Origin of the sequence: Pseudobutyrivibrio sp. OR37, assembly GCF_900113655.1 — a bacterium.
Lineage (GTDB): Bacteria > Bacillota > Clostridia > Lachnospirales > Lachnospiraceae > Pseudobutyrivibrio.
In genome coordinates, this window is the sequence record NZ_FOQF01000001.1 from 1 (window position 1) to 57,671 (window position 57,671).

Genomic DNA, 57,671 nt, shown 5'->3' on the forward strand with positions numbered 1-57,671 from the left:
CTTGGAGGTGATTCTTATTAGTAACAACAATCCTGTAGATGAAATAAGAACTAAATATATCCAAAATCCACCTGAAGGAATGACGGCATCTGACATCAAAGCTATGAGCGATGATGATTTATTAGATATGCACTATTTCCTTGAAGATGATGATTTTGATCCAGAAGATGAAGTAGGTGCAGAAGGTTTTTATATCTTCTAAGTAATACTTCTTGTTTTCATGCCCGCCTCCGCGCGGGCCTTTTTAGTTCAAGATTTCTCCGAAGGAGAAATTTCCTATAAAGTAAAAAAGAGCCCTCAGGAAGCCTGAGAGCTCTTTAATAATTTAAGTATAATTAGAACTTACCAGCTGTAGCAGCTTCCTCAACTGATACGGCTACAGCAACTGTAGCACCTACCATTGGGTTGTTACCCATACCGATAAGACCCATCATCTCAACGTGTGCAGGAACTGAAGATGAACCAGCGAACTGAGCATCTGAGTGCATACGTCCAAGAGTATCTGTCATACCGTATGAAGCAGGACCTGCTGCCATGTTATCTGGGTGAAGTGTACGTCCTGTACCACCACCTGAAGCAACTGAGAAGTACTTCTTACCAAGGTCTACGCATTCCTTCTTGTATGTACCAGCTACTGGATGCTGGAAACGTGTAGGGTTTGTAGAGTTACCTGTGATAGAAACACCAACGTTCTCGTGATGCATGATAGCAACACCTTCCTGAACGTCATCAGCGCCGTAGCACTTAACTGTTGCACGAAGACCGTTTGAGTATGCCTTCTCTGAAACGATGTTAAGCTTAGCTTCCTTGTAATCGTACTTTGTCTCAACAAATGTGAAACCGTTGATACGTGAAATAATCTGAGCAGCGTCCTTACCAAGACCGTTAAGAATAACGCGAAGTGGCTTCTGACGAACTTTGTTTGCCTTTTCAGCGATACCGATAGCACCTTCAGCAGCAGCGAATGACTCGTGACCTGCTAAGAAACAGAAGCACTCTGTCTCCTCCTCAAGGAGCATCTTTCCAAGGTTACCATGTCCAAGACCTACCTTACGGTGATCAGCAACAGAACCTGGGATACAGAAAGACTGAAGTCCCTCTCCGATTGCTGCAGCTGCATCAGCAGCCTTGCGGCAGTTTTTCTTAATAGCGATTGCAGCACCTACAGTGTAAGCCCAGCAAGCGTTCTCGAAGCAGATAGGCTGAATCTTCTTTACCTGCTCGTATACATCAAGACCTGCGTCCTTTGTGATTTTCTCAGCTTCTTCAATTGAGCTGATACCATACTTATTAAGAACTGCATTGATCTGATCAATTCTTCTCTCATATGATTCAAATAAAGCCATTTTTGTTTCTCCTTTCCTATTTTATTCCTGACGTGGATCGATAATCTTAGCAGCATCGTCAACACGACCGTACTGGCCCTTTGCCTTTTCCCATGCTGTGTTAGGATCATCACCCTTCTTAATGAAGTCTGTCATCTTTCCAAGAGAAACAAACTGATATCCGATAACTTCGTTATCATCATCAAGTGCGATACCTGTTACATAGCCTTCAGCCATTTCAAGGTAACGAACACCCTTTTCCTTTGTTGCGTACATTGTACCAACCTGTGAACGAAGACCCTTTCCAAGATCCTCAAGACCAGCACCGATTGCAAGACCATCATCAGAGAATGCAGACTGTGTACGTCCGTAAACGATCTGAAGGAAAAGCTCTCTCATAGCTGTGTTGATTGCATCGCAAACAAGGTCTGTATTGAGAGCCTCAAGGATTGTCTTACCCTGAAGGATCTCAGCTGCCATAGCTGCTGAATGAGTCATACCTGAGCAACCAATTGTCTCAACAAGTGCTTCCTCGATAATACCATTCTTAACATTTAAAGATAATTTGCAGGCACCCTGCTGTGGAGCACACCAGCCAACACCGTGTGTGAAACCGCTAATGTCAGTAATCTGCTTAGCGTTTACCCATTTTCCCTCTTCTGGGATAGGAGCTGGTTCATGCTTTGCGCCCTTTGCTACAGGACACATGTTTTCTACTTCTTTTGTGTAAATCATTGTAGAACTCCTTTCTTCGTTCAAATACCATTAACATATTGCTACTACATTAATGACATGATAAATAAGCGCACTTGCGCGTTATTGATTACATTTTCTCACTTTCTGAGTATTTAGTAAAGTCTTAATTTAGGATTTTGTTAAAAAATTATCTAAATCTTTAGAAACTGTGACCGCCGCTTGAATGTCCACCAGATGAATGACTACTGAAAGAACCGCTTGAATGGCTGCTTGAATGGCTACTTGAATGGCCGCCACTATAACCTCCGCTATAAGATGAGCCGCCTCCGAAAGATGAGCCAGAAGATTCAACAGCCCTTACAATATGTCGTTTTGCAGTATCATAAACAGTAGCTGTAGCAATAACTCCCGCTCCTGTCATAATAATCTCACGTTCTTCTGTATCCAGGCTAAGCTTTGATCTCTTTCGCATTGCTATGAAAAATGGCAGCAAGAACCCAATAATTAGCGATATTAGTGCTGTAACAATGATTCGCATAGGTCGAAGCACAAAGCCATCATTCACGATAACATCAGCCTGTTCAAAGGCATTCAATATGCAGTCGTAATATTCTCCATTCATAGCATATCTATATACATTATCTGTAACATCCTGCTCGTCGGATTTTTTTAATAAAAATCTGGTGTCACCATAGCCTGAAAGAATGATTTCTCTGTGATACATGTCTATGATGAAAGCAATTCCAGCCTGAGTATCATCATATTTATTATTATAATAAGACTCCAAGATTTCATCAGTGCTTCTGCCAAAATCATTTTCCTCTGTAGTTACAGCAACATAATTTAAATTTCCATCTAGAGATTCTAAATACTTTTGCAAATCATCACGTTCATCCTCTGTAAGAAGCTTCGCGTCATCAGCAATATAAACATTGGAAGCTGCAGCTTTGGCACTATAGGATATAGCCAAAAGCATAATGAAGCAAATCAAAAAATAATATAATTTACGCACGATTAAGCCCTCCTCCTGTCTTTAAAAATTGTGGAGATGGGTGTGTTGCATATCTGTTGTATTCATCAACAATTGCTTTGACAGAAATAACAATCACAACAAATACAACAATAAGTGCACCGTAATAAACGAAATCATTAGGTAAATTAATTAGTCGTACAATCAAGGCCATTCCCCAGCTGATTATGCCAAGGCTCATAACCTTTTTATCCCCTTCTTTGACGCTTATTAATGCAAAAACAACCAGCACAATACTTGCCAAATAGCAGGTAAACTTAAAAAAGTGTAGCAAAACAATCAATGCCTCAACAAAATAATAAAAAGCTATTGGCGCAAAAAATAATAACGCTATTCCAACCACACCAAGGGTAGCCAGACCATTACTTATAACGCTTTTTATGCTCTTAGATTTCTTTTGCTCAACACTCTGCACGCGCATGGTTTTTGAAAGATTTTCCCTTGATGCAAAATACCCCTTATCATCCAAATGATTGTCAAATCGATATGTCTTGTAGGCTAATTTTGCACCTATATAGGCAATAAGCGAAGAAACTAGTGCAGCAAAGACGCAAAGATTCTTTATATCATAACTAAAACTTGCAATAAAACTACTTAAATATAAAATAATGAAAATAAAAATAGAGGTTATAAAGCCTGTTCTAAAAAGTTTTCTTTTATCAATTGGCATATCCACATAGGTCTTACCAGTTTGGCCATTGATTACAGAATAGGCTACTCTATCTCCATAGCTTGTAGTCAAAAAATACATTGGCAAATAAACACCTTCAGTACCATTGCTTTTTATTTTGTTAATAAGCTCTTTATTTATTTTCTTTTCCTCCTCAGAATTCAGAGGATAACTACAAGTCTCTTTTTTTGTCTTTTGCTTAAGATAGTCAATTGCTTTTTCTGTTGATTCTCCCAAATATAATTCCATATCCACTGTAGAATTTTCAACATAAAAGCCAGCTAAGTAATTTGGATTAAATTCACGTAAATCCTCCATTGAGAAGGGTTCCAATTGACTTGAAATAGTATCATCCAAAGATTGAGAAGCATCATAAGGAATTTGAATATGGTCTACATCATAGGACAAATTCACATTAGCCTTATCAGTATATTCATAATCCCCAAGGGCATAAATGTGCTCTCCCCTATACTCAAAGCTGTCGTGTAACTCAAAATCATATAGATAATATGGCATATATAATCCAACCATCTTATTTATATTCTCATCTTTGTTTAGTCCATCAGGGGTGAAGGGAATACCCTTTGTCGCTTTCTCATACTTTTCCTTAGCAAGTTCTTTATGGATAGTAAAAGGAATAATGTATTTTGGAACACCTGTCTTAGAGAATTTTTCCTCCATAGTAGCCTGAGTTCCGCAATATGGACAAAACTCCATACCATCGTTATCAATAAGCTGTATTTCTCCAGCACAATTTGGACAGATATAGATTCTCGTATCCATACCTGCCTCTTCAATCTTTACAGGACTTTTATAGTCTGCGGATTTATAGTAATGACCACAGGAAGTACATTTTAATTTTCCTGACTTAGGAGAAAATATCAGTTGCCCATTACAATTAGGGCAGGGAAACATTGTTGCCATTTAAATCTCCTAACTATGGTCTTTTAGTACCACAATTTACACAAAAATTACCAAAGTTTTCATTTCCGCAATTTGGGCAGAACCATCTATTTCCTGTAGCTGTGCCGCCATTTGCTGCACCTGGTATCTGATTAGCACCTGCAGTAGCTGCTCCAGCATTTAATAAATCCTGAGCGTTTGCTCCACCAGCCTGCATTGCCATATTCATTCCCATAAAGCCCATCATAGCCCCATTAGGATTGCTTGCTGCATTTCTCATAGCCTCTGCCTGTGCACCTATTAATGCTGCACCTGCCATAGACTGATTTCTAAAGGCACCAGTCTTTTGAAGTTCTTTAAGAGTAGCTGCATCCTCATCAGGAATTATAGTTGTAAGAATCTGAACAGATGTAATTGCAAGACCGTATTTATTTGTCCAATCTGAGTTAAGCTCCTCTCCCATAGCTTCAGACATTTCCTTAGTGTAACTAGGAATTGCCGAAGGTCTTACACCTAAATTAGTAAGCTTTCCAAGAGCTGGCTGTAAAGCTGCAACAAATGTAGCTCTAAGCTGGTCCTGAATATCTTCTATTGTATACTCATCCTTAACATTTCCAGCCAAAGAAACATATAGCTGAGTAGGATCAGAAACTCTCATGCTGTAATTTCCGTTACATTTAAGAGTTGTATCCATATCAAGACCAACATTATTATCAAGAATTCTAAAAGGAATTGGGCTAGGTGTACCAAACTTAAGTCCAACAATATCCTTTGTGTTTACAAAATAAACCCTCTGCTGAACTGGTTTTTCACCGCCAAAAGTAAATCTACGGCCAAACTCCTTGAAAATATCGCCGAAATCTCCAGCAAAAATTGATGCTGAGCCGTTCTCTTCCCACTCATAAGCACCTGGCTCTGCTGCCACATCTATAACCTTTCCGCTATCAACCAAAATAGCGCACTGACCTTCATTAACAATAATGGCAGAGCCCTTTGTAATTACGTCAGCATCCCCTTTTGTATTAGAGCTTCTTCCAGAAACCTTATGGTCTGCTCTTTTAACTAAAGTATCAGCAGACATGGAATCTGAGACAAACAGTTCTTTCCACTGATTAGCAAGTTCACCTGAAACTGAACCTTTAAATGCTTGTATTAATCCCATTTTTTTCCTCCCAAATAAAATAGTCTTTATACATTTTACCAAAAAGGACTCATTCTATAAAGAATGAGTCCCAAGATATTTAAAATAATTAATTTTTCTTAACGATGTTGTCCTGGCTCTTAAAAATGCTGTCAGCCTCTACAACTCCACGAACTGGGGAAAGAGGATATACATTTGAACGAGGGCAAACTACAGTACCAGGATTCAGTACAGAATTGCAACCAACCTCAACGTTGTCTCCAAGCATAGCTCCGAATTTCTTTAATCCTGTTTCAATTTTCTCTCCATCGCGAGATTTTACAACAACAAGTGTCTTATCCTGCTTTACATTGGATGTAATAGAACCAGCACCCATGTGTGACTTGTAGCCTAAAACAGAATCTCCAACGTAATTGTAATGTGGAACCTGAACATTATTAAAAAGAACTACGTTCTTAAGCTCTGTAGAGTTACCAACTACGCAGTTCTTACCTACGATAGCTGAACCTCTAATAAAGGCACACTGTCTAACCTCTGCATCTTCATCGATGATAAGTGGACCGTGAAGATATGCTGAATCGAAAACTGTAGCAGATTTTGCTACCCAAATATCCTCGCCTCTCTTCTCATACTTTTCTGGATCAAGAGTAGGACCAAGCTTCTTAATAAAATCAGAAATCTCTGGAAGAACCTCCCAAGGATATTCCTTACCCTCAAATAAATCCTTTGCGATAGTCTCGCTTAAATTATACATAGATTTAATTTTGCACTGTTTCATGTTTATACTCCTATCATGCATTATTGTTGACCATTGTAATTTTCAAATTCGAATTCTGTTCTGAATTCATCATTGAGCTTTATTCTCGCATCAAAGAATAAACCTTTTTTACTCAAAAATCCAGTGATAACATCAGTTTTCTTTTCATTAACTAATTTAATGAATTGATCTTCCGGAATATCAACACCTGCAATCTTGCCCACATAGAAGCTGCAGCTGTCTACATTATCCCTAACATTATTTTTACAATGATAACCAAAATGATTCTTAATTATAGGCTCACCACACTTTGGGCACTTAACATTAGGAAGAACCTTTTCATCATCCTCAAAAACAAACTTGATACCAGATACCTTTCCTGTTTCATCCTTATTAAGTGCCAGCTTAGCATCAAACTTTGTACCCTTCTTTGATTTAAAGCCAGTTATAGTAGATGTTATACCTTCTTTTAATAATTCCTTTACCTGTGCTTCTTTAAGCTTTACTCCAGCAACCTGGCCTATATTAAAGCCGCAGGAATTATCAGGATCATCCTTTTTATAATTGCTACAGCCATATCCAAATGGTGTTACAACAATCTTTCCTCCACAAAGAGGGCAAACTACATCCTTAATATCCTTTGCTTCAACATTGTCAAAATCAAAGGATACTTCGGTTTTACCTGTCTCTTCATTTTTCTTAAGCACAAGGCATGCATCAAACTTCTTGCCAGACTTTCCTTTGAAGCCGCGTATTGTTTTGGATCTGCCTTCTGTTAATAATTCTTTAGCATCAGCATCTGTAAGCTTTTTAGAAGCTATTTCACCAAGAACAAAGCCGCATTTATTTTCCTGATCAAAATACTTTTCGCAGGCGAATCCAAAATTTGTCTTTATAATTCTGCCACCACAATCTGGACACTTAACATCAGCAATATAATTTGGCTCTACATCATCAAAATCAAATACTACTTCTGTTCTTCCTGTCTCTTCGTTTTTCTTAAGTACTAGTCTTGCGTCAAATTTCTTACCAGACTTGCCTTTAAAGCCTCGAAGTGTTTCTGTCTTTCCTTTAAGCAAAAGTTCTGTAACAGCGCCACCACCAATATTCTTGCCAGCGATGGTCTTTCCTATATAAAATTTACAAGAGTTTTCATCCTTTGAGCTGAAATTGGCGCAGCCAAAACCGCTTGGGCGAATTAAAATATCCCCTCCACAATCTGGACATTTACAGCCTTCCAGCTTTTCGGCTTCAATTCCATCGAAATTAAAGCTTAATACCTTTCTGCCTTCTTCATTTTCTTTAAGCTGAAGCTTTGCACTAAACTTTTGATTAGTTTTAGATTTGAAACCGCTTAAAACATCTGTAATGCCATCAGCTAAAAGCTTTCTAAGCTCCTCCTCTGAAAGCCTACGTCCTGCTATTTCTCCAACAGAGAAATAGCATTGGTTTTCCTCCTGAAAGCGATGCTCACAGGCAAATCCATAACCAGTTTTTACGATTCTTCCGCCACAAACAGGACAGAATAAATCTTCAATATATTCAGTTGGAGTTTCTGAGAAATCGAAGCTTACATTAAACTCCCCATCCTCATTTTTACCAAGCTTAAGTACAGATTTGAAAGGTTTGTTTGATTTACTCTTGAAGCCTTCTATTAAATCTGTCTTACCTTCTAGAATAAGCTTTTTAAATTGTTCCTCATCAAGGTCCACTCCAGCTATAGTACCAATGCTAAATCTACATTTAATTTCATCATTCGTGTAATTACTACAGCCATATCCAAAGGATGTGGTAGTGAGTTCGCCACCGCAGGCAGGACACTTAATACCAAGTGGCTTTCTGGTGGCAAGGCCCTTTGATTCCTTTCCGGTAAATTGATTGATATTAAGTGCAATAGTTTGAGTAAGATCCTGCTCTATCATATTTTTAGTTTCTGAGCGGATATATTCCTCAAGCTCCTGGCGATAATCTGCAAACTCTACAGTTCCATTGATAATCCCCTCAAGGCCCTTTTCCCAGTTTGCAGTTTGTTCTGGCTTTAGAAGGCTAGGGGTGGTTAATAAAACAACCTCGTAAATCATCTCTCCTAACTTTTCAGGAGTGATAACCTGAGTTTTATTATTCTGATTCAAATATCCTATTCTTACCAGCTTTTCAAGAATTTCACCTCGAGTGGCAGAAGTACCAATACCAGTGGTTTTGATCTGCTCTCTCAGCTCTTCATCCTCAATTAATTTTCCTGCATTTTCCATAGCAAGAATAAGCGAACCAGAGGTGTATCTCTTTGGAGGGGAGGTTTTTCCCTCTTTTAATACGAAGGTATTTACATTGATGGAATCCCCAATATTACAATTTTCCACGAATTCAACGAACTTTTCCTTTGAAAAATCCTCTTCTTCATTATCAGAATCTTCGTTTTCCTCTGGATTGTCTGCATTTTTATTTTTTGGAAGTCCGGCTATTTCTAGGTAACCAGGTTTGACTAACAATTTAGCTCCGGCAAAAAAACTTTCTGATTCAATCTTAACTTCAAGCTTAACATTTTTATATTCAGCCGGTGGGTAGAATATAGACAGAAATCTGCGTACTATCAAATCATATACTCGTTGGCTAAGACTGGAAAGATTCTCGATACCATTACACTGACCTGTAGGAATAATGGCATAATGGTCGGTAACCTTGCTATCATCTGTATAGTTGGTCTTTTCAATGCCGATATATTTTCTATCTGCCAAAATTTCATGAACATATTTAGCGGTAGGTCCATAAGACTGAAGCTTATTTAAGTTTTTATTTATTTCCTTTGCTACTGCTGTAGTAAGGACTCTGGCATCTGTACGAGGATAGGTAGTATATTTCTTTTCGTAAAGCTCCTGAATAATATCAAGAGTCTGGGCAGGAGATATTTTAAATCTCTTAGAACATTCAGACTGAAGCTCCGCTAAGTTAAATAACAGGGGTGCCTTTTTCTTAGATATTCCAGCATCTTTACCAGATATTACAGCATCTTTATCAGTTAAATCGTCAATTAACTTTTCAGCGGAAGCTTTTTCTTTAAAGCCATTTCCCTTATCCCCATATAATAATGGTGACTCAAAATATTTAGAGCTTTCAACTGCCTTCCATTCAGCAGGAAAATTTACATCAGAAAACTTTCCTATAACCTTGAAGAAAGGATCTTCATTAAAGCCTCGTATTTCTCGCTCCCTTTCAACTACCATACCAAGCACACAAGTCATAACACGACCGATAGCTATAGCTGAGTAACTGGTGGTAGCTGCAGCATCGTTAATTAATCTTCCATATTTAACAGAAAGTGCGCGAGAAAAATTAATGCCCAAGCTGTAATCCTCTATAGTACGCATAATTCCAGAAGCGCCCAGTTTAGCATAATCACTCATAGGCTTGGCTTCCTTAATACCACGGATAATTTCTTCATCAGTCTGGGAATCAATCCATACACGAAGCTCGGTCATGCCCTCTCGAACACCACCAAAATTTCTAATATTTTCTTCGATTGTCTGTCCTTCCTTTCCCGAGTCACCTGCCCAATAAACAGTGTCAATATCCTCACGATGAAGAAGACCATTTACAACCTTATACTGCTCTTTAGCGGATTCAACTACTCCATACTTGTAATCCTTTGGAAGGAATGGTAAATCCTCTAAATTCCAGTTTTTATATTTAATATCATATTCTTCTGGATAAACCATTTGAACTAAGTGTCCATAGCACCAGCTAATCACATATTCATTATTTTCAATAAATCCATTCTGATTGCCCGATACCTTAAGCACTCTAGCAAAATCTCTCGCAACAGATGGTTTCTCTGTGATAATTAAACTCTTTCCCAAATCACTAAACTCCCTAAAAATTAATTTTAAAATTAACAAAAGTCGAAGCCTTTGCAAAAAGTGCAAAGGCTTCAAACATTATTAACTATTTAATTATATCAATTACAGCTCTGTCATGTCTACCAGAACAATAGATTTATTTTCCTTTGAAAGCTCTAGAAGCTTGCTATCAAATCTGGTAGCTGAGAAAAGGAAAATAGTATTTGCTGTTATTTTTGCCTGGCCCATTGATTCAAGAAGCTTTTCATAAGAATCATAGCCCATTGACTTTTCTGTCCAATTGCATATACCCACAACATTTTCTCTGTTATCACTTTGACCTATTACATCGATGGTGCCTTCTTTACCAAGCCATGTACCAATCTTCACAAGCTTAATAGGAAGCTGACCTACCATATTTAAAAGATGTAAATATTCGCGACACACATCTACAAAATATCCCTGTAAATATTCATCAAGCTTTGGCTCAATGAAAGTGTCGTAGAATTTTTCTGGTGTGTAAGATATAAGCTCTGACAAATGTGGATATATAAATGTAAACCAGAAGTTTATATATGGATCCACAATTCGGTAGATACCCTTTTTGGTATTATCCCATCCACCAGTTTCAAAGGAAACCACCTTGTCTATAACATCAAATGCAGCAAGATTCTTCATGTAAACAGAAATCTTAGCTCTTGAATAGCCAGTATCTTCAAATAAATCATTTAACTTTTCATGGCCTGCAGCAATTGAACCTAGGATTGTATCATAGCAAGAAAGCTCTCTAAGTTCTGAAGATATATATCCTTCAGCTGCTGAATATAGAAATCCCGTAGGGGAAAGAATATTTTCACACACATTAGCCTTAATAGATTTTCTACCGTTCCATCTATCAAGATATTCTGAAACACCACCAATGATTCCGTAAGTGCTCACGCACTGTGCCACAGTGTAATTAGGAAAAGCCCTAACCACATCAAGGAAGGTATGATTTTCAAGCTTAATCTTTTCATCTATATAATTCTTTGATTCAGGAGCAAGTTCTAAAAGCGTATTTTCCGACCAAACGATAGATGAGCTGACAAGAATAATCATAACCTTGCCAGGATAAAGCTTTTTGTTTTTTAAGGCCTTGAGACTTTCAAGGAGATTATTAGTCTTTTTAACCGCATACTGTGCTTCATCAATGATAACTACAAGCTTAGAGCCATCCTTTGATCTAAATTTTCTAAAGACCTCCTCAAAGCTTGCACTGCCCTCAGGCTTATCGTATGTTTCACTAATCTGCTTATCAAGATAGTGTAACTGTTTAGCATCAGAGCATTGACGACTTCGATAGTAAAAATAAGCCTTACCAGTGGTAAATTCGTCTAGTAGTCCTTCCTTATCACAGCCCTGCCTTCCATACAATAAGACAAAATTATTGTCTGCAGATTGATATAACCCATCCAGTTTCTTTACTTCATTAGTGTGTGTCATAATCCATTCTCCCTAATTAGATACGATAACCAATAATTCGAGTAATATAATAACATATTTTACTTTAGCAGACTACACTAAAAAAGAATTTTATTTGAATTTAATAAAAAATCCCGTACCTTGTAGATACGGGATTGAAGTATATATTTATTTAGCTGAAATATAGCCCTGAGCCTTTAAAAGCTCTGCACAAAGAACTGCACCACCAGCAGCGCCTCTAACTGTATTATGTGATAATCCAACGAACTTCCAATCGTAAATGCTATCCTCACGAATACGTCCTACAGAAACGCCCATGCCATTCTCATAATCAACATCAAGAGCAACCTGTGGACGATTGTCTTCTTCCATGTATCTTATAAACTGCTTTGGTGCGCTAGGAAGCTTAAGCTCCTGTGGTACTCCTGAGAAATTGTTAATAGCATCAATAAGCTGCTGTTTTGTAGGCTGCTTTTTGAATTTAACGAATACTGCAGCTGTGTGACCATTTAAAACCGGAACTCTGATACACTGGCTTGTAATCTTAACATCATCTGCTGGTACAATTACGCCATTTTCAATCTTACCCCAGATTCTAAGAGGCTCCTTTTCAGATTTCTCTTCCTCACCAGAAATAAATGGGATGATATTTCCTTCCATCTCTGGCCAATCCTTAAATGTCTTACCTGCACCTGAAATAGCCTGGTATGTAGTAACAACTACTTCGTATGGTTCAAATTCCTTCCAAGCTGTAAGCACTGGTGCATAAGACTGAATAGAGCAATTAGGCTTAACTGCAACAAAACCTCTTTTTGTACCAAGTCTCTTTTTCTGGAACTCGATAACCTCCATGTGCTGTGGATTGATTTCAGGAACAACCATTGGCACATCAGGTGTCCATCTATGAGCAGAGTTGTTTGAAACAACTGGAGTCTCTGTCTTGGCATAAGCTTCCTCAATTGCCTTAATCTCGTCCTTCGACATATCTACAGCAGAGAAAACAAAATCTACTTCCTTTGCAACCTCTTCCACCTCGTTAACGTTCTTTACAATAATATCCTTAACAGCTGCTGGCATAGGTGTGTCCATTTTCCAACGTCCACCTACCGCATCTTCATAGCGTTGCCCTGCAGAACGTGGGCTAGCTGCAATAGTTGTTACCTCGAACCAAGGATGATTTTCAAGTAGAGAAATAAATCTCTGACCAACCATACCAGTTCCACCAAGAATACCGACTTTTAATTTCTCGCTCATTTCAAACATCTCCTCATTATTGTTTTTGCCACGCGGACATTTGTCCGTCATTAAATGGCATTATAATCAAAGTCACTAAAAAAAGCAAGTTTATTTTGAATATTTATACTAATTACTATCTATTGTTTAACTTCGGCAAGATTCAAGAAATTCTTTACAAGAATTAATCTCCTCTACCATAGCATCATGTCCAGGAGCGCCTACTGTTAATCTTTTATTTACACAGGTTTCCATTGAAATAGCATCGTAAATATCCTCCTCAAAAACAGGTGATATTTCCTTAAGCTCAGATAAAGACATATCATCGATAGCTATTCCCCTGTCTATACAATAAAGTACTACCTGTCCGATTATTCCATGTGCATCTCTGAAAGGTACTCCACGATTAACCAAATAATCTGCAGCATCTGTAGCATTTGTAAATCCATTTTTAGCACTGTTTGCCATGATGCCACTGTTGAAGGTCATAGTAGCAAGCATTCCATCAAACAAAACTATACAGTCATGAACTGTTTCCATAGCATCAAATGCCAGCTCCTTATCCTCCTGCATATCCTTATTGTATGCAAGTGGAATACCTTTCATTGTGGTAAGAAGTGACATCAATGCTCCGTATACCCTGCCAGTCTTTCCCCTGACAAGCTCTGCAATATCAGGATTTTTCTTCTGAGGCATAATTGATGAGCCCGTTGAATAGGCATCATCTATTTCCACAAAACGATATTCGTTACTATTCCAAATAATCACCTCTTCAGAAAAACGAGATAAATGCATTTGAATAGTAGAAAGAGCTGATAAAAACTCAATCAAATAATCTCTATCTGACACACCATCCATAGAATTAAGAGTTGGGCCATCAAATTCCAAAAGATCAGCTGTCATATATCTATCCAAAGGATAAGTAGTACCAGCTAAAGCACCAGAGCCTAAAGGGCAATAATTCATTCTGGTTCTAATATCCTTTAAGCGCAGTACATCTCTTTTTAACATCTCAAAGTATGCACCCATGTGATGAGCCAAAGTGATTGGCTGGGCCTTTTGCAAATGTGTAAAGCCTGGCATTATTGTATCGATGTGCTCTTCCATTATTCCAAGAATGGTTTCAAGCAAATGCAAAAGTACATCAGAGGTTGCATCCACCTGATCTCTTGTATAAAGTCTCATATCAAGAGCCACTTGGTCGTTACGGCTTCGTCCAGTGTGAAGCTTCTTGCCAGCATCACCTATTCTATCTATAAGATTCGCTTCCACGAAACTATGTATATCCTCATATTCAGAAGTGATTTCTAAAGAGCCGCCTTTAACATCAGCCTCAATCCCATCAAGTCCTGCAAGAATCTGGTCCCGTTCAGCCTCGGAGATAACCCCTATAGCAGCAAGCATTTTTACATGCGCTCTGCTACCACGCAAATCCTGCTCAAAAAGCTTTTGATCAAAGCTGATAGATGCATTGAAATCATAAACCATCTGGTCTGTAGACTTGGTGAATCTTCCACCCCACAACTGTGCCATAACTAATCCTCCATATTTTGTGCCTTAAACAACTGTCTCTCATTATATGAATACACGCAGCCGCAATAATCCTGCCTGTACATATCATATTCCCTTGAAATCTCTGTACTTCTTTTATAGCCCTCCTTCTTTTTAAAATCGCTAGGTAGCCAATTAACTCCAAGCTCCTTTGCAATTGAAAGGCCTATCTCATTTAGTACCTGGGAATCTTTCATTGGTGATATTGTAAGTGTTGTTGTGAAAAAGTCAAACCCTTTTTCTTTTGCTACAAGCGCAGTACGTCTAAGTCTAAGGTCGTAACACTTGTGACATCGCATTCCCTTTTCTGGCTCATGCTCCAGTCCTTTAGCTATTTGATAGAAGCTATTCTTATCATAATCTCCTTCGATAAAGTCTACTGGATGCTTTGTAGGAAACTCCTTAATAAAACGCTGCTGCTCCTTCACTCTATGATAATATTCCTCATCAGGATAAATATTAGGATTGTAATAAAAAACCGTAACATTAAAGAACTGACTAAGATATTCAATACAATAACTACTACAAGGTGCGCAGCAGCTATGTAATAATAAAGAAGGCACTTGGCCTTCTTTTAAATTTGATATTAAATTATCTAATTCCTTTTGATAGTTTATCTTATTCATTATTTATTTGCCCAAATATATAAAAATACAGTTGAAAAAACATAAATAAATGCCATGAAAAGCATGAATGGAACCTGTGATGCCATGATTCCGCAAACAATCTGTGCAATAAAAACAAGGCCATGGATCCAAAGTGGAATTTTGTTAAGTGTAGCTGCAAGAGCGGCCTCTAAGATAACCATAACGCAGGCAATAACTGGATTAATAGAAAATGCAATTATTGATACTACGATAGCTACCACAGCAAAAATTCCTAAAAATATTAAACACAAAAGAGGATAATTCTCTTTTGAAAAGAAACCTTTTACATCAAAGGATGGTACATTTTTCTTTTTAGCTTCCATTATATTTCTCCTAATTTTTTAATCTTTTCGTTCATGTGACATTATAATAAAAACCCAGTTTTTTCTCAACAATTTCATTGATTTTTTTCCTTATATATATTAATATTTTTTTGGTAAAAAGGATACTTGCGCATTTGATAATATGATTGCGATTCCATTGGGAATTTTCTTAGGCAAAGGAATCGCCCTTGTTCGCTTTTTTGTATCGCAAGCTCACAAAAATAGCGAATCGTGCTCCGATAGCTCAGTTGGTAGAGCACCTCACTCGTAATGAGGGGGTCGTCAGTTCGAGTCTGATTCGGAGCTCTTTTTATATGTAAAAAGATGTTTTTTAGGAGGAAAATACGTTGGAATTTATTCAATACGACCACGTATCAAAAAGCTATGGTAAGCAGCTGGTTCTTGATGAGCTGGACCTTTCTGTTAAGGAAAATTCTTTTGTTACCTTACTCGGTCCGTCAGGCTGCGGTAAAACAACTACTCTTCGCTTATTAGGAGGATTTGAAAAGCCTGATTCAGGAAAGATTTACTTAAATGGCAACGATATTACAGCCTTGCCTGCAAATCTTCGACCTATCAATACGGTTTTCCAAAAATATGCTCTATTCCCTCACATGACTATCGAGGAAAATATTGCATTTGGCCTTAAGATTCAAAAGAAATCAAAGGATTATATTTCCGATAAGATTAAATATGCCCTAAAGCTTGTTAATCTTGATGGCTTTGAGAATCGCTCTATCGATTCACTTTCAGGTGGACAACAGCAACGTATCGCTATTGCACGTGCTATTGTAAACGAGCCAAAGGTACTGCTTTTAGACGAGCCTCTTGGTGCTCTTGATTTAAAGCTTCGCCAAAGCATGCAGTACGAGCTAATGAAAATTAAGCAGGAGCTTGGCATCACCTTTATTTATGTAACACATGATCAGGAGGAAGCCCTTACAATGTCTGACACTATCGTTGTTATGAACCAGGGCTACATTCAGCAGATTGGCTCTCCTGAAGATATTTATAACGAACCTGAAAACGCCTTCGTTGCGGATTTTATTGGTGAAAGTAACATTATCGAGGGTATCATGATTAAGGATGAGCTTGTATCCTTCCTCGGTGTTCAGGTTCCTTGTGTGGATAGAGGCTTCGGTACTATGAAGCCTGTAGACGTTGTTATTCGTCCAGAGGATGTTGAGCTTGGTGCACCTGGAAAAGGCTTTATGGATGGTGTAATCACTGATTGCCTCTTTAAGGGTGTTCACTATGAATTAGATGTTCAGTGTGGCGAATATGAATGGCTTGTTCACACCACTAAATATTTCGAAATTGGACAGCATGTATCCTTAAATGTTATTCCTTTCAATATTCAAATCATGAACAAACCAGAGTCAGAGGATGAGGAGGTTATGAAGGAGGATGATTAATAGGCTACGCACTAGCTTCCTTGCCATGCCTTATGCTATATGGGTTTTAATTTGCACCATCCTACCTTTGTTTTACATTCTAGGATACGCAATAAATACAGGCGATGGAAGCTTCACACTTTCTAATCTATTTGCTATTGCAGATCCAGTTCACTTAAAGTCACTTGGTCTGTCAATTCAGGTTGCATTTGTCACAACTGTCATTTGCCTTATTATGGCTTATCCAGTTGCCCTTATATTGCATAACCTTAAGATTACAAATAAGGGATTTATTGTATTTCTCTTCATCCTTCCAATGTGGATGAACTTTATGCTTAGAATCCTTGCCTGGCAAAATATTCTTTCAAATAACGGTATTTTAAATAGCATTTTATCTGCTATCGGCTTGCCTACAGTACATATTCTATATACTAAAAGTGCTGTTATTTTAGGTATGGTCTACGATTTCCTACCTTATATGATTTTGCCAATTTACAATTCACTTTCAAAGATTAATGATGAGGTTATCGAAGCCGCTTCAGACCTTGGTTCAAGCTGGCTAAACACCTTTATCAAAATTACAGTTCCTCTTTCCAAGGATGGTATTATTTCTGGTATCATCATGGTTTTTGTGCCAGCCTTATCATCCTTCGTAGTTTCAAACCTGCTTGGTGGTGGAAAGGTATTATTAATCGGAAATGTAATTGAGCAGGAATTCACTTTAGCCAGAAACTGGAACTTAGGCTCTGGTCTTTCAATCATTCTTATGCTCTTCGTGCTTGCATCCATGAGCATTATGAACAAGGTTGATGATTCCGAGAATGGAGGCATGCTACTATGACAAAAATCAAAAAAGCCACCTCTTACGCTTACCTTGGCCTGATATTTTTATTCCTATACGCACCTATTTTGGTACTCATTGTTTTATCCTTCAATAATTCAATGTCCCGTACCGTTTGGGGTGGATTCACTTTTCAGTGGTACTTAAATCTGCCTTCCAATGACACAATAATGGATGCCCTTTGGACTACCCTTAGAATCACTTTATCATCAAGTATTCTAGCTACTATCCTCGGCACATCTGCAGCCATTGGAATCAACAGAATGAAAAAGCGCCATGCTGCAATTATGCTTGGTGCTACAAATATTCCACTTTTAAATGCAGATATTGTAACTGGTATTTCTCTCATGCTTTTATTTACAAGATTTACATCTCTTGGAGAATTTTCAGTTGTGCTTGCTCATATCGCATTTTCGGTACCTTATGTAATATTTAATGTATTACCAAGACTTCAATCCATGTCTGACGCTTGTTTAGAAGCTGCAATGGATTTAGGAGCAACTCCTTGGTATGCCTTCTACAAGGTTACCTGGCCAGAAATATTCCCTGGAGTTTTATCAGGATTTTTGATGGCCTTTACTATGTCACTTGATGATTTTACAATCACCTATTTTACAAAGGGCGCTGGTGTTAATACACTTTCAACTATGCTTTACACAGAGCTTAGAAAGGGTATTCAGCCTGAATTATATGCTTTATCTACCCTCCTGTTTTTGCTTGCATTTTTGATGCTTATAGCAACAAACTTTAAGGGCATGAACAAAAAGGAGGTTGTGCGCTAATGAAAAAAATAATTACATTTATTAGTATGGCCTGCCTTACTCTAACAAGCTGTTTTTCATTTACAGCCTGCGGTAACGATGCAGAAAGCTCTGACACCCTTGTAGTTTTAAACTATGGTAAATATATCGAAGCAGATGTTTTAAAAAGATTCCAGCAGGAAACTGGTATTACCGTTAAATACGAAGAATACGAATCTGTTGAAGATATGTATGCAAAATATAAAGCTGGCTCCATCAATTATGATGTTATCTGTACCTCAGATTACATGGTTGAAACCCTTCGCCAGGAGGGCGAGTTAATTCCAATCGATTACAACTCATTAGAGCATTACAAAAATATTGACCCAACCATTATTGAGGCTTCAGAATCTTTTGATCCTAATCACAAATACACTGTTCCATATTTTTATGGTACAGTAGGTATTCTTTACAATACAGAAAAGGTTGATGAAGAAACTGTAAGCTCTTGGAATTGCCTTTGGGACCCTAAATACAACAATCAAATTGTTATGATTAACTCTCAGCGTGATGCCTTTATGGTTCCATTAAAGCTACTTGGACACGATATTAATACTACAAATACTAAAGAGCTTGATGAAGCTTTTGATATGCTTTGCAAGGAAAAGAAATATGTATATGCATACCTAATGGATGAAACCTACGAATGTATGGTATCTGAAGATGCTGCTATGGCGGTATGCTATTCCGGCGAAGCTGCAATGGGTATGGAATACAATGATAAGCTTGCTTACACCGTACCTAAGGAAGGTGGAAATCTTTGGATTGATTCATGGTTTGTACCTCGCACCTGCAAGCATTACGATGCAGCAATGAAATGGATTGATTTTATGTGTGAGGAAGAGGCAGCTACCGAAAACTTTGAATATGTTTGGTATGCTACCCCTAATCTAACTGTTGCCGGTAACGAGGATGCAGAAACTCTTGCCGATGAAACTGTTTTCCCTACAAAGGAAACCCTTTCTCGTTGCGATATTTATTCTGCATACGATGACGAAACACTAGATTACACCACCACACTTTGGAAAAAACTTAAGGCGTACTAATTTGCAAAGGTAAGCTCATTAGTACCTCTGGAATAATAATAAAGATTGTTGGATAGAATTTCATTTTCTGGGACATCGTTCATATTAACATATGCTATTAAATCTCTCAGATCTGAAGTATCTATCTGGCAATCTTTTATTGCTTTAACAACTATAATCTCATGAATGGAACATGGTATTACATAAATATCTGCTTTTAGCTTTAATGAAATATTCTTTAAAAAATCCTTATAAAGCATTACCGATGCCCCATGACATCCACTTTTGTTGGAGGCTATATAAAGAGGCATAGTATCTTCCTCCATCTCAGCCAATTCATAAAATTCATAATCTCCAATATATTGTGCAATTGTAGAATATAAACTTTGAACCTTTAGCCCAAGAAGCTTAGGCGTGTTCTCACTTGCTACATCCATCAATTCCTGTGTTGTAATGTTCCATGCCTTCATCATGTCATTTTGAATCATGACAAGCTTTTTATTTTCGGTATCAACTGTCTCTGGAAACATCAGGTAAAATACTATAGCCAAATCAAGATATCGAATATGAGGTACTACTTTTAAGATATCAATGTTCCTATCAAAATTGATAACCTTATATACCACGAGATTTTTTACATTATTAAATTGTTCATTTGCCATTATTAAATTTGCATAAAAATTGGGATAAAAAACAAAAAAAGAATTCGCATGCATTCATGCGAATTCAAATATACCAAGTGTTATATAATTTGTCAAGATTGATTTTTGTATTGTTTTGCTAACTCTAGCATTTCCTTTGCATTTGTCATAACAGCATCTGTAATAGCACTGCCGCCAAGCATTCTTGCAAGCTCTTCTACTGTTTCATTATCATATAACTTCTTGATGCCGGAAATGGTATGTCCATTCTCTACACTCTTTTCAATCAAGAAATGAGTATCAGCCATCGAAGCAATCTGTGGTAAATGTGTAATACAGATAACCTGATGGTTATTTGAAACAGTAGCAAGCTTTTCAGAAACAGCCTGAGCTGTTCTACCGGAAATACCTGCATCTATCTCATCAAATATAAGAGTATCAATTCCGCCGCCAGAAGCAAGAACAGTCTTGATAGCAAGCATAATACGGCTCATTTCACCGCCAGAAGCGATATCCTTTAATGGTCTAAGTGGCTCTCCAGGATTGGTACAAATAACAAACTCACCCTCGTCAAAGCCATCTGCAGTATAGTGATCCAGCTTTTTTAGCTCCACTTCAAATTCACTATTAAGGAAATTAAGATCACTCATAGCTACCTTCATTTTCTCAGCTAGCTCTTTTGCCTTTTTCTTTCTAATATCAGAAAGCTTTTGGCATAGTGAATCTAATTCCTTTGTACAGTGGTCTACCTTTGCTTTAAGCTCTGCTAAATACTCGTCAAAGGATTCATATCTAGCTTTCTTTTCAAGGCGTTTATTAAGCTCCTCTAAAACAAGCTCTATAGTAGAACCATATTTATCCTTTAGTCTATTGATTTCGTTAAGACGAATTTCTACTTCATTAAATCTGCCGGCATCAAAGGATGCATCTGACATATAGCTGGATAATTCTCTATTGAAATCAGAAATAATACTATCAGCATCATTAAGCATAGATAAGAATTCCGATGCTCTTTCATCGATGCCCTCAATATATCGTATATCCGATATAGCAGAGCTGATAGCATCTGAAACACCACCATCTCCTGCCATTGCCTCATGTGCACGACCAAAATATTCCATGGTACGGCTGAAATTAGAAAGACGTTTGTACTCATCCTCTAATTCTTCATCTTCACCAATTTTAAGATTGGCAGATTCTATTTCATTTATTTCATGTTCAAGTAAGATTATTTCACGTTCCTTGGAAATATCGCTTAGCTTAGCATCCTCAAGCTCTGCTGTAAGCTTTTTATATTCCTTATAGCAGCTTGCAATGTCTGATTTAAGATTACCGATTTCTGATTTAGCAAACTCATCCAAAAGCTCCATGTGTCTTTTGGTATTAAGCAGTGACTGATGCTCCTTCTGGCCGTAAATATCTAAAAGAAGTGCGCCAACCTCCTTCATTTTTGCAGCTGGCACCTGCTCCCCATTAATCTTTCCAACACTTCTGGCCTCAGTGATGCGCCTACTCATAATTACTTCATCATCATAAGGTTCCACATCAAGGGCTCTAAGCGCTTCCTTGGTTGCTTCATCATCCACAAGAAAAACAGCCTCCACAAAAGCCTCTGAATCTGCATCTCTAAGAAAATCCTTTGATGCCTTATCACCAAGACTTAAATGTAAAGCTCCTAAAATAATAGATTTACCTGCGCCTGTCTCACCTGATAGGATGTTGAGCCCCTTTGAAAATACTATCTCCTCTTCATCAATAAGGGCTAAGTTTTTAACGTGCAAACTTGCTAGCATTTTATTCTCCTTTTCCGCCCGACTTACCAATTAAAAGAATACTTGCACTTATCTTTTTTCTATTAGTTTCTTTAGCTTCCCCATTAAAGAAACAGTGTCATCCAAGCTTCGGATAGCACACATAATTGTGTCATCACCTGCAATAGAACCAACTATCTCTGGAAAATCCATATGATCTAAAGCTGCAGCAACAGCCATGGCCATTCCAGATACAGTTTTGACAACTAATATATTTCCAGCATTATCCATGGAAACAAAGCCATCTAAGAAAATGTGGATATATTTTTCATTCATATCATCTTCTGTAGACCTAAAGGCTACATAACGAAGCTTGCCTGCGCCATCGGCAACTTTAGTAAGCTTCATTTCTCTGATATCTCTAGAAACGGTAGCCTGAGTAGCGTTAAAGCCTGCTTCTTCAAGCTTGGCGGTAAGCTCCTCCTGTGTACCTATTTCGTTTTTAACAATCAATTCTAATATTTTTGCTTGTCTTTCAATCTTCATTTAAATCTCCTGCATTCGTGCTCTAATTCGCTCAAGGAAATTAACATTTTCCAGCATCACCATGTGAGAAGTGGAACTAGATCTATAAATCTTTAAAACCTGATCTTTCTTAAGCTTTTGGCGAAGTGTGCCATCGTAAATAATATTTGCAATTGGCTCGTCTTCTTCATGGCGAGCGCCGATTGTAACCTCCACCTCATCAGAAGATGCTAAGATGATACTTCTTGAATTAAGGGTATGAGGATTTATCGGTGTTAGAATAATACAATCTGCATGAGGACTAACAATTGGTCCATTTGCAGATAGATTATAAGCTGTAGAGCCAGTAGGTGTAGAAACAATAAGTCCATCACAATTATGTGAATACAACTGTATTCCATTAACCTTAACTGTGATATTTAGAACATATAAACCAGCTGCATCAGATGCAACTACAATATCATTTAATGCTTTAAAATGATTATCCGTACTTGTAGCCAAATCACCTTCAAGCATCATTCTCTCATCTATTTTATAATTGTCGTTTAATAACTGGTCTAAGCAATGCTCAACATTATCTACAGTCATATCACATAGATATCCTAAATGACCGCAGTTCAGACCAACGATAGGAACTTTTCTATTAGTAACATTTTGAGCAACTCGAACCACGGTACCATCACCACCAACAGTGATGATACATTCCACATCATCAGCCACAGTAACCTGTGCCTCAGAGCTATCTGGACAAGTATCCAAATCTAAAATGCACATTCCCCCTCTTGAGGTAATGTAATCTCTAATGATGTTTATATATTTCTCGTGTAACTCGCTAAAAGACCTGGCAACAATTAAAAAGTTTTTCATTATTTGTCTAAGCTGTCATGTGCAGCTGCTACTGTAGCTGACACATCAATTGCTTCCCCCTGTTTATCCTGTGTCGCAATGTGAATAAGATATTCAATATTTCCTTCTGGTCCCTTGATTGGTGAAAACTCAAGGTGTAAAACATAAAAACCAATTTCTGTAACGAAATCAATTATTTTATTTATAACTTCTTCATGTACAGCTGGATCTCTGACAACGCCCTTCTTGCCTACCTTTTCACGGCCGGCTTCAAACTGTGGCTTAATCAAACAAACCATTTCAGCGTCCTCAGCAAGTAATGCCTTTGCTGGTCCAAGAACCTTTGTAAGACTGATAAAGGATACATCTACAGAGGCAAAATCAAGTGCCTCTCCAATATCCTCTGGTGTGACATAACGGATGTTTGTCTTTTCCATGCATACTACTCTTGGATCCTGACGAAGCTTCCAAGCAAACTGTCCATATCCAACATCCACAGAAAATACCTTGCTAGCCCCATTTTGAAGCATGCAATCAGTAAAGCCACCTGTAGATGCGCCTATATCCATGCAAACCTTGTTATCCAGTGTAATACCAAAGTGTGTCATGGCTTTTTCCAGCTTTAAACCTCCACGGCTAACATATTTAAGCTGCTGGCCGTGAATTTCTATATCAGCATCAACATCGATTTTAGTACCAGCCTTGTCTTCTCTATTGCCCTTTACGAAAACATTGCCTTCCATAATCATTGTTTTTGCTTTTTCTCTAGAAGGAGCAAAGCCCCTATCAACTAATACTACATCAAGTCTTTCTTTCATATTAATTTCCTAATGCTTTAATAATTCTTTCTGTTATTGAATCAGAATCCATCTGCAATTCTTTGAACAAAAGTGTTACACTGCCGTGTCTGACAAATTTATCAGGTACAGCAATCTTTAGTACCTTACCTTCATAATGATTATCAGCTAAAAATGCTTGAACCTGCTCTCCAAAGCCTCCGGTCACTACATTTTCCTCTAGGGTAACAATCATATCGTACTGATTTTTAAGCTTAAGTATATATTCTTTATCAAGAGGCTTGGCAAATCTGGCATTGCAAATACCTGCCTCAATGCCATTCTCCTTAAGCATTACTGCTACCTCTTCAGCCTTTTTAACCATAGAACCAAGAGCAAATAGCATCACTCTTGAGCCTGCCTGGATTTCTTCAGCCTTTCCAAGAACGATTGGCTCTCTGTGTTCCTTAAGACCACAATATGCCTCGCCCCTAGGATATCTGATGGCGATTGGCCCCTTATGCTCGGCGACAGCATATTTCATCATATCTGACAGCTCCCATTTATTCTTTGGAGCCATCACTGTCATGTTAGGCATAGATGTAAGGAAGGAAACATCAAATATTCCCTGGTGTGTGCTTCCATCTGCTCCAACAAGACCTGCCCTATCTATAGCAAATATGACATGAAGGTTCTGAAGACATACATCCTCTAAAATCTGGTCATAAGCTCTTTGAAGGAAAGAGGAATATACAGCAAAAACTGGCACCCTTCCACCAAGTGCTAATCCAGCAGCAAAGGTAACTGCATGCTCCTCTGCAATACCTACATCGAAGAATCTGTCTGGGAACATGTTTCTGAAGCGTTTAAGGCCTGCTCCCTCTGCCATGGCTGCTGTTATAGCAACAACCTCTGGATTTCTATCTCCCATCTTGCGCATTACTGTAGAAAATACATCTGTATAGCCTGGATTAGGATTTCGCTTTGGAAGTCCTGTCTCTATTTCAAAAATATCCGTTCCGTGGAAGCGGGATGGATGTCTTTCTGCAGGCAAATAGCCATTACCCTTTTTGGTGATGACATGCACAAGAACTGGTCCTTTTATTTTAACTGCCATACGGAAGGTCTCTAACATAGCCTTTATATTATGACCATCAACAGGGCCTAAATACATAATGCCTAAATCCTCAAATACCATATTAGGAACCATCAAGGATTTAATACCATTTTTTGTGCTACGGATTTTGCGAATTAATCTCTCACCATTTGGCCAAGATTCAAGAGAGTTTAAAACGTCATTTTTAAATCCAACATATTTTGAGCTGGTACGAAGTCTTTCAAGGTTTGTTGACATACCGCCAACATTCTTTGAAATAGACATTTCGTTGTCATTTAAAACAATCAAGAAATTAGATTTCTTAAGTCTGGAAGCATTGTTTAAAGCCTCGTAGGCAAGACCACCTGTAAGGGCGCCATCTCCTATAACCGCTGCCACCTTATAATCTTCTTCTGCCAAATCTCTGGCCATACAATAACCCAAGGCAGCTGATAAAGAAGTGGAGCTATGGCCTGTGTCAAAGCTATCACAATCACTTTCTGCCCTTTTTGGAAAACCACTGATTCCACCATATTGACGTAATTGTTCGAACTCATCTGCTCTTCCTGTAAGAATTTTGTGGGTGTATGCCTGATGTCCCACATCCCAAATCAATTTATCCTTTGGAAAATCCATCAAAAGATGAAGAGCTATTGTAAGCTCAACTGTACCTAAGTTGGAAGCCAAATGTCCGCCAGTCTTAGAAAGATGCTCAATTAAAAACTCACGAATCTCCTCAGGAAGAGCTTTTATTTCTTCCTCTGAGAGCTTCTTTATATCATTAGGTTGCTTTATTTTATCAAGAACCATAATCCATTAATTGTCACGATAGACAAGGTACTGAAGCAAGTCTACAAGAAAATCATTTTCGTATGGTAGCTTTTCAAGAATAGCTATTGCCTCGTCTGTCAGACGTTTTACCTCTTCTTTAGATTTTTCTATACCTTTGAAAGTTACATATGTTGATTTTTCATTACGCTCATCGGAGCCAATTGGCTTTCCGAGAACTGCCTCATCCCCCTCGATATCAAGGATATCGTCCTGAATCTGAAATGCCATTCCAATTTTAGAAGCAACAGATTCTATTAGTTTTATTTGCTCTTCAGTAGCACCTGCAAGTATTGCACCGATTTCCATGGATGCTTCGATAAGTGCTCCTGTTTTTAGCTCATAGATAAAATCTATTTTTTCTTCAGTCATTGCGGATAGATTTTTTTCTGATTCAACATCAACAACCTGTCCGCCTATCATACCAAAAACTCCTGCCTTTTTAGCAAGAATCTGAAGTGCCTTTATATTTCTTTCACTTGTGGCACCATCTATATCAAATGATTTTAAAGCTGTTTCAAATGCGTAATTTAAAAGCGCATCCCCTGCAAGGACTCCCATTCCCTCACCATAAACTGCATGAGTAGTAGGCTTTCCACGTCGAAGCAGGTCATTATCCATTGAAGGCAAATCGTCATGCACAAGGGAATAGGTGTGAATCATTTCTATTGCCGCCATAAAGCAATTGATGGCCTCTCCCTTTCCATTAAAAAGCTTAAAGGTTTCATTCATAAGAACTGGTCTAAGTCTCTTGCCACCAGCCTTAATGGAATATTGCATTGCATCAAAAATGGTGTTCTGCATACCTTTGACTTCAGGTAAATATGTGCATACTATTTTTTCAGCTTCAGCCGCCCTTTCAGCAAGCCTAGCCTTAACATCATTAGCCATTATTCTTCCCCTTCAAAAACCTCAAGGCTGCCATCCTTGCTGATTGCCATAACTGCCTTTTTGGTTTGTTCTATTTTTTCATTTGCAAGCTTAAGCTCTTCCATTCCGTTTTTATATAATTCGAAGGATTCATCTAAGGAAATATCAGAAGCCTCAAGCTTACTTATTATTTCTTCAAGTGCATCAAAGCTTTCTTCAATTGTCTTTGTATTGTTTTCTTCCATTTGTACTCCTACTAGGTAATTTGTATATCGGTAACCTGACTAATGACACTACCGTCCTTAATTCGAACCATCATAGTATCACCGACAGAAAGCTGTTCTACAGTATCAACTCTTTTACCAAAAGCATCGGTTACATAACCAAAGCCTGTAGCAAGCTTTTTAGCTGGTGATAAACCATCCAGCCTTCCTGAAACAGCAATAAGCCTGTTTTCATATCTTGAAAGCTTATTTTGCATTAAGGTGTCAAGCCTGTTGTATAAAAGCTTGAGCTGTTCCTCATTAGCCTTAATTTTATTTTCTGGTCTAAGTGCATTAAGGCGTAGCTTGTAGTTTTCAATAAGCTGAGCCATATTAGAAAGCTTATAATCTAATGCTCTATTAAGCTTATCTGAATATCTTTCCAGGGACCTTGCAAAATCCTCGTAAACAAAATTAGCAAGCTCTGCAGCTTGTGATGGTGTAGCAGCTCTTTTATCTGCTACAAAATCTGCAATAGTAAAATCTGTCTCGTGACCTACTGCGGAAATGATAGGTGTGCTAGCATGGAAAATAGCTTTTGCAACTATCTCCTCATTAAAGGCCCATAAATCTTCGATGGAACCACCACCACGTCCCACAATAATCACATCAAGCCCCATTTCATCCAAGCAATTAATACCGGAAACAATTGTGGCTGCCGCTCCTTCGCCCTGAACCTGTGCAGGATACAACACCAATTGAACAAAAGGATTACGGGTTTTGGATACACGTATAATATCGTGCACTGCCGCTCCAGTGGAGGCTGTAACAATGCCAATTTTCATAGCGTGAGTAGGCAAAGGCTTTTTATACATAGCATCAAACATACCGCTTTCCTCAAGCTCCTGCTTCAGGGCCTCGAAACGCTGATACAAATCGCCAACACCTGCAAGCTCTATCTCGCTGGCGTACACCTGGTATCTGCCAGTGGCCGCATATATTCCAACGTAACCACTAACTACTACCTGGTCACCGTCCTTCATAGGAAACTTTAGACCACGAGCACGCTTACCTGAAAACATAACACAGCTGATAGCACTCTTTTCATCCTTAAGTGTAAAATAGATATGACCTGTATGATTGTACTTACAATTAGAAACCTCTCCACTAAGTGAAAGGTTTCCAAGCATAAAATCATCGGCAAACATACGCTCAATATATGTATTTACCTGTGATACACTATATATATTTTTATTCATTATACTAGCTTAGCCAATGCTCCATTAACAAATCCAGCAGAGGAATCTGAACCAAATTCATCAGCAAGTGAAACTGCCTCATTGATAGCAACACCTACTGGAAGATTCTCAAACTTGATTTCGTAAAGAGCAAGTCTGATAAGTGTTAAATCAACCTTAGCCATACGAGTAGTCTTCCAACCATCAACAGACTTGTTAATCATCTCATCGATTTCTGGAATCTTAGAGATAATATCTGCTGCCTTGTTCTTGATGTACTCCTCGTCTTCTTCGGTCTTATTGTTCTTTAAAAGATCCTCTTCCTCGGCATTATCTCTGCCATCAAGGAATGTATCTATTACCTGATTCATCTCTTCTGAATTGTAGAATTCATTCATAAATACAGCCTTGAATACTTCTTTTCTAATTTCGTGTCTATTCATAAATAATACTCCTGAATTTCTATAAGATTAGACTAATATAGGGTGCTATCCAAAATAGCACCCCATAATTATACATTAATATGCATAAAAAATAAACAACTGACTACTAGTTTGTACCAGCAACACTAACTGTAGCGATACGAATATCAACAGCTGCCACCTCAAGGCCTGTCATTGTTTCTACAGCTGATTTAACCTTTTCCTGAACCATACCAGAAACCTTTGGGATTTCGTATCCGTACTTCATATTGATAGCCATGTGTACTGAAATCTTACCAGGCTCGTTATCAACTACCTTGATAGCCTTTGCAAGCTTACCTGCTCCAGCCTTTGAAATAGTGTCAGATGTAAGATTACCAGCAAGTGACTCAACGCCCTCTACCTCAACAGCGCCAAGACCTGCGATGATACCTACAACCTCCTCAGAGATGTTTACGCCACCATCTCCATTTACATTTATAACAAAATTCTTATTCTCTGCCATAATTGCCTCCTAAAAATCATAGAAAAACTAATATGATTATAGCAAAGTATCACATTTTGGTAAACCCGTTTTGTGATTCTTTATCTATTATCCACCTTTTCAGGATACATGTCATGATTCATCAATCTATGGGCTGCTACATCCTCCCATTTTGTGCCTGGTTTTCCGTAATTACAGTAAGGATCGATTGATATTCCTCCTCTTGGAGTGAACTTGCCCCAAACCTCAATGTACTTAGGATCCATAAGCTTGATTAAATCCTTCATAATGATATTCACACAGTCCTCATGAAAATCACCGTGGTTTCTAAAGCTAAATAAATATAGCTTAAGTGATTTTGATTCCACCATCTTTTCACCTGGCACATAAGAGATGATGATGTTTGCAAAATCAGGCTGTCCTGTTATTGGGCAAAGTGATGTAAATTCAGGGCAATTGAATTTTACAAAATAATCATTCTCAGGATGCTTATTTAAAAATGTCTGAAGCATCTCAGGTGCATAATTGTCTGGGTATTTATTATTCTTGTTTCCAAGTAATGTAAGTGTTCCTTCGTCTTTTCGATTACTCATATCTATCCTCCAAATTAATCCTCGTATGCAATTGGGTCTGTTGTTCCATTTAGCTCAAAGGCCTTTTTTCTGTCGATACAGGTTCCACATCTTCCGCAGGCCTTATCATGACCTTCATAACAGCTCCATGTAAGCTCATAAGGTACATTCAGTTCCAATCCCATTTTTACAACACCCGCTTTATTAAGACCGATAAAAGGTGCCTCTATTTGTAGCTGCTTTCCACTACCCTCATAGATTGCTGTGTTCATTGCATTATTAAAATCGCTGGAGCAATCTGGATATGCATTTCCAGCTGCATCATCTGCATGAGCTCCATAGTATATTTTTGAGCAGCCCTTTGATAATGCAATGGCGGCTGCACTTGATAAGAATAATCCATTTCTAAATGGCACGTAGGTACTTACCGGCTTGCCATTTGTTTCTTTTAGCTGTAGCTCATAAGCTCCCTCTGGAATCTCCTCATCAGAATGCTTAAGCAAGCTGCAATCGCTGAACTGAAACATTGTAGACAAATCAAGTGTAATATACTCTACCTTATAGTAATCGCATACTGCATCTGCCGCCTTAATTTCCTTATCATGACGCTGACCATAAAAAATGGATAGGCCAACCACATTTTCATTTCCATATTCTTTTACCGCAAGAGCTAAACATGTGGTACTGTCCAACCCTCCACTAATAAGTACTAATGCTTTCATTTCTTCTCCTTATAATAATCTTTGTAGTAAGTTTGAATCTGTTTTAAATCTGCCTCTTAAGGTTTGAGTCTGTGTCTTGGCACCTGCATTTTTTATGCCTCTTGCTGTCATGCAGGAATGACTTGCTTCAATAAATACAGCCACATCCTCCGAACCTGTAACAAGTGTAATTATTTCTGCTATATCATTTCCTATTCTTTCCTGAAGCTGCAGTCTTTTGGCTGCCATATCAGCAATTCTTGCAATCTTTGAAAGACCAATTACCTTTCCATTTGGAATATAGGCAACGCTTACCTTCATATCATACATAAGTGCAAGATGATGCTCGCAATAGGAAAAGACCTCTATATCCTTTACGAAAACCAAATCCTGATTGTTATCATCATAGTAATCTTCATCAAAGGTTTTGTTGAACATATCTGCAATCTGCTGATTGCTGTAGTTCATTCCCTCAAAAACCTCTTCATACATTCTTGCAACTCTGTCCGGCGTCTCCTTGAGTCCTGGTCTGTCTGGATTGTCACCAAGTGCAATCAATATATTTCTGACACTTTCTTTTATAAGCTCTTTATCTATCGCCATTATTTTTCCTTTCTGCTACACACCTCGTTTATTTGGATCCCATATAAATTTGTGAAGCTGTAGCTGAAGTCTAATGCCATTTCTTTTGTGACTAATCATGTAGTCCACCATATCAGCTGGCTGGATTCTACCAAAAACAGGGCTGATTAATGCGGTAGCTTTATCGCATATACGATACTTATCTACTATTTCACAAACCCTATCTAATTCATTTATATCAGAACAAACAAATTTCACCGTATCCTTCGGTGAAAGATATTCAAAATTAGAAAGAAGCATTTTATCCTCCATTTTCGACCCCTTTAGCTTGTAATCTAAAGTAAAGGCAGGGGGATTCTCTATTTGTGCAAATTCTTTTATATCAATGCTTCCATTGGTTTCAATTTCAATTTTAAGTTCCTTGTGGCTTGCAAAAGCCTTTAACAAATTAATGATATTAGGAGCCATTAATGGCTCTCCACCTGTAAGGGTAACCCTATTTACACCTGTTGATTCTATATAATCTATTATTTCATCAGCAGTCATTTCCTGGGCCTTTGCATCTGTTGTACATGCCCATCTGGTATCACAATAGCTGCAATTAAGATTGCAGCCTCTAAGTCTGATGAAAACAGCAAGCTCTCCAGCATGCTGTCCTTCACCATTTATGCTTACAAATTTTTCAACTACATTAAATACCGTCATAGTTTCCTCTTACATACTATAGCTTGCGCAATTGTTAGGAGTCTCATAGACAGTAACCTCAGCGACCTCAAAACCGTATTTTTGGGTGAATCTATCGTAAAAATACTTTGAAAAATTTTCTGCAGTAGGTCTAAAATCTACCACGCGAAGCAAAAAGCCTTCATCATTTAAAGCTGCTACTGTTGTGCTTTTTAAAGTATCTTTTTCAAAGATAAAGGTATGATCAAAGAAATCACTTTCTTCCTTAAGAGCTGCTTTTACATCTTGGAAATCAACAACCATTCCCCTTTGCTGACCCTTTTCCTGAAGCTCATTAGACCTTATTTTTAAAATAACTCTCCACCTGTGGCCATGAAGATTAGAGCATTTGCCTTCATAACCAGACAGAAAATGCGCACCATCAAATGATGCTTCTGCAGTTAAGTAATACATTGAATTTCCTCCTGAATAGGACGTAAAGATTTCCAAAGAAAAAGGCTGTAGTGGATACCTACAGCCTAAAATAATCATAAAGAAAAAATTAGTCCTGGTTTTGTTTAGGGACAGGATGGTACAAACGAACTGTCCTATTTAATTTTCTAAGCCTTTGTATGATAAACCCTTTAAAATAATATTTCAAGCTAATAGCCAATATTATTTACTATCCCAACAGAGACATAGTTATCGGTAATTGCTCTGAAATCTGTTTCTGGTTCATTTTCCTCATTATAATGGCCGTTCACCATATAACGTACGCCGCCATCCTCAAGCTTTTCCACCTGATCATAGGTATCCCTATAAAACATTCCTCTAGAGATTTTTCTATCATATAAAATCCCCTTGCAATCAGCTAGTGTACAGCCTGGGAAGTTCACATTGTGAACCCATCCTGGCTCTAGCGGTGTGTCTATAAGCTTCTGCAAAACCTGTCTAAGATATTTATCAGTGACCTCATGAATATCACAGGCACCTTCTGATAAAGCTATGGCGTGATAACCCTGAAAGGCTGCTTCAAATGCTGCACCACAGGTAGCTGAATATTGAATATCTGATGCAACATTGTATCCATAATTAATTCCTGAAAGTACAATATCAGGCTTGGCTGGCATTACATTAAGACTACCTACACGAACACAATCTCCTGGAGTGCCACTACAATAATAAGCCTTTACCCCATTGATGGGAAAATCCTCACAAGGATAAATATCTATTGTATCGTGAAGAGTAATGCTGTGGCTTGCGGCACTTCTTTGACTTTCAGGGGCCACTACCCAAACCTCGCCAAATTCCTTTGCCACTCTGGCAAGTCTGATTATTCCATCGGAATTAATTCCGTCATCATTTGTAATTAGTATTCTCATTATATTCTCCCTAAAGCTAGCCTAATTTCTTTTTCTGCTGTCTGCCAGTAAGTTTGATTAGAATAGGATATGGCACTACATGTAAGAAAATCGCCGCAAGCTTCATTCTAAAGGAAGGAACGATTATAAGCCTGCCCTTTTCTATGCCTCTGATTGCTTCGTCCACACATTGATGTGGGCTGATTCCCTTCAATGCGAATACAACATCTGCTCTGGCATTAAATTCTGTATCTACAGGTCCTGGACAAAGAGCACTTACCCTTACAGGACTTCCCTGTTCCTTAAGCTCCATAGCAACTGCTCTTGTTAAGCTTGTGACATAAGCCTTAGTTGCATAATAAGTAGCCATATAAGGCCCTGCTGGAAGAAGTCCAGCTGATGAAGCTACATTTAAAATGTGTCCATGACCATTTGCATGCATCTTCTGAAGAATTCCCTTAAAAAGAATGTGCATTGCCATGTCGTTAACCTTTATCATATTAACTTCTTTTTCTATGTCTGTTTCAAGAAAAGAGCCTGCCAAGCCAAAGCCTGCATTATTAATGAAAATGTCTATGTCTTCATCCTTAAGAGCTTCTAGCAATTCAAAGCACTGCTTCTTTTTGCCTAAATCATAGGAGTAAATCTCTACAGGGACCTCAAGCTCCTCCTTAAGCTGCTCCATCCTATCTGTTCTTCTGCCTGTGATGATTAACCTGTAGCCTGCAGCCGCATATCTTCTGGCGAACTCCATTCCAATACCAGATGTAGCGCCTGTTATAAGTGCTGTTTTCATAACTGTCACCCCTTCTTCTTGCCTCTTAACTAGTTTCATAATCCTATTTTAAAGAAAACCCACTTATAAATCTATCTTTTTATGACCTTCCTTTTTAAATTTTAAGACTGCATATTAAAAACAGGCATGGCATCTATCACTTCCTGCAAAGGAGTCCAGGCCATTGCATCAAAATCATCCTCCTCTTTAGATTTCTCTTTTACTTTATTCGCTCCAGCCTTTCGTCCCTCTTCAATCTTTTCCTCGTTCTCCGGTAAGTTCTTATATCCATCTGACTTTTTGAATTCCTTTATTACTTCATCCATTGCTGCCACAATCGCAGCCTTATATGGATCCTTGTCAGAGATTCCATTCATGGCATGAAAGATAATATCGTTTACCTCCTCCTTAGAGTTTGCATTTTCAAGCTGATGCTCCAGTGCTTCAGCCATTCTTCTAATTCTTAAATATTGCATATACAGCTCTTGATTATGCTGTTTTAGATAAGATTCTTCTCTGGAAGTAAGCTTTTTTCCGCTTTTAATTTTTGCCTGGATTTTTTCCATCATTTTTGGATCATCTTCTTTGTTAGCCATGGTAGATTGTTCTTTAAGTCTTCTCACCACATCAGTAAGCTGATTTGATACATACTGACCTGATTTGCTCTCATTATTTAATTTCATTGTTCCTAAATCAAAAGATATCTGCATAGCCTTCTCCTAATAAAAAAGGTTCATGGCATATCATCCATAAACCTTAAACTTCCTTACATATTCAAATATTTTTTACAACATTACCCCTTTGGCATTGTAATTACCGGAGCCCATTGCAAGTGCTTTATTTATGATTGTATCGATTGAATTTACAGCACTTGCAATATTTTTATAATAGCTAGAAGAGCTTCCAAGCAACGCCTTAACATCCTCAGGCTTTGCAGCTGATAGCTTCTCCTGGTCTACGATAAGCTTGTTATCGCTTCCCATTGTGATTCCGATATTTTCAAAATCAGCCTTTTTAGCCTTGAATGCCTCCACAAACTCAGTCTGAAAGCTTTTATTTAACGCCCCTCCACATTTGTTTAGGTTTGTTATGGCACTGTTGTAGGCTGTAACAAAATTAGAAACACCCTTCAACAGTCCAGCGTTATCATATTCTTTTCCCTTTTCAGCCTCGTATAAGGATTTGTCATCCATTTTTGAAAGAGCATCTAATAGATTTGTAGCAGACTTGTCTACTGTTTTATATTTACTATTAGATCCTTTGGATGATAATCCCATTGATTCCATCTTTCGCTGGAATTTCAAATCATTATTTGAAATGATTTGGTCAATTAGAGCATTGCCACTCTTTTTACTATTTAGCATTGAAAGCAAGCCTTGATTACTTTGATAATATTCCATTGAATTATGTATCGTACTCATCAAAACCCTCCTTACATCATTTGCTAAATCTTATATCGGAGAAGTAATGCCACAAATTAACCCCTAATGGAAATAAATTTATTTTGACTCTACAAGCTCGTCAAATTCAACCATAGCCTTAAACAAATCTCCATCTATCTCAAGCTTCAATGTACCGCCCATGGATTCCACAAGACTTTTTGCAATAGAAAGACCAAGCCCATTGCCATCTGTGTATCTGGATCTATCTCCTCTTACAAAACGCTCCATAAGCTCATCAGCAGATATATTAAGCTCGTTTTTAGATGTGTTTCTAAAGGTAAATCTGATTTTACCGTCAACCTTTTTCAAATCGATGTAGGCTCTTGTGTCAGCCTGGGCATATTTTACTATGTTAGACATAAGATTATCGAAAACTCTCCAAAGGTAGCGATTGTCAGCATTTAGATATATATCCTGGGATGGGAAGTCTGTAACTACTGTAACCTTACCTGCCTCAAGTCTGTCAGTGAACTCACCTATAGATTGATTTAAAAGAACTACTGCGTTAATAGGTTCCATTGTAAATTTGATATTTCCAGTGGATGCCTTTGATGCCTCAATCAAATCCTCTATAAGTTTTTTCAGACGGGCTGATTGGCGACTGAGTACCTCCAAATATTCCTTTGCCTTCGCATTATCTATCTTCTCTTTTTCCAGTAAATCAACATAGTTGATAATAGAAGTAAGAGGGGTTTTGATATCGTGAGAGACATTTGTAATAAGCTCTGTCTTCATGCGCTCTGATTTGGTTCGCTCCTCTAATGCCACATTGATTCCTTCCTGAATCTGATTCATGGCCATGGCATGGTCTGCCATAAAAAGTGGCATTCCGTTTAAATCTACCTTTGCAGATAAATCTCCTTCAGCAAGACATGTGGCTGCCTCTTTAATTCTGGCATAGCTATATAAAATTTTGTAAAGAATAACTGCAAAAACAATTTTCTCCACAAACCAAAATGGAGCAATCTGTCTTGTTGCAATAGACATCATTATTACAAAGTATTCAATTATCGTAATTACGATAAAGATAAACCAGATTCGTCTGGTCCACTTAATATTCTTTCGAATATTGATTGAATGCTGCTTAAGGATTACAAGCTTGTCCCTCAACCACTCGATAAGTCTATATGCAAATGTATGCTTAAAGAAGCGATGTAGCTTTACATTTACTGCAAGGTTTGCTGACCACATAAGACCAACTGTCATCATGACTGTGGCAAATACTCCAAGTACTGCTATTGTCATTCCAAGAGACATGCTAGTCTCTCCCATATACTCTGCAAAGCAATATAATAATGCAAACAATAAATATTCAATTATTACGAAACACCAAAATGCTGCATCAGTCCAGATTTTACCAAGCCAATTAATATGAATTTCTTCATCATTTTTTCTATGTCCGATAGCACACATAAACAATACATAGCAAGCAATTGAAAACATGAAGGAAACGATAGCAACTATCGGAAATACGTATTTCAAATTCTCTGCAAAACCAATAAACCATTTTGACTGAGCGTAATAATCATTTGTGCCATTGAATACATCCTTAGGGAAGCATACAAATGTGTAGGAAGCAGAATCAGGATCATCCTCATAAACTCCTATGTAAGTAATAGTATCAAATGATGCATTGTCAGTCCCGATTTTTTCAAGCTTGTCATGTATCGGTGATAGGTCTGCCACGTAATCTGAAAAAATATCGAATGTATAGTCATCGCTATCATCCATAATTTGTAATGATGAATCTGGAAAACTTTTAGAAAGAGGCTCAAATCCAGTGTCCCCGATATACAATAAAGAATCCTCAAGCTCATCAGCATTAGTAACTACATGTTCTGCAGGTAAATAGTCCACCGCATTCTGTTTATTAGCCTCCCATATCTGTTTGTAAATTTGATTTTCATTTGAATTTAAGAGACTTTCTTTTGTTTCTTCGTCTTGAAAAGTATTTCGCATAAATTCATAGTAGTCTTCATTAATCCAATAAAATTTACCATTACTATAGACATATGCTTTAGCACCTATAGAATCATAACCAATCCCTTCAACATGATATCTATTGTAAATCTCGCTTGAATAATTAATTATCTGATTTCCACCCCAAAGCTGAAAAAATCTATCACTTAAAATAAAATCTGTATCAGGGCCAATTTTATAATATCCAACATAAGCATTATCGGGCACTGTTATATCAAAGTTCCTATAAAGATATGAGCTTGCATCATCTAAATCTACATCTTCACTGTTTTCACCCTTAATTATGCCGTAATAACAATTCATACCACTTAGCTTATCTTTATTAAAGTCATCCTTATAATCAGAAAGAGCAAGTGTAGCATAGCTTGTTCCGGCAAATCTATTTACATAATCTGAAAAAGCACCTCTATCGTCTGAATATAATCTCCATTCTTGTAGGAAAACACTTACTACTAAAGATATGACACAGATAAAAGCAAACACTGAGCATCCAATGGCAAGCATTATTTTACTGAAATTGTTATACAGTGGTTTCATAATCATCCTCCTGATGAACTAATCATCAATCTTGTAGCCGTGCCCCCAGACTGCCTTAAGGTATCTTGGATTGGCACTGTCGTATTCTAATTTTTCTCTGAGATGTCTGATGTGGACTGCTACAGTGCTTTCTGCGCCTATAACTGTCTCATTCCAAACCTTCTCGTAAATGTCGCGGGGCGAGAGAACTTCCCCCTTATGGGTCATAAGAAGTTTTAAAATGTCAAATTCTAATGGTGTAAGATTTACCAACTCACCATCCAAGGTAACTTCCTTAGATTTATCGTTAAGCTCTATGCCACCAATTTTAAGAACACTATCATTGTCCTTAACTGTACCTGTAGATGCGCCAAGCAAAGTGTATCTTCTAATCTGAGATTTCACTCTTGCCATCAGCTCCACCGGATTAAAAGGCTTGGTTACATAATCATCAGCGCCGATAGTAAGTCCCATTACCTTATCAGCATCCTCACTTTTTGCAGTAAGCATGATGATTGGCACGTTGGAAAAGGTTCTGATTTCTGCCATGGCAGCAATTCCATCCATCACTGGCATCATCACATCCATGAGAATCAGCTTTATATCTGCCTGCTCCTTTAATGTGTCTACCGCTTCTTTACCATTTGCAGCGCTAATTACGTCAAAGCCTTCGCTCTTAAGATAAATCTGCAAAGCGGATACGATATCTGGTTCGTCATCACAAATAAGAATTTTGTTCATAGTCTCTCCCTGTATATGTATATTGACTCCTTGTTTTTCTGATGAAAAACAAAAACCTATGATTAATCACAAATATATCTTATTGTATATTATTTTAAGTTCCAATAGGGTAAATTATTAAGATTTGTTTAAGGAAAAAGGGATTGCAGCTATGCAATCCCAAGCTAATCGTTATTTAGAATAAAGAGCCGTTAAGAATACGTCCAAGCTCTGAGTTTTGGTCAAGGATAATTACATTGTCATCCCCAACTAATGAATCCAAGGAATCAAGGCTTCTTACGAAATTATAGAAGCTTGCTTTCGCTGGATCATTGTAGGCCTCTGAAAGAATACGCATATATTCAGATTCCCCTTCACCTTCAAGGACATCAGCCTGCTTTTTAGCTTCTGCAACAGTTACAGTAACCTGTTTGTCTGTCTCATTTTTAATCTTTTGAGCCTCAGCATCACCCTTTGCTTTGTAGCCTGCGGCAATATTATTTCTCTCAGAAATCATTCTTTCATAAACAGCGTTCTTATTATCCTCTGGAAGGTCAAGCGCCTTTATCTCGGCCTTGCCAATTGTGATTCCATACTGAGAAATGTCGGAATTAGATTCCTCTGTAATCTTCTTTGTGAGAGCACTACCGCGGGATGCGATAATCTCATCCTGTGTCATAGAAGAAATAGTCTTTTTAGTTGCATTATAAACTGCAGCCTCAATACGTTCATCTGCTCTACCCTTAACAGCGTTAAGTGTCTGATAGTACTTTACAGGATCTGATACGTACCAGGTAACATAATTATCAGCAATCATAGATTTCTTGTCCGATGTAATAACATCAGAGGTAGGAATATCATATAAAATGTTTGCTGTATAAACTGAAATAGTATTTTGGATGAAAGGCACCTTGAAATGAAGGCCTGGCTTGTCCTCCACATATTGAACCTTTCCAAACTGAGCAATGAGCATGGCCTCATCCTCTCTAACACTGTAGGTAGATGAGCCAAGTATGATAAGTGCTGCAATGACAAGCACTATTGGTAAAATCTTTTTCATAATATTATTCTCCTTCCACCTCATCTGAAATTGCTGAATTTTTAGCAGTTGTTCCATCATTAAGGATAATCTTTGACTGACCATCTGTAATGATTACACGAGTGTTTGGGAGAATCTCTTCAACCTTTTCAAAGAACATTCTCTTTTTAGTGATTTCCGGATACATTGAATACTGCTCGTACATCTTGTTAAACTTTGAGGCCTCACCTGTTGCTTCTGCAATTCTGGCTTCCTTAGATGCAGTGGCGTTTTGAACGATTTTATCTGCCTTTGCCTCTGCCTTTGGAATTTGCTCGTTCTGGTACTGCAATGCATTGTTTTTTGCTGTGTCTGCTCCCTGCTTCGCAGTTTCAACAGCTTTAAAGGCAGCTATGATATCCTCTGTTGGAGGCTCTGAATCCTGGATTGTAATGTTTTGTACAGACAGACCTATATTTGTATCCTGTAAGGATTTAACCATATCCTCTTTGACTTCTTGCTCAATTAATCCCTTTGCAGTAGTCATGGCTTCATCAACAGTATAGTTAGAAACCACTGTTCTGATATTTGCCAAGGCAATGTTTTCTAAGATTTCTTCTGGAGCCTCTGAATTATAAAGATAAGCCACTGGATCAGATACCTTGTATTCCATATAAAAATCGATATTCAACAGGTTAAAATCAGAGGTAATCATGATTCCATCCTCATCAGAAGCAAAATCCTGACTGTCATCATCAATGTAATATCCTATTCCTGTACCATGAGTTGTGATATCTACAGTCTGAAGTGACTGCCATGGAGCCTTGAAGTGCATTCCAGCTGTATCAACCCTTACAACCTTTCCAAACTGTGTTACAACACCATTCTTTTGTTCAGAAATAAAATAAACCGAGCGAAATGCTACTATGACAACTACAAAAACAATTAAGATTATCTTCCAATACGAAGAAATGTCTTTTACGCCATCCGTAACATTTTCTTTAAATTTGTTTTTCATACATTTATCCTTTCCCTAAAAAAATTACATAAAACATTATAACAAAGGGGTTAATATACTTCCATAATAAAAACTCAAAAACTGCCTTAATGTCTATAAACACTAAGGCAGTCTATTATTTGTTTTAATTGGCACTTTGATTATTTGTTACTACAACGCTAAATCCACATGGGCTACTGTTCCAGCAGCACCGGTACTTTCCTTCAGATAAATTCCCGATTTTCTAAGAACCGCATCGGTATTTCCAATTCCATCCTTGTAGCTGAATTCTGTATTGATGTTACCAAGATAAATGGCTCCAACATCAGCCTCCTTTAAACTTAAAAGCTTATCGTTGCCCTCTTCATCCTTTGTCCATACCTTAAGCTTGTTAAAGATAGTATCATTTTCATCTATCCAACCATTATTGTCCTCATCATACTCTGAAAGATCCTTAAAGCCATCCCCAGATTTGGTTCCAAATAGTTCCGAGCCATCATTAATTTTGCCATCTTCATTTTTATCTAATGCCAAAAATCCACTTCCCTTTCCTGTAAACGAAATTTCTTCCTCATCACCATCTGAATCAATATCAAATTTGAATTTCTGGTCGGATATGGATGTTAAATTTGTATCCATATTAATAACAAGTGGATCTGTAAGAATCCTTGTATATGTTTCATCCTTCAGGGTATCAATCTTTTGTACCAAGCTTCTTCCAAAAGCAAGTTCCACGTTAAAGCTTAAGCTTCTTCCATCAGATGTCTGAACCTCTCCTGTGCTTGCAAAGGTTGTGTTTTCATATTCCAAGTGTGTGCCCGAGGTGGCTGTAATTCTCTGCCAAACCTGGGTGCGAGAAACCGACTCCGCAGAGGATAGATTTAAAGTTTTTTGTTCACTACCATTAAGGCTAAACTTTACCCCTTCAGTTTCACAGCCACCCATAATTCTTCCTTGCAAATCTCTTAAAGATTTCATTTGTTCCGACAGCTTTTTATGAGTAGGACTGTTTTTTCCATTCAGCAAATCCAAAATCTTTTTTACAAGACTAACTTGCAAATCCTCCATGTCCCACTGGCTCATAGCTGCATTAGCTTCTCGAATCTGCTTGTCATGCTCAGCCATCTGCCTAAACATATTTTGCAAATTCTCTTGCTGCCTTTTCTTGGCTGTGTCTTCTTCATTTTTCTGTAACTGTTCAAGTGATTCTTTGTAAGATTTTTCCCCTTCTTCAGACAGCTTAAGTATTGCACCAAGCGCATCCACATTCGCCCTGCGTTCAATTGTCAGCTGCTCTACATGGGTGATAGAATAAGAATTGTGACTAGATGCCATGTTTACATGGCTGTTTTCAATCTTCATAGCGGACTCCTTTCCACAAATAAAGAATATAAAAAAGTGCCAAACGCTTGAAGACCTTTGCACGTCCCTATGCCTGGTCTTCTATATTTGTATCGGCACTTTTGATATCATTATTTAGTTAATGAAGCTACTACTCTTTTAATCCAATCAAGCTCCCATTTGATTCTGACATTAAGAATCTCAAGTTGCTGATTAAATAAGTTATCAATTGTCTCTTCTTTTGAAGTCATAAGTTTCATAGCTTCACAGTTTTCATACATTTCATTGTACTGAGAAACCTTGTTATTAAATTCATTTTTCAGCATAGAAGATACACCCTCCTGCTGATAAGCGGACTGCGCTTTTTCATGAACCAATGACATCTTATTATATAATTCTTCTAATTTAGACTTATCCATAGTGTTTATCCTTCAATTATAGTATCTAGCAGATTATCCTCTTTGTCGTATATTAGCTTAAGGAAAAAATAATCCTCTCGTTCATTTAACAGCTTCAAGAAGGTTCTGTCCCCCTCCCAAAGATTTAGCTGCGGAACCTTATCAATATCAACCCACATTAATTCACCTTCGCTACATTCCTTTGTAAGTTCGCCTGAAAAATCATCACTTGTAAAAAGGATTGCATGCTCTGTTTCATTACCCATAACAAAGGTAATATAGCCTCTTGGACTTACAGTATTAAGGATTAATCCGGTTTCCTCAAACACTTCACGCTTTATACAATCTACAGGAGATTCACCCTCTTCCACATGCCCACCAACACCAATGTATTTTCCGGCATTAATGTCTTTTTCCTTCTTGGTGCGGTGAAGCATGAGATATTTATTATCTTTAATTAAATAACAAAGTGTTGTAAGCGTCATAATATTATCCTATTTTAAATAATTTAAAAGTTCCTTACAGCGGTCCATGGTCATTGTTGCATAGGTATCATTGTAGTCAACAGTTGCCATACTACCACCGTCATGCTCAGCGGTTGCCTTCTCAGCACTAGCATCTCTATCCTTAAGCCACTGCCTTTGCTCCTCAAGAGCTTTGTTAAATGTAGCTTCATCTGTATTGTACTTTATTATTCTCCAGATATAATTAAGACACTCATCCGAAACTCTAATCTGATTTGATGTAGCCTCTACCATATCTGCAATAGTAGCTGCTTCTGAAAGCTGATCTGCATAATAATCATAGCTTTCCTTATATGTTTTATAATTACTTTCAGCATCTTCCTTTGGAGCCATTCTCTCATAACTTGTAATACCCTGATTTTCATTAACATTTACAAGCGCAAGATTTTCTAATGTATCCTGCTGATCTTGTGCATCAATAAAAATCCAGTGCTGAACTTCCTCATCTATTTCTGAAACAGGCTTACCTGGCATATAAATATCAATCTCATCTGCATTTGAAAGCGCATTTGGGTTTGTAGGAATATATTTTACACCATCTTCAATATATTCACCCATATTATTTATTACTTTAATATCCTTTAAGTGCATTTTATATGTATATTCATCCACCTTTTGAATATTCTCGAAATGACCTTCATATTCACAGTAATAAAATGTACCATTTGGATATTCATCACCAATATCACCCATATCAGAATCATGGTAACCTCCATGGAAACTCCCGTCCTTATTGATGTTAAAATCATCTTCCCAGCCACCAGCTCCAATACTGAATGAATAGCTATATTTCGCCAAATCCTCAAATGTTAATGTGGAATCATTAGCTTTAGTTGTTTCAGTAGTGTCATTCTCTGCCTTATTTGTGTCTGTTGTATCACCTACATCCTTTGTATTATATGTACTTTCCTCATCCACTGTAGTATCTGCCCCGCTTCTGTTTACCAAGAAATAAACACCACAGCCAGCCACAAGCACTAATGCAACCGCAATCAAAACAATACTTATTCTTCTTTGCATTCTTTTCTTATGTCTTTTACTCATACACTAATCTCCTTCCAGATGCCCAAAAGCATCACCAAAATATTTTAATACAATGGTGATGCGTTTTCTACACTCATTCATTTTCCGGAGCATAAATAAAAAACTATATAGATATTTAATTCTTTATTCCAATTGATATTACTATCTAGGAATCAATAATCATCGCAGGTAGTAGTCATTTTAAGATAGTCTACTATCTAAAAGTAATTTTGCTCTTACAGGTAGTAGCCCTATCACCTACAACTACTATCTATGCCATTTTTTTCTTCACAGATAGTAGTCATCTAACTGGCCGTTACTATCTGTAAAAGGAACTTATTCTGTAGATAGTAAACCTCTAAAAAAGCGCTACTATCTATACAGCTATCTCTCCGTCTAGGTAGTAGTCGTTCTCAAAACCACTACTATCTATATTTCATTTTTAAGGCTCAGATAGTAGTCACATCTAAAACTGATACTATCTATTTATATTTTGCTTTAGAAAATAGTAATATTAGGCTTATACTTGTACAAAATCATAGAACATTACATTAGTAATCTCTTTATTTTCTCTTCTACAAGCTTAATATCAATTCCTATACCTTCAGCTTCCACCGAAACTATAAGATTATCCCCTAAAAGTATTCCTGATTTTTCATATTTTGCCAGTTTTGCCAGATTCTTATCAGAATATGATTCATCAGAAGCTAATCCAAAATGTTCCCAGAAATATGTCTTTCTTTCTCTAATATTCAATAATGCAAAATCTGGATAGACTTTACGTCCGTTGTACAACATTACTTCTGGTTCATACTTATAAATCACTCCATACTTAGCAAATAAATCCGCCAAAATCTTTTCTGATTTTGAGCGAACCTCTTCCCCTTTGTTTGTAGTGTATGACACTGAAAAATCATATGAATTTTGCTCTCCTAAATATTTATTTCTCCATTCAACTATAAATTCATCATCCGTTTTTTCGATTGGATGCACCAGTCGCTTTTTTCCGTCCGCTAAAGCTTCATAAGAATCTTTTAAATATGTTCCATTATACTTACATAAAAATCTTTCAATAGATTTTTCCTGTGCGTAAAGATTGGCAAGTAACTTTTCATAATATTCCTTTTGTGCCAAACGCTTTGCCAATTGTTTATCATCGGCCTTAATATATATTAAATCTTTAGTTTCATCCCTATAATAATATTGATAGCATTTATTACTTTTCTTCTGCACTAATGTGTAGTTTATAATGTCAGAATATTTTTTAAGTTCTAACATAACTTTTTCTCTATGCCTTTTTACAATTTCTAATTCTTCCTCTAATTCTTTAACATTCATAAATATATCCTTTCAATCATTATTACTATCTAAAATGAATATTTCATATGAGATAGTAGCCATTCTCTTCTGGACTACTATCTATAATTAATTTTCTCTTACAGGTAGTAGCCCTATCACCTACAACTACTATCTATGCCATTTTTTTCTTCTCAGATAGTAGTCATCCAACTGGCCATTACTATCTGTAAAAGGAACTTATTCTGTAGATAGTAAACCTCTAAAAAAGTGCTACTATCTATACAGCAATCTTTCCGTCTAGGTAGTAGTCGCTCTCAAAACCACTACTATCTATATTTCATTTTTAAGGCTCAGATAGTAACCACAGCTATACCTCCTACTATCTACATGTACTTTTTCTAGCACGGATAGTAATCATTGCATCAATAACAAGAAATAAGATATCCTAATACTGTTTTACGTATTCATCTACAACGTCTGTGGTTACTTTTATGCGGCCGGAGTTCATGGTGTAGTATATGGTTTTGGTGGTGGCCTCTAAGCGGTCTACGGCCTCGGCAGATGGATGTCCGTAGCGATTTTTCTTGGCGCAGCTGATTACAGCCACATCAGGGGATAGAACAGATAAAAACTCAGGGTCGGAGCTGTATTTACTGCCGTGGTGGCTTACCTTCAGTAAATCGACATGGCCAACCCCACCACTTGCTGCTATAGCCTGTTCCTGTTCGGCACCGATATCACCACCGAAGAAGCCGGAGTAGTCACAGTCTCCATCGCAATTGGCATCATATTCCATCAATAGCGACAATGACAAAGCGTTTATATCATCGGATGTCATTCCAGAAAATGGATATACACATTTAAATGACAAATGCTTGGTTCCACAGATGTCGCCCTGATTCATGTAAACAATATTTGTACCATTCGCCTTAGCCGCTTCAATCAGCTCGTTTAAAGTATCTCCACCAGGAATTTCAGCAGAAAGTACAATATTATCAATTCTGTAGCCTGTACTAAGCAGCTCCAACACACCTGACACATGATCTAAATCCATATGAGATAAAAACCAATAATCAATATGCCCTGCTCCCTTGTATTTCAAAAATGGCAACAGGGTATATTTTCCAACAGCATCCGAGCTGGTACTGCCTCCATCTATAAAAAACCGTGTTCCATCACCGGAGCTAATGTATATTCCATCACCCTGCCCAACGTCAAGAATGTCCACCTCGAAGCCTTGCCTTTCAGGAATAAGCCATAATCCAGCAGCCAAAGAAAGCAAGCAAAGAATTATTACTAGCTTATTTTGTATTCCTTTAAGTATCAGCCTTGGATTAGATTGCTGGATTGATTTTTCTCCAGTCTTCATACAAATATCGTAAATACGAAATACATTTACAATTAGTATCAAAACTAAATAATAAAAAATCGCCACGCCTATACTATGCCTTCCGACTATTGTCCTGGCCCTTGGAAGCTGACTAAAGGTAATTGCACTCATCTCATAAAAATAAATAATCAAATGAGCCGGAAGCAATATTGCCTTTGCTGCTGGTAGAATAAGCAATCCCACAAAGCCTCCTAAAAGCCCTAGGCCAAGTAGAAACGGCATAAGAGGCAATAATACGGTGTTCAAAACAACAGAATATAAAGGTGTTTCATAGTAAAAGTAGGTAACAATAGGAAGCATAGCTACCGTAATAACAAATGAAAAAATTAAACTTGAAACCAGTCCTTCCCTTATGCGCACTCTTAAGGGGATTTTTTCTTCAGGATTAAAACCATTATCGGAAATACGAAGTCGTTTTCTCCCCTGACATATATTTTTGTACAGCTGACATACTGGTAATGCAAAATATAAAATCGAGAGTATTGCTCCAAAGGAAAATATAAAGCTGGCATTCTTTATATAAAGTGGGTTTTCAAATAACAGAAAATCTGCCATAACAGCTAAAGCCGTTTTTGAATCGTAGGCCTCTCCTAAAATATCTGCCAGAAGAAAAATCAAAAACATACCTATTGCTCTAACAGAAGACACACTGCCGCCAGTAAGCAAGCCATACAATACTGCAATTGCTCCTGCAATGCTTCCACTGATAAGAAAACTAATACCTCTATTTCTCAGGAATCTGTAGGAAGCCATGCAGACAACGGATACATGTAGGGCTGAAACTGCCAGCACATGTGCTATTCCCACCAGCTGAAACAACGTCTTAAGCTCCCCCATCAATTCACTTTTATTACCAATACAAACACTAGCAATAAAGCCAGCCTCCTCCCCTGGTAATATGCTTTTGTAAACCTTTAGAAGACTTTGATTCAATCGAAAAAGACTATCTCCTGCAACTAAAAAACCAGCGTAAACCTCATTAACCTTTGGCTCACTGATTTCAAAAAAGTAGCCCATAGATTCATAATAAGCCTTCTCGTCAAAGCCGCCTTCATTTCTGGCTTGCCTAAAATGCTTTACAGTACCTACAATATTTACTTTACTTTTGTTTGGAATTTTATCGGAATCTAATTTAAATATAAAAGAATTGTTATTCAAAGTGCCGTTTTCACAGTTCACAGTGGCACCATCAACATAATAGAGAATTGAATCGTTTTTAATTTCCTTGCGGGTAATATTACCTGTTGCATTAACACTGGTGCCCTCCTGCAAGGCCTGCCGGACAGCATCAGCTTTGGCGTAGGCCCCAATTAAATCCTTGGGGCCATACACGCTAAATGCAACAATAATCATATAAAACAAGGAAATCAAACATAGCTTTCGCCTCATGGTTCATTTCCTCCGTATCTATTCTTCAGGAACCTCTTCTTCTGTATATTCCTCAGAATAATCATCATCTAAATAAAGAAGCCCATCATCAAAATCATATCTTTGCTCGTTGATAATGTCTTCATTTCTGGATATTGCCTTTGACAAATCCACATCAACATTTGATATTCTTGGTGTCTCGCCATTTACAAGAATCTGTACCTGCTTAATATTATCAAGTTCTGTAAGAGAATTGACTATGGAATAAACAGTGACATTCTCTGTAACACCAGTGACAACAGTTTCTATAGCACCATCAAAATTAACAATGCACACTCCATTGTCTGAAATAGTAATGGAATTAAGCTTTGTTCCACTAGGAAGAGCTGAAAGCAAGCCCTCTGTCTCTGGTCCCTTCAAAAGCTGGTCAATAACAAGCTTCTCCAAGGATACATTTCTACTGTAATATACCTCTCTGGTTTCTGGAACAGTAGATACGCCATCTGCACTTGCAAAATACAAAGTAAGATCTGTATTAAGAAGAGAATCGGTTTCCTGACCAAAATCCTCTATAAATGTATCCGCAGTCATAGTACCGATAGCCTCACCGTTTGAATCGGTGAGTGGCGAATTATTTACAAAAATAGAAACTGATTTAACACCCTTAATCTGAACTAAAGTCTTAACAATTGCTGCCCTTACAAGAATTTCCGTATATACATCAAGGGCCTCATAGTCACCTACAAAATACAAATTTAGGCTCTTATCATTTAACTCCCAGTTTTTAACATCAACCCCTGATGGGATTGTGTTAATAGCATCAATATCATCTACATCATGTGCAAGCTCTTGCAATGCCTCGGCTATTTGCCCATCAGTATCCTGACTCTTAAAGGCATAATCAAGGGCTATTATTCCTGCCTTATCTGCTCTTACATAGTAGATGCTGGCATCTGCCTTAGTAGCAGTTTTACCACATGACATTGATAAGAATCCCATTACAAATATCATCAAAAACGAAAGCACAAATCTTATTTTTCTCATTTAGTAAGCCTCCTTCTTGATGTAATTTAGTGGAACTCTAACATCAAAGGTAGAGCCCTCTCCTAGTGTAGAGCGAACCTTAATTTCACCATTATGCATAGCGATTGAGCTCTTTGTAATAGCAAGACCAAGTCCCGTTCCACCAATCTCTCTGGAATGAGATTTATCTGCACGATAAAATCTCTCGAAGATATGATCAACAGAATCCTCTGGTATACCAAGTCCATTATCCTCAACCTTGATATAGAAGAATTGATGATCTGAATTAAGTGAAATGTGTACCCAACCACCCTCGTTGTTGTATTTAATGGCGTTCTCCACTAGGTTTGTAATTACAAGAGTAAATTTAACCTCGTCAACCTCTGCAACTACTGGTCTGAAGGATTCGTACACAACCTCAACATTAGCCTTTTCTGCTATAGGCTTTAATCTCTTAAGAATATGATCAATCAGCTCGTTGATATTAACTGCAGTAACATTAAGCATTGCACCACTTTTATCCATACGAACAAGACTAAGCAAATCGTTGATAATCTTTGTCTCGCGATCGATTTCGTCTCCAATATCAACCATGAATTCCTTGTACATTTCGATTGGAACATCCTCTGAACCATTCAAGGAATCTGCAAGAACCTTCATTGAGGTAAGTGGAGTCTTTAGCTCGTGAGACACATTAGAAACAAATTCCTGTCTGCTTTCATCAATAGAGTGAAGCTTTCCAATAACCTCGTTAAACTTGTTTCCTATAGCCTCTACCTCTACAAAGGATTTTTCCTCTGGAAGAAGGGTGTCTGACTCTCTAATAATAGAATCAAGTGAATTAGCCATCTTTTTAAGTGGTCTTGAGAAATAAATCCGTGAAAATACAGCTATTAAGATAGAAAGCGCAACAATAATCACCGCTCCTATCAAAATATAAGAGACAAAGGTATCCTCATTCTGTGTCATGTAATCCATAGATTTATTCATGACCAATACGCCCACTATATCTCCATCGGAATTAACTAGAGGCACCGATACAATTAAGTAATTGGTAGCCTTATCATAATAATAAAGAGACTGACCCTGCATGGAATATATAATGTTTTCCCAGATAACTGTCTTTCCTATATCTGCTGAAAAGGAATCCTTAATGATTTTTAAGGCAGAATTAACGATTAGAATACGACCATTATAGGTGTCGGCTACAGATTTGAATTCTGTATCCAAAAGCTCATTATCTTCACCAGCCGCATAACCACTAGTAACTATTTGATTGTTATAGGAAATTGCCTGCGCCATAAGATTAGTGCCATCAGTGTGAACAGATACTGATTCGTAAACACGCAAAGAAATAGGCACACATACCATAAAAGGTAAGATGCCTACGCAAATTATGATTAATGCAATTTTAAATCCTATACTACGAAAAAAAACTAAGCTAAATCTATTTTTCATACTAACTCACTTTACATATAATAGTATCCAACGCCCCATTTTGTACGTACATACTTAGGTTCCTTTGGATTAGGCTCAATTTTTTCTCTAAGACGTCTAACATGCACATCAACTGTTCTCTCGTCACCTGGGTAATCCTCTCCCCAAATCTTATGAAGCAAATCCTCTCTTGAGAATACCTTCTTAGGGTTTGTGACAAGTAAAAGAAGCATATCAAACTCCTTTGAAGTAAGATTGTATTCTACTCCTAAAATTGTAAGCCTGCGGTTACTCTTATCTAAAACTAAATCGCCATTTTCAATAACATTTTCTTCCTTGTGCTCCATAGCTACAGGCTGACCTAAAGCAGCTCTTCTCATAATCGCTTTGATTCTGGCCTTAACCTCAAGGATATTAAAAGGCTTTGTAATATAGTCGTCAGCACCATATTCCAGACCAAGGATTTTATCCATATCATCGCCCTTTGCAGTAAGCATAACAATTGGTACTGTAGAAAACTCTCTAATACTCTGACATACCTCAAAACCATCAAGCTTTGGAAGCATAACATCCAAAAGAATCATATCGTAGTGATTAGCTGTGGCAAGATCTAATGCTTCCTGTCCATCATAGGCACAATCTACCTCCATACCATCCTGCTCTAAAGAAAATCTGATTCCTTTGACTATGAGTTTTTCATCATCGACAACTAATACTTTTTTAGCCATTTCGTTCCTCTAAACTATTCTTAAATTTTGATAAGTGAATTAATTTGATTGAATATGCCATCGCCTATTCCAGATACTTTTTTAATGTCTTCAATGGAAGAAAAATTTCCATTTGCCTCTCGATATGCAATAATCTGATTTGCCTTAGATTCACCAATACCTGGTAAAGATCTTAGTTCTAATAGGGTGGCTGTATTAATATTGATAAGTCCATCATCGGCTTCTACAGCTGCCTGTTTAGCCTCAAGTGCCTTTGTTTCCTCTACGGTGTAGACGTAAAGCTTCTGCCCATCCTCTAAAAGGGCTGCTTGATTGATATCACTATCATCTGCCGATTCAATTAGACCACCAGCAGCTTCAATTGCTGCATAGACTCTAGAGCCTTCGGGAAGTTCATATACATCAGGACTTTTTACAGCCCCTGCAACCTGAACATAAATGGTAGTAGGCAAAAGCTCATCTACCACCTGCTCTGTAGCATTAGTATCTTCTGTTTTTTCCACCAGCTCTGTGGATTGAAAGTATGATGCTTTGCCACAGCCTCCAAGCAAAAAAAGGCTACAACAAGCAATACAAAATAATTTTTTCATAAATCTCCTTTCTTATCATAAAGGAGATTCCAATATCGTCCTGCTTATTGTAGCGAATTTTTTCATATATTACAAGAGTTTTACAAAAATGTGTCAAGAACTCTTTCGATTTTTTCTTTAAATTCGTCAACATCCTGCTCTGTAATCACAAGTGGAGGTAGTAATCTAAGTACATCTGCTCCTGCTGAAAGTACCACAAGATGCTGCTCTAACAATGCACGGCTTACAACCTCCTTTACTGGAATAGTAAGAACAAGTCCTTGCATTAAGCCAAGACCTCTTCGTTCTGTAATAAAATCGTATTTTTCAACAATTCTGTCCAAGGTCTGCTCCAAGTAAGGAGTAATTTGATTTACATGTTCAATCAGCTTATAATCCTCAAACATGTCAAAAACCTGTGATACTGCAGCTGTACAAAGAGGATTGCCACCGTAGGTTGTTCCATGGTCTCCAGGAACTAATGAATTTTCAGCCACTTCCTGTGTAACTGCAAAGGCACCGATTGGAACACCGTTTCCTAAAGCTTTTGCAGTGGTTAAAATATCCGGGCGAATTCCGTACTGCTCATAGGCGTACATGGTTCCTGTTCTACCCATACCACATTGAACCTCGTCAAGGATTAACAGAATACCCTCCTCATCACAAAGCTTCCTCACCTTTGTAAGGAATTCCTTGTCGGCAGGATAAAGTCCTCCTTCTCCCTGCACCGTTTCAAGAATTATAGCGCAGGTATTATCTGTAAGATTGGCTAGCACACTTCCAAAATCATTGAAGGATGCAAACCTAACACCTGACATTAAAGGATAAAATGGCTCACGGTAATGCTCCGTTCCAGTGACTGAAAGTGAGCCGACGGTTCGACCGTGGAAGGAATTTTCCATAGCAATAATTTCGTATGCCCCCGCCCCTCTTTTAGTATATGCATATTTTTTTGCTGTTTTTAGAGCTCCCTCAATAGCCTCGGCACCTGAATTAGTAAAGAATACCTTATCCATTCCAGAAGCCTTACACAGCTTTTCTGCTGCCTCTATCATAGGCTGATGATAATAAAGATTAGATGTATGAGTAATTCTTTTTAGCTGAGTAATCAAAGCATTCTCATAATCTTCATTGCCATATCCAAATGCCATTACACCAATGCCCGATGCAAAATCCAAATATTCTTCATCCACCTCATCGTAAAGATGTACGCCCTTTCCATAATCAAAAACTACTGGAAATCTGTTGTATACATGAAAGAGGCTTTCTTCTGCCTGTTCTATCATCTGCTTTTTATTCATTGTAGTACCTCGTATCCTTGTCTCCTATGATTGCTGTTCCAATACCTTTGTTTGTAAAGATTTCAAGAAGTAAGCAGTGTGCAATTCTGCCATCCAAAATATGGACTCTTGAAACGCCCTGTTCAATTGCCTCAATACAATTGTTTAATTTAGGAAGCATTCCACCGCCAATAAATCCATCTCCAATTAAAGCCTTTGCTTCTTCCACTGAAAGCTCTGAAATTAAGGTATCAGGGTCATCCTTGTCCTTGTAAACACCCTCGATATCAGTAAGGAATGCCAGCTTTTCAGCATTAACTGCTTTTGCAATGGCACAGGCAGCATCATCAGCATTGATATTGTAGGTCGCGAAATTTTCATCCATACCGATTGGACAAACAATTGGAAGAAAATCCTTTTCAAGTAAATCCATAATAATCTTTGGATTAACCTCTGTTATTTCTCCAACAAAGCCTATGTCCTTTCCATCAGATAGCTTCTTTTCAACCTTTAAAAGACCGCCGTCCTTTCCAGAAATACCAATAGCATTTACACCAAGAGACTGAACATTTTGAACTAGAGACTTATTAACCTTATTTAAAACCATTTCAGCAATTTCCATGGTAGGCTCATCTGTTTTTCTAAGACCGTTTACAAATTCTGGTGTCATGCCAGTTTTTTCAACCCACTTAGAAATCTCCTTGCCACCACCATGAACAATGATAGGCTTGAAGCCAACTAGCTTTAGAAGTGTTACATCCTGGATAACCTGCTTTTTCAGCTCCTCATCCACCATTGCACTTCCGCCGTATTTTACAACAATAATCTTGCGATTGAATCTTTGAATATATGGCAAAGCCTCAATCAAAACCTCAGCCTTGTCCATAGCCTTATCCATTACCTTTTGCATACTTACGTCCATAGCATCCTCCCTGTTAGCTGCGATAATCTGCGTTAATCTTTACGTAATCATAAGTTAAGTCACAGCCCCATGCTGTAGCAGAAGCACTACCTTCATGCATATCTACATAAACTGTAACTGTATCTGCCTTCATAATCTTAAGAGCTTCATCCTCGTCAAATACTATAGGTGTGCCCTTATCAAAAACCTTTAATGTTCCATTAACACTCTTAAAGAAAAGCTCCACATCCTCCTGATTGAATTCAGCACCAGAATAACCCATGGCGCATAAAAATCTGCCGAAGTTGGCATCACAACCAAATATTGCAGCCTTTGAAAGATTTGAACCTACAATGGCTCTCGCCAGGGTTTTCGCATCTTCCTTTGACTTCGCATTTACGATAGTAGCTTCAAACAGCTTGCTTGCACCTTCCCCATCGGCAGCCATCTTCTTTGCCAGAGTTTCGCATACAAATGCCAAGGCCTCCTTAAAGGTACTGTAATCATTATCCTTTTCAGTAATCATTTTGTTTTCTGCCAAGCCGTTAGCCATGCAAAGCAAAGTATCATTTGTAGATGTGTCACCATCAACTGTAATCATATTGAAGGTGTCTGCCACAACTTCGCTAACCGCTTCCTGTAAAAGGGATTTTTCGATAGATAAATCTGTTCCTAAGAAAGCAAGCATAGTACACATATTAGGATGAATCATGCCTGAGCCCTTGCTCATGCCTCCTAAATGAACCATCTTGCCACCGATTTCAAACTCTACTGCAATTTCTTTATTAACAGTATCTGTAGTCATGATAGCCTTTGAGGCATCGCTACCTGCAGCTATGCTTTCATCAAGCTTTGGTGCCATTGCCTTTACACCAGCCACCAGCTTGTCCACTGGAAGCTGCATACCGATTACACCAGTAGATGCAACTGCAACTGTATCAAATGGAATGTTAAGTGCTTCCTCTACACCTTTTGCTGTTGCCTCGCAGGCATCGAAGCCTTCCTTGCCAGTGCAGGCATTTGCAATTCCAGAATTGATAACCACCGCCTGCATATTTTTGCCTGATTTTACAATATTCATGTCCCACTGAACGCAAGCCGCCTTCACCACATTACTAGTAAAGGATCCTGCACATACACATGGCACCTCAGAATAAACCATTGCCATATCAGTACGTCCCTGATATTTAATCCCAGCCGCATGGCTTGCTGCCTTAAAACCCAATGCTGCTGTTATTCCACCATTAATCTCCTTCATAATCTGCTCCTATTTATTAAATGCTATTATATTTTCATCGTTCAGGGTAAAGTCGTATACATTCAAATCCTTTCGCTCTACCCACTGTTCTGCCTGCCAAAAGCTATTTCCAAGTTGATTGTCAGTAAAGGCAACCAGCTGAATCTTTGTGATTCCTTCAGATTTAAGTCGTACCATAGCAGATGTAGCCATAGCCCTGCCGATTCCGTTTTTACGATAATTTTCGTGAACGCATACATGATAAAAGCAGCCATGTCTTCCATCATGTCCTACTAATATGCTTCCAACGATTTTGCCGTCTGCAACTGCAACAACAGAAAGACCTGTATTTCTGTCTAAGAAACGTTTTACACCTTCCTTAGAATCATCAATGCTTCGCATTGCAAATCCATGAATGGACGTCCATAAATCATAGACCTCATCATAATCGCTGATGTCCATAGTTCTGATTGTAAAATCCATATGAACTCCTAAATCTAAAGTTACGTTAAAAGAATCTTTTGTAATCATATTAGGTCCCTCCTAATTGCCGTTTTATGGAAACATTGGTGCAAAATCAAGTCCTGTTTTTTCATCTAAATCAAACAGTATATTCATGTTTTGAACTGCCTGGCCTGCAGCACCCTTAACTAAATTATCTAAAGCACCCATCATAATGATGCGACCAGTTCGTTCATCGATTTTACAGCTAACATCTACAAAATTGCTTCCCTCAACCCATTTGGTCTCTGGGCACTCGCCATAATCTAAAACTCTTACGAAAAATTCATCATCATACATATCGTGGTATGCCTGCATCACATCATCTTTTGTAGGAAGCTTGCCGTCTTTCTTAATAAGAGATGCATATTCAGTAACAAGGATTCCCCTATTCATTGGAACAAGATGTGGTGTGAAGTTAATCATTATCTCCTTGCCACAGGCATAGCCTAACTGCTCTTCTATTTCTGGAGTATGTCTATGTGATGCAACTCCGTAAGCTTTTATGCTTTCGTTTACCTCGCAATACAGATTAGGAAGCTTTGCTCCTCTTCCTGCACCGCTTGTTCCAGATTTTGCATCGATGATTAAAGTAGCTGGATCAATTAAACCTGCCTTAACAAGTGGATATGCAGTAAGTATTGAACAGGTTGTGTAGCAGCCAGGGTTTGCAATAAGTCTAGCGCCCTTTTCTTTGTCTCTGTTTATTTCACAAAGACCATAAACTGCTTCTTCTATAAACTGTGGACTCATGTGCTTGATGCCATACCACTTTTCATATATAGAAACATCCTTTATACGATAGTCCGCTGATAAATCTATAGCCTTACAGTTGTTAAGAATCTCTTCTGTAAGTACCCCTGCCAAATAACCCTGTGGAGTTGCTGTGAAAATCACATCCACCTGTTTAGAAAGCTCTAAAATGTTATCATCCAAACACTTATCTTCAACAAGTGTAAACATGTTCTTATATATAGAAGCAAATCGCTCATCTACATAGGATTTAGATCCATACCACACTATCTCAGCTTCTGGATGACTATAAAGTAGTCTCACTATTTCTGCCCCAGCGTATCCAGTCGCTCCAATAATTCCAACTTTAATCATAGCAAATTGTCCTCCAAATGAAATGTCATGTGTAAATTGTATTACAATACTTTCGTTAAGTAAAGTGTTGCGACGCAATTTTATAAATCAAAAATGCATAAATATACACGTAGTTTTAGCGTGAATCAATGTTAAATTTACCAAATATCATTTTTATGCACTATAATTGCATATATTTGCACTTGTATTTTCAACTTTAATGTAGTAAAGTATGTATCAACAAGTCGAAAGGCTTACAGGGAGATTTTTATAAAACACATATAAAGGAGAATTCAACATGGCACAAGAAAAAGTAATACTAGCTTATTCAGGCGGACTTGACACAACAGCCATCATTCCATGGCTCAAGGAAAACTACAATTATGAAGTTATTTGCTGCTGTATCGATTGCGGACAGGGCGAAGAATTAGACGGACTCGAAGAACGAGCTAAGCTATCCGGCGCATCAAAGCTTTATATTGAAGATATCGTTGATGATTTCTGCGACAACTACATCGTTCCATGTGTACAGGCAGGGGCTGTATACGAAAATAAGTATTTACTTGGAACTGCTATGGCTAGACCTGGTATTGCTGCAAAGCTTGTAGAGATTGCTCGAAAAGAAGGAGCTACTGCTATCTGTCATGGAGCTACAGGTAAAGGAAACGATCAGATTCGTTTCGAGCTTGGCATCAAAGCTCTTGCTCCAGATATTAAGATTATAGCTGCATGGCGTAGTGACAAATGGACTCTCCAGTCACGTCAGGATGAAATTGATTACTGCAAGGCTCATGGAATCGACTTACCATTTTCTGCAGACCAGTCCTACAGCCGTGACAGAAACTTATGGCACATCAGCCACGAAGGACTTGAGCTTGAAGATCCAGCTGTGGAGCCAAATTATAATCACTTACTTATGCTTACTACTC

At 37.8% G+C, this 57,671-nt stretch carries 57 protein-coding genes and 1 tRNA gene (1 of these 58 running past the window's edge); 7 read left to right on the plus strand and 51 right to left on the minus strand.

Translation table 11 applies throughout. From position 1 onward, the window contains the following. The first annotated feature begins 1 nt into the window (after nt 1). On the plus strand, nt 2-202 hold the full coding sequence (locus BM097_RS00005) for a hypothetical protein (protein ID WP_443197879.1): 201 nt from the start codon (nt 2-4) through the stop codon (nt 200-202). A 133-nt stretch (nt 203-335) separates the two neighbouring features. On the opposite strand, the gene BM097_RS00010 is transcribed toward BM097_RS00005, so the two are convergent. From BM097_RS00010 to BM097_RS00065, 12 genes are all read right to left on the minus strand, one after another. Further along, a complete protein-coding gene (locus BM097_RS00010) occupies nt 336-1,346 on the minus strand; it encodes a GGGtGRT protein (RefSeq protein ID WP_074789019.1) in 1,011 nt (336 codons plus the stop codon). Between the two features lie 21 nt (nt 1,347-1,367). Beyond that, entirely contained in the window at nt 1,368-2,060 is a 693-nt protein-coding gene (locus BM097_RS00015; protein ID WP_028243594.1) for an iron-sulfur cluster assembly scaffold protein, read from the minus strand. Nucleotides 2,061-2,220: 160 nt separating this feature from the next. Next, nucleotides 2,221-3,033 (minus strand): TPM domain-containing protein, encoded by an 813-nt coding sequence (locus BM097_RS00020; protein ID WP_090544644.1) that lies wholly within the window; start codon nt 3,031-3,033, stop codon nt 2,221-2,223. Next, a complete protein-coding gene (locus BM097_RS00025) occupies nt 3,026-4,402 on the minus strand; it encodes a hypothetical protein (protein ID WP_143084928.1) in 1,377 nt (458 codons plus the stop codon). The genes BM097_RS00020 and BM097_RS00025 overlap by 8 nt, the downstream gene beginning before the upstream one ends. A gap of 256 nt (nt 4,403-4,658) precedes the next feature. Beyond that, on the minus strand, nt 4,659-5,786 hold the full coding sequence (locus tag BM097_RS00030) for an SPFH domain-containing protein (protein WP_090544648.1): 1,128 nt from the start codon (nt 5,784-5,786) through the stop codon (nt 4,659-4,661). An 88-nt stretch (nt 5,787-5,874) separates the two neighbouring features. Further along, nucleotides 5,875-6,543, minus strand: a complete 669-nt coding sequence (locus BM097_RS00035) for an acyltransferase (protein ID WP_090544650.1) — start codon at nt 6,541-6,543, stop codon at nt 5,875-5,877. A 20-nt stretch (nt 6,544-6,563) separates the two neighbouring features. Beyond that, entirely contained in the window at nt 6,564-10,376 is a 3,813-nt protein-coding gene (locus BM097_RS00040; RefSeq protein ID WP_090544652.1) for a DNA topoisomerase III, read from the minus strand. A 102-nt stretch (nt 10,377-10,478) separates the two neighbouring features. Next, on the minus strand, nt 10,479-11,837 hold the full coding sequence (locus BM097_RS00045; protein WP_242944624.1) for an ATP-binding protein: 1,359 nt from the start codon (nt 11,835-11,837) through the stop codon (nt 10,479-10,481). A gap of 147 nt (nt 11,838-11,984) precedes the next feature. Beyond that, complete coding sequence (gene asd / locus BM097_RS00050; protein ID WP_090544656.1) at nt 11,985-13,070, minus strand: aspartate-semialdehyde dehydrogenase; 1,086 nt, start codon at nt 13,068-13,070, stop codon at nt 11,985-11,987. Between the two features lie 126 nt (nt 13,071-13,196). Continuing rightward, nucleotides 13,197-14,582: an argininosuccinate lyase gene (argH, locus tag BM097_RS00055; RefSeq protein ID WP_090544658.1), complete on the minus strand. Its 1,386-nt coding sequence runs from the start codon at nt 14,580-14,582 to the stop codon at nt 13,197-13,199. Nucleotides 14,583-14,584: 2 nt separating this feature from the next. Next, on the minus strand, nt 14,585-15,226 hold the full coding sequence (locus BM097_RS00060; protein ID WP_090544660.1) for an epoxyqueuosine reductase QueH: 642 nt from the start codon (nt 15,224-15,226) through the stop codon (nt 14,585-14,587). Then, on the minus strand, nt 15,226-15,570 hold the full coding sequence (locus BM097_RS00065; RefSeq protein ID WP_090544662.1) for a hypothetical protein: 345 nt from the start codon (nt 15,568-15,570) through the stop codon (nt 15,226-15,228). Before BM097_RS00065 ends, BM097_RS00060 begins: the two co-directional genes overlap by 1 nt. 233 nt (nt 15,571-15,803) lie before the next feature. Between BM097_RS00065 and BM097_RS00070 the strand changes: the two genes are divergently transcribed. The 5 genes from BM097_RS00070 to BM097_RS00090 all read left to right on the plus strand — a co-directional run bounded on the left by BM097_RS00070 (nt 15,804) and on the right by BM097_RS00090 (nt 19,651). After that, a tRNA-Thr gene (locus BM097_RS00070) sits at nt 15,804-15,876 on the plus strand. 41 nt (nt 15,877-15,917) lie between these two features. After that, nucleotides 15,918-16,985: an ABC transporter ATP-binding protein gene (locus tag BM097_RS00075; protein ID WP_090544664.1), complete on the plus strand. Its 1,068-nt coding sequence runs from the start codon at nt 15,918-15,920 to the stop codon at nt 16,983-16,985. After that, nucleotides 16,978-17,805: an ABC transporter permease gene (locus BM097_RS00080; RefSeq protein WP_090544666.1), complete on the plus strand. Its 828-nt coding sequence runs from the start codon at nt 16,978-16,980 to the stop codon at nt 17,803-17,805. The genes BM097_RS00075 and BM097_RS00080 overlap by 8 nt, the downstream gene beginning before the upstream one ends. Continuing rightward, nucleotides 17,802-18,587 carry an ABC transporter permease gene (locus BM097_RS00085; protein WP_090544668.1) on the plus strand — a complete coding sequence of 262 codons (786 nt, stop codon included), beginning with the start codon at nt 17,802-17,804 and terminating at the stop codon, nt 18,585-18,587. Before BM097_RS00080 ends, BM097_RS00085 begins: the two co-directional genes overlap by 4 nt. After that, complete coding sequence (locus tag BM097_RS00090; RefSeq protein WP_090544670.1) at nt 18,587-19,651, plus strand: ABC transporter substrate-binding protein; 1,065 nt, start codon at nt 18,587-18,589, stop codon at nt 19,649-19,651. The genes BM097_RS00085 and BM097_RS00090 overlap by 1 nt, the downstream gene beginning before the upstream one ends. On the opposite strand, the gene BM097_RS00095 is transcribed toward BM097_RS00090, so the two are convergent. The 39 genes from BM097_RS00095 to argC form a co-directional block, all read right to left on the minus strand. Further along, a complete protein-coding gene (locus BM097_RS00095; protein WP_143084929.1) occupies nt 19,648-20,292 on the minus strand; it encodes a DUF5688 family protein in 645 nt (214 codons plus the stop codon). The two genes, BM097_RS00090 and BM097_RS00095, sit on opposite strands and share 4 nt — an antisense overlap. A 92-nt stretch (nt 20,293-20,384) precedes the next feature. After that, nucleotides 20,385-22,064, minus strand: coding sequence for a DNA repair protein RecN (recN, locus tag BM097_RS00100; RefSeq protein ID WP_090544674.1), 1,680 nt, complete (start codon nt 22,062-22,064; stop codon nt 20,385-20,387). Between the two features lie 48 nt (nt 22,065-22,112). Then, nucleotides 22,113-22,568 carry an arginine repressor gene (gene argR / locus BM097_RS00105; RefSeq protein WP_090544676.1) on the minus strand — a complete coding sequence of 152 codons (456 nt, stop codon included), beginning with the start codon at nt 22,566-22,568 and terminating at the stop codon, nt 22,113-22,115. After that, the gene (locus BM097_RS00110) at nt 22,569-23,321 is read right to left on the minus strand and encodes an NAD(+)/NADH kinase (protein WP_177197313.1); all 753 of its coding nucleotides are present in this window, start codon (nt 23,319-23,321) and stop codon (nt 22,569-22,571) included. A 92-nt stretch (nt 23,322-23,413) separates the two neighbouring features. Then, nucleotides 23,414-24,211, minus strand: coding sequence for a TlyA family RNA methyltransferase (locus BM097_RS00115; protein ID WP_090544680.1), 798 nt, complete (start codon nt 24,209-24,211; stop codon nt 23,414-23,416). A 1-nt stretch (nt 24,212) separates the two neighbouring features. Next, complete coding sequence (gene dxs, locus BM097_RS00120) at nt 24,213-26,075, minus strand: 1-deoxy-D-xylulose-5-phosphate synthase (RefSeq protein WP_090544683.1); 1,863 nt, start codon at nt 26,073-26,075, stop codon at nt 24,213-24,215. A gap of 6 nt (nt 26,076-26,081) precedes the next feature. After that, nucleotides 26,082-26,984, minus strand: coding sequence for a polyprenyl synthetase family protein (locus BM097_RS00125; RefSeq protein ID WP_090544685.1), 903 nt, complete (start codon nt 26,982-26,984; stop codon nt 26,082-26,084). Next, nucleotides 26,984-27,208 (minus strand): exodeoxyribonuclease VII small subunit, encoded by a 225-nt coding sequence (gene xseB / locus BM097_RS00130; protein ID WP_090544687.1) that lies wholly within the window; start codon nt 27,206-27,208, stop codon nt 26,984-26,986. The genes BM097_RS00125 and xseB overlap by 1 nt, the downstream gene beginning before the upstream one ends. Nucleotides 27,209-27,219: 11 nt before the next feature. Next, nucleotides 27,220-28,425, minus strand: a complete 1,206-nt coding sequence (xseA, locus tag BM097_RS00135; RefSeq protein WP_090544689.1) for an exodeoxyribonuclease VII large subunit — start codon at nt 28,423-28,425, stop codon at nt 27,220-27,222. Then, nucleotides 28,425-28,847, minus strand: coding sequence for a transcription antitermination factor NusB (gene nusB, locus BM097_RS00140; protein WP_090544691.1), 423 nt, complete (start codon nt 28,845-28,847; stop codon nt 28,425-28,427). The genes xseA and nusB overlap by 1 nt, the downstream gene beginning before the upstream one ends. Nucleotides 28,848-28,953: 106 nt before the next feature. After that, the gene (locus tag BM097_RS00145) at nt 28,954-29,331 is read right to left on the minus strand and encodes an Asp23/Gls24 family envelope stress response protein (RefSeq protein WP_090544693.1); all 378 of its coding nucleotides are present in this window, start codon (nt 29,329-29,331) and stop codon (nt 28,954-28,956) included. A gap of 80 nt (nt 29,332-29,411) precedes the next feature. Continuing rightward, the gene (gene queF / locus BM097_RS00150) at nt 29,412-29,903 is read right to left on the minus strand and encodes a preQ(1) synthase (protein WP_090544695.1); all 492 of its coding nucleotides are present in this window, start codon (nt 29,901-29,903) and stop codon (nt 29,412-29,414) included. A gap of 14 nt (nt 29,904-29,917) precedes the next feature. Beyond that, complete coding sequence (gene queC, locus BM097_RS00155) at nt 29,918-30,604, minus strand: 7-cyano-7-deazaguanine synthase QueC (RefSeq protein WP_090544697.1); 687 nt, start codon at nt 30,602-30,604, stop codon at nt 29,918-29,920. A gap of 9 nt (nt 30,605-30,613) precedes the next feature. Beyond that, the gene (gene folE / locus BM097_RS00160; protein ID WP_090544699.1) at nt 30,614-31,186 is read right to left on the minus strand and encodes a GTP cyclohydrolase I FolE; all 573 of its coding nucleotides are present in this window, start codon (nt 31,184-31,186) and stop codon (nt 30,614-30,616) included. 15 nt (nt 31,187-31,201) lie between these two features. Further along, nucleotides 31,202-31,870 carry a putative 7-carboxy-7-deazaguanine synthase QueE gene (gene queE, locus BM097_RS00165; RefSeq protein ID WP_090544700.1) on the minus strand — a complete coding sequence of 223 codons (669 nt, stop codon included), beginning with the start codon at nt 31,868-31,870 and terminating at the stop codon, nt 31,202-31,204. A gap of 9 nt (nt 31,871-31,879) precedes the next feature. Beyond that, a complete protein-coding gene (locus tag BM097_RS00170) occupies nt 31,880-32,302 on the minus strand; it encodes a 6-pyruvoyl trahydropterin synthase family protein (protein WP_090544702.1) in 423 nt (140 codons plus the stop codon). Nucleotides 32,303-32,490: 188 nt separating this feature from the next. Then, nucleotides 32,491-33,210: a 5'/3'-nucleotidase SurE gene (gene surE / locus BM097_RS00175; RefSeq protein ID WP_090544704.1), complete on the minus strand. Its 720-nt coding sequence runs from the start codon at nt 33,208-33,210 to the stop codon at nt 32,491-32,493. A gap of 16 nt (nt 33,211-33,226) precedes the next feature. Then, the gene (locus tag BM097_RS00180) at nt 33,227-33,985 is read right to left on the minus strand and encodes an SDR family NAD(P)-dependent oxidoreductase (protein ID WP_090544706.1); all 759 of its coding nucleotides are present in this window, start codon (nt 33,983-33,985) and stop codon (nt 33,227-33,229) included. Nucleotides 33,986-34,086: 101 nt separating this feature from the next. Further along, a complete protein-coding gene (locus BM097_RS00185) occupies nt 34,087-34,674 on the minus strand; it encodes a hypothetical protein (protein WP_090544708.1) in 588 nt (195 codons plus the stop codon). Between the two features lie 75 nt (nt 34,675-34,749). Then, nucleotides 34,750-35,385, minus strand: coding sequence for a hypothetical protein (locus tag BM097_RS00190; protein WP_143084930.1), 636 nt, complete (start codon nt 35,383-35,385; stop codon nt 34,750-34,752). A gap of 78 nt (nt 35,386-35,463) precedes the next feature. After that, the gene (locus BM097_RS00195) at nt 35,464-37,923 is read right to left on the minus strand and encodes a sensor histidine kinase (RefSeq protein WP_177197314.1); all 2,460 of its coding nucleotides are present in this window, start codon (nt 37,921-37,923) and stop codon (nt 35,464-35,466) included. 18 nt (nt 37,924-37,941) lie between these two features. After that, the gene (locus tag BM097_RS00200; RefSeq protein ID WP_090544716.1) at nt 37,942-38,643 is read right to left on the minus strand and encodes a response regulator transcription factor; all 702 of its coding nucleotides are present in this window, start codon (nt 38,641-38,643) and stop codon (nt 37,942-37,944) included. 175 nt (nt 38,644-38,818) lie between these two features. Beyond that, a complete protein-coding gene (gene hflC / locus BM097_RS00205) occupies nt 38,819-39,682 on the minus strand; it encodes a protease modulator HflC (RefSeq protein WP_090544718.1) in 864 nt (287 codons plus the stop codon). A 4-nt stretch (nt 39,683-39,686) separates the two neighbouring features. Then, complete coding sequence (hflK, locus tag BM097_RS00210; RefSeq protein ID WP_090544720.1) at nt 39,687-40,658, minus strand: FtsH protease activity modulator HflK; 972 nt, start codon at nt 40,656-40,658, stop codon at nt 39,687-39,689. Nucleotides 40,659-40,808: 150 nt separating this feature from the next. Then, nucleotides 40,809-41,999 (minus strand): hypothetical protein, encoded by a 1,191-nt coding sequence (locus tag BM097_RS00215; RefSeq protein WP_090544722.1) that lies wholly within the window; start codon nt 41,997-41,999, stop codon nt 40,809-40,811. A gap of 110 nt (nt 42,000-42,109) precedes the next feature. Next, the gene (locus BM097_RS00220) at nt 42,110-42,397 is read right to left on the minus strand and encodes a hypothetical protein (protein ID WP_090544725.1); all 288 of its coding nucleotides are present in this window, start codon (nt 42,395-42,397) and stop codon (nt 42,110-42,112) included. Nucleotides 42,398-42,402: 5 nt separating this feature from the next. After that, the gene (locus BM097_RS00225) at nt 42,403-42,861 is read right to left on the minus strand and encodes an NUDIX hydrolase (protein ID WP_090544727.1); all 459 of its coding nucleotides are present in this window, start codon (nt 42,859-42,861) and stop codon (nt 42,403-42,405) included. A gap of 9 nt (nt 42,862-42,870) precedes the next feature. After that, complete coding sequence (locus BM097_RS00230) at nt 42,871-43,944, minus strand: lysozyme inhibitor LprI family protein (RefSeq protein ID WP_090544729.1); 1,074 nt, start codon at nt 43,942-43,944, stop codon at nt 42,871-42,873. Nucleotides 43,945-44,469: 525 nt separating this feature from the next. Beyond that, nucleotides 44,470-45,261 (minus strand): hypothetical protein, encoded by a 792-nt coding sequence (locus tag BM097_RS00235; RefSeq protein ID WP_090544731.1) that lies wholly within the window; start codon nt 45,259-45,261, stop codon nt 44,470-44,472. 406 nt (nt 45,262-45,667) lie between these two features. Further along, nucleotides 45,668-48,001: a DNA internalization-related competence protein ComEC/Rec2 gene (locus tag BM097_RS00240; RefSeq protein ID WP_090544733.1), complete on the minus strand. Its 2,334-nt coding sequence runs from the start codon at nt 47,999-48,001 to the stop codon at nt 45,668-45,670. 18 nt (nt 48,002-48,019) lie between these two features. Then, nucleotides 48,020-49,024, minus strand: a complete 1,005-nt coding sequence (locus tag BM097_RS00245) for a GerMN domain-containing protein (protein WP_090544735.1) — start codon at nt 49,022-49,024, stop codon at nt 48,020-48,022. Beyond that, nucleotides 49,025-50,461, minus strand: a complete 1,437-nt coding sequence (locus tag BM097_RS00250) for a sensor histidine kinase (RefSeq protein ID WP_090544737.1) — start codon at nt 50,459-50,461, stop codon at nt 49,025-49,027. 11 nt (nt 50,462-50,472) lie between these two features. Further along, entirely contained in the window at nt 50,473-51,168 is a 696-nt protein-coding gene (locus BM097_RS00255) for a response regulator transcription factor (protein ID WP_090544739.1), read from the minus strand. Nucleotides 51,169-51,188: 20 nt separating this feature from the next. Further along, on the minus strand, nt 51,189-51,758 hold the full coding sequence (locus BM097_RS00260; protein WP_090544741.1) for a ComEA family DNA-binding protein: 570 nt from the start codon (nt 51,756-51,758) through the stop codon (nt 51,189-51,191). 80 nt (nt 51,759-51,838) lie between these two features. After that, the gene (locus BM097_RS00265; protein ID WP_090544743.1) at nt 51,839-53,038 is read right to left on the minus strand and encodes an aspartate aminotransferase family protein; all 1,200 of its coding nucleotides are present in this window, start codon (nt 53,036-53,038) and stop codon (nt 51,839-51,841) included. Beyond that, nucleotides 53,031-53,939: an acetylglutamate kinase gene (gene argB / locus BM097_RS00270; RefSeq protein ID WP_242944625.1), complete on the minus strand. Its 909-nt coding sequence runs from the start codon at nt 53,937-53,939 to the stop codon at nt 53,031-53,033. Before argB ends, BM097_RS00265 begins: the two co-directional genes overlap by 8 nt. A 13-nt stretch (nt 53,940-53,952) precedes the next feature. Beyond that, nucleotides 53,953-55,176 (minus strand): bifunctional glutamate N-acetyltransferase/amino-acid acetyltransferase ArgJ, encoded by a 1,224-nt coding sequence (gene argJ / locus BM097_RS00275; RefSeq protein ID WP_090544745.1) that lies wholly within the window; start codon nt 55,174-55,176, stop codon nt 53,953-53,955. A gap of 9 nt (nt 55,177-55,185) precedes the next feature. After that, complete coding sequence (locus BM097_RS00280) at nt 55,186-55,686, minus strand: GNAT family N-acetyltransferase (protein ID WP_242944626.1); 501 nt, start codon at nt 55,684-55,686, stop codon at nt 55,186-55,188. Nucleotides 55,687-55,710: 24 nt separating this feature from the next. Continuing rightward, nucleotides 55,711-56,763 carry an N-acetyl-gamma-glutamyl-phosphate reductase gene (argC, locus tag BM097_RS00285; RefSeq protein ID WP_090544746.1) on the minus strand — a complete coding sequence of 351 codons (1,053 nt, stop codon included), beginning with the start codon at nt 56,761-56,763 and terminating at the stop codon, nt 55,711-55,713. 277 nt (nt 56,764-57,040) lie between these two features. Between argC and BM097_RS00290 the strand changes: the two genes are divergently transcribed. After that, nucleotides 57,041-57,671, plus strand: the 5' portion of a protein-coding gene (locus BM097_RS00290) for an argininosuccinate synthase (protein WP_090544748.1). Its footprint extends 587 nt past the window's final position; only the first 631 of its 1,218 coding nucleotides appear in the window; it begins with the start codon at nt 57,041-57,043; the stop codon falls past the right edge of the window.

Bases quoted from the DNA above. Each gene is read 5' to 3' on its own strand.
- argB (WP_242944625.1), bottom strand. From the start codon at position 53,939: ATGGACGTAAGTATGCAAAAGGTAATGGATAAGGCTATGGACAAGGCT.
- argR (WP_090544676.1), bottom strand. From the start codon at position 22,568: ATGAAGATTGAAAGACAAGCAAAAATATTAGAATTGATTGTTAAAAAC.
- BM097_RS00250 (WP_090544737.1), bottom strand. From the start codon at position 50,461: ATGAAAAATAGATTTAGCTTAGTTTTTTTTCGTAGTATAGGATTTAAA.
- BM097_RS00110 (WP_177197313.1), bottom strand. From the start codon at position 23,321: ATGTGCATTTTAGATTTGGATACTTGTCCAGATAGCTCTGAGGCACAG.
- BM097_RS00255 (WP_090544739.1), bottom strand. From the start codon at position 51,168: ATGGCTAAAAAAGTATTAGTTGTCGATGATGAAAAACTCATAGTCAAA.
- BM097_RS00220 (WP_090544725.1), bottom strand. From the start codon at position 42,397: ATGGATAAGTCTAAATTAGAAGAATTATATAATAAGATGTCATTGGTT.
- BM097_RS00200 (WP_090544716.1), bottom strand. From the start codon at position 38,643: ATGAACAAAATTCTTATTTGTGATGACGAACCAGATATCGTATCCGCT.
- BM097_RS00145 (WP_090544693.1), bottom strand. From the start codon at position 29,331: ATGGCAGAGAATAAGAATTTTGTTATAAATGTAAATGGAGATGGTGGC.
- BM097_RS00230 (WP_090544729.1), bottom strand. From the start codon at position 43,944: ATGAGTAAAAGACATAAGAAAAGAATGCAAAGAAGAATAAGTATTGTT.
- BM097_RS00240 (WP_090544733.1), bottom strand. From the start codon at position 48,001: ATGAGGCGAAAGCTATGTTTGATTTCCTTGTTTTATATGATTATTGTT.
- surE (WP_090544704.1), bottom strand. From the start codon at position 33,210: ATGAGAATACTAATTACAAATGATGACGGAATTAATTCCGATGGAATA.
- argC (WP_090544746.1), bottom strand. From the start codon at position 56,763: ATGATTAAAGTTGGAATTATTGGAGCGACTGGATACGCTGGGGCAGAA.
- recN (WP_090544674.1), bottom strand. From the start codon at position 22,064: ATGCTAGCAAGTTTGCACGTTAAAAACTTAGCCCTTATTGATGAAGAG.
- xseA (WP_090544689.1), bottom strand. From the start codon at position 28,425: ATGAATAAAAATATATATAGTGTATCACAGGTAAATACATATATTGAG.
- BM097_RS00225 (WP_090544727.1), bottom strand. From the start codon at position 42,861: ATGACGCTTACAACACTTTGTTATTTAATTAAAGATAATAAATATCTC.
- BM097_RS00125 (WP_090544685.1), bottom strand. From the start codon at position 26,984: ATGGCTAATGATGTTAAGGCTAGGCTTGCTGAAAGGGCGGCTGAAGCT.
- xseB (WP_090544687.1), bottom strand. From the start codon at position 27,208: ATGGAAGAAAACAATACAAAGACAATTGAAGAAAGCTTTGATGCACTT.
- BM097_RS00080 (WP_090544666.1), top strand. From the start codon at position 16,978: ATGATTAATAGGCTACGCACTAGCTTCCTTGCCATGCCTTATGCTATA.
- queC (WP_090544697.1), bottom strand. From the start codon at position 30,604: ATGAAAGCATTAGTACTTATTAGTGGAGGGTTGGACAGTACCACATGT.
- BM097_RS00060 (WP_090544660.1), bottom strand. From the start codon at position 15,226: ATGAATAAGATAAACTATCAAAAGGAATTAGATAATTTAATATCAAAT.
- BM097_RS00180 (WP_090544706.1), bottom strand. From the start codon at position 33,985: ATGAAAACAGCACTTATAACAGGCGCTACATCTGGTATTGGAATGGAG.
- hflK (WP_090544720.1), bottom strand. From the start codon at position 40,658: ATGAAAAACAAATTTAAAGAAAATGTTACGGATGGCGTAAAAGACATT.
- BM097_RS00065 (WP_090544662.1), bottom strand. From the start codon at position 15,570: ATGGAAGCTAAAAAGAAAAATGTACCATCCTTTGATGTAAAAGGTTTC.
- BM097_RS00235 (WP_090544731.1), bottom strand. From the start codon at position 45,261: ATGAATGTTAAAGAATTAGAGGAAGAATTAGAAATTGTAAAAAGGCAT.
- BM097_RS00025 (WP_143084928.1), bottom strand. From the start codon at position 4,402: ATGGAGGAAAAATTCTCTAAGACAGGTGTTCCAAAATACATTATTCCT.
- BM097_RS00280 (WP_242944626.1), bottom strand. From the start codon at position 55,686: ATGATTACAAAAGATTCTTTTAACGTAACTTTAGATTTAGGAGTTCAT.
- argH (WP_090544658.1), bottom strand. From the start codon at position 14,582: ATGGCACAGTTGTGGGGTGGAAGATTCACCAAGTCTACAGACCAGATG.
- BM097_RS00215 (WP_090544722.1), bottom strand. From the start codon at position 41,999: ATGAAGATTGAAAACAGCCATGTAAACATGGCATCTAGTCACAATTCT.
- BM097_RS00030 (WP_090544648.1), bottom strand. From the start codon at position 5,786: ATGGGATTAATACAAGCATTTAAAGGTTCAGTTTCAGGTGAACTTGCT.
- BM097_RS00035 (WP_090544650.1), bottom strand. From the start codon at position 6,543: ATGAAACAGTGCAAAATTAAATCTATGTATAATTTAAGCGAGACTATC.
- nusB (WP_090544691.1), bottom strand. From the start codon at position 28,847: ATGAATAGACACGAAATTAGAAAAGAAGTATTCAAGGCTGTATTTATG.
- argJ (WP_090544745.1), bottom strand. From the start codon at position 55,176: ATGAAGGAGATTAATGGTGGAATAACAGCAGCATTGGGTTTTAAGGCA.
- BM097_RS00260 (WP_090544741.1), bottom strand. From the start codon at position 51,758: ATGAAAAAATTATTTTGTATTGCTTGTTGTAGCCTTTTTTTGCTTGGA.
- BM097_RS00045 (WP_242944624.1), bottom strand. From the start codon at position 11,837: ATGACACACACTAATGAAGTAAAGAAACTGGATGGGTTATATCAATCT.
- BM097_RS00190 (WP_143084930.1), bottom strand. From the start codon at position 35,385: ATGAGTACGATACATAATTCAATGGAATATTATCAAAGTAATCAAGGC.
- BM097_RS00010 (WP_074789019.1), bottom strand. From the start codon at position 1,346: ATGGCTTTATTTGAATCATATGAGAGAAGAATTGATCAGATCAATGCA.
- BM097_RS00085 (WP_090544668.1), top strand. From the start codon at position 17,802: ATGACAAAAATCAAAAAAGCCACCTCTTACGCTTACCTTGGCCTGATA.
- queF (WP_090544695.1), bottom strand. From the start codon at position 29,903: ATGAGTAATCGAAAAGACGAAGGAACACTTACATTACTTGGAAACAAG.
- BM097_RS00185 (WP_090544708.1), bottom strand. From the start codon at position 34,674: ATGCAGATATCTTTTGATTTAGGAACAATGAAATTAAATAATGAGAGC.
- BM097_RS00095 (WP_143084929.1), bottom strand. From the start codon at position 20,292: ATGGCAAATGAACAATTTAATAATGTAAAAAATCTCGTGGTATATAAG.
- BM097_RS00015 (WP_028243594.1), bottom strand. From the start codon at position 2,060: ATGATTTACACAAAAGAAGTAGAAAACATGTGTCCTGTAGCAAAGGGC.
- BM097_RS00090 (WP_090544670.1), top strand. From the start codon at position 18,587: ATGAAAAAAATAATTACATTTATTAGTATGGCCTGCCTTACTCTAACA.
- BM097_RS00115 (WP_090544680.1), bottom strand. From the start codon at position 24,211: ATGAAAGAAAGACTTGATGTAGTATTAGTTGATAGGGGCTTTGCTCCT.
- BM097_RS00265 (WP_090544743.1), bottom strand. From the start codon at position 53,038: ATGAATAAAAAGCAGATGATAGAACAGGCAGAAGAAAGCCTCTTTCAT.
- BM097_RS00245 (WP_090544735.1), bottom strand. From the start codon at position 49,024: ATGAGAAAAATAAGATTTGTGCTTTCGTTTTTGATGATATTTGTAATG.
- asd (WP_090544656.1), bottom strand. From the start codon at position 13,070: ATGAGCGAGAAATTAAAAGTCGGTATTCTTGGTGGAACTGGTATGGTT.
- BM097_RS00195 (WP_177197314.1), bottom strand. From the start codon at position 37,923: ATGAAACCACTGTATAACAATTTCAGTAAAATAATGCTTGCCATTGGA.
- folE (WP_090544699.1), bottom strand. From the start codon at position 31,186: ATGGCGATAGATAAAGAGCTTATAAAAGAAAGTGTCAGAAATATATTG.
- hflC (WP_090544718.1), bottom strand. From the start codon at position 39,682: ATGAAAAAGATTTTACCAATAGTGCTTGTCATTGCAGCACTTATCATA.
- BM097_RS00170 (WP_090544702.1), bottom strand. From the start codon at position 32,302: ATGTATTACTTAACTGCAGAAGCATCATTTGATGGTGCGCATTTTCTG.
- queE (WP_090544700.1), bottom strand. From the start codon at position 31,870: ATGACGGTATTTAATGTAGTTGAAAAATTTGTAAGCATAAATGGTGAA.
- dxs (WP_090544683.1), bottom strand. From the start codon at position 26,075: ATGGTTCTTGATAAAATAAAGCAACCTAATGATATAAAGAAGCTCTCA.